This is a genomic window from Streptomyces incarnatus, assembly GCF_001027185.1.
Lineage (GTDB): Bacteria > Actinomycetota > Actinomycetes > Streptomycetales > Streptomycetaceae > Streptomyces > Streptomyces puniciscabiei.
The window spans coordinates 6,863,215-6,918,282 of the sequence record NZ_CP011497.1 but is presented as its reverse complement, the minus strand read 5'-3'; the positions used below and the strand labels follow the sequence as shown (position 1 = coordinate 6,918,282).

The 55,068-nt window shown below is 72.7% G+C and carries 54 protein-coding genes and 2 pseudogenes (1 of these 56 only partly in view); 21 read left to right on the top strand and 35 right to left on the bottom strand.

The annotated features are described in order from the left end of the window. The 4 genes and pseudogenes from ABB07_RS31360 to ABB07_RS31345 form a co-directional block, all read right to left on the bottom strand. A protein-coding gene (locus ABB07_RS31360; RefSeq protein ID WP_208901877.1) for an aldo/keto reductase crosses the window boundary here: on the bottom strand, positions 1 to 518 show its 5' portion. Its footprint begins 454 nt before the window's first position; 518 of the gene's 972 nt are visible here — the first part of the coding sequence; its start codon is at positions 516 to 518; the stop codon falls past the left edge of the window. Positions 519 to 573: 55 nt separating this feature from the next. Then, positions 574 to 1,401 (bottom strand): alpha/beta fold hydrolase, encoded by an 828-nt coding sequence (locus ABB07_RS31355; protein ID WP_208901876.1) that lies wholly within the window; start codon positions 1,399 to 1,401, stop codon positions 574 to 576. Between the two features lie 197 nt (positions 1,402 to 1,598). Continuing rightward, a complete protein-coding gene (gene argH, locus ABB07_RS31350) occupies positions 1,599 to 3,029 on the bottom strand; it encodes an argininosuccinate lyase (RefSeq protein ID WP_208901875.1) in 1,431 nt (476 codons plus the stop codon). Positions 3,030 to 3,171: 142 nt separating this feature from the next. Next, positions 3,172 to 3,399, bottom strand: a pseudogene (locus ABB07_RS31345) (argininosuccinate synthase domain-containing protein); the annotation flags it as partial. A 170-nt stretch (positions 3,400 to 3,569) separates the two neighbouring features. Between ABB07_RS31345 and ABB07_RS31340 the strand changes: the two are divergent. The 3 genes and pseudogenes from ABB07_RS31340 to ABB07_RS31330 form a co-directional block, all read left to right on the top strand. Beyond that, positions 3,570 to 4,010 (top strand): annotated as a pseudogene (locus ABB07_RS31340) (hypothetical protein); the annotation flags it as partial. Positions 4,011 to 4,142: 132 nt separating this feature from the next. Beyond that, complete coding sequence (locus ABB07_RS31335) at positions 4,143 to 4,730, top strand: pyridoxamine 5'-phosphate oxidase family protein (RefSeq protein WP_208901873.1); 588 nt, start codon at positions 4,143 to 4,145, stop codon at positions 4,728 to 4,730. A 3-nt stretch (positions 4,731 to 4,733) separates the two neighbouring features. Next, positions 4,734 to 5,438: a L,D-transpeptidase family protein gene (locus ABB07_RS31330; protein ID WP_208901872.1), complete on the top strand. Its 705-nt coding sequence runs from the start codon at positions 4,734 to 4,736 to the stop codon at positions 5,436 to 5,438. A gap of 31 nt (positions 5,439 to 5,469) precedes the next feature. Here the strand turns inward: ABB07_RS31330 and ABB07_RS31325 are convergent, their stop codons facing one another. Next, a complete protein-coding gene (locus ABB07_RS31325; protein ID WP_244189570.1) occupies positions 5,470 to 6,951 on the bottom strand; it encodes a sensor histidine kinase in 1,482 nt (493 codons plus the stop codon). After that, complete coding sequence (locus ABB07_RS31320) at positions 6,948 to 7,688, bottom strand: response regulator transcription factor (RefSeq protein ID WP_208901871.1); 741 nt, start codon at positions 7,686 to 7,688, stop codon at positions 6,948 to 6,950. Before ABB07_RS31320 ends, ABB07_RS31325 begins: the two co-directional genes overlap by 4 nt. Before the next feature lie 210 nt (positions 7,689 to 7,898). On the opposite strand from ABB07_RS31320, the gene ABB07_RS31315 reads away from it, so the two are divergent. From ABB07_RS31315 to ABB07_RS31290, 6 genes are all read left to right on the top strand, one after another. Further along, entirely contained in the window at positions 7,899 to 9,245 is a 1,347-nt protein-coding gene (locus tag ABB07_RS31315) for a ferredoxin reductase family protein (protein WP_208901870.1), read from the top strand. A 10-nt stretch (positions 9,246 to 9,255) separates the two neighbouring features. Then, positions 9,256 to 9,744 carry an FMN-binding protein gene (locus ABB07_RS31310; RefSeq protein WP_208901869.1) on the top strand — a complete coding sequence of 163 codons (489 nt, stop codon included), beginning with the start codon at positions 9,256 to 9,258 and terminating at the stop codon, positions 9,742 to 9,744. 73 nt (positions 9,745 to 9,817) lie between these two features. After that, entirely contained in the window at positions 9,818 to 11,200 is a 1,383-nt protein-coding gene (locus ABB07_RS31305; protein WP_208901868.1) for a ferredoxin reductase family protein, read from the top strand. A gap of 18 nt (positions 11,201 to 11,218) precedes the next feature. Beyond that, positions 11,219 to 12,016 carry an FMN-binding protein gene (locus tag ABB07_RS31300; RefSeq protein WP_208901867.1) on the top strand — a complete coding sequence of 266 codons (798 nt, stop codon included), beginning with the start codon at positions 11,219 to 11,221 and terminating at the stop codon, positions 12,014 to 12,016. Positions 12,017 to 12,071: 55 nt separating this feature from the next. Continuing rightward, positions 12,072 to 12,812, top strand: coding sequence for an FAD:protein FMN transferase (locus ABB07_RS31295; RefSeq protein WP_208903691.1), 741 nt, complete (start codon positions 12,072 to 12,074; stop codon positions 12,810 to 12,812). A gap of 184 nt (positions 12,813 to 12,996) precedes the next feature. Continuing rightward, on the top strand, positions 12,997 to 13,539 hold the full coding sequence (locus tag ABB07_RS31290) for a protein kinase domain-containing protein (protein WP_244189569.1): 543 nt from the start codon (positions 12,997 to 12,999) through the stop codon (positions 13,537 to 13,539). A 19-nt stretch (positions 13,540 to 13,558) separates the two neighbouring features. Here the strand turns inward: ABB07_RS31290 and ABB07_RS31285 are convergent, their stop codons facing one another. The 8 genes from ABB07_RS31285 to ABB07_RS41595 all read right to left on the bottom strand — a co-directional run bounded on the left by ABB07_RS31285 (position 13,559) and on the right by ABB07_RS41595 (position 20,557). Continuing rightward, on the bottom strand, positions 13,559 to 14,314 hold the full coding sequence (locus ABB07_RS31285) for a zf-HC2 domain-containing protein (RefSeq protein ID WP_208901865.1): 756 nt from the start codon (positions 14,312 to 14,314) through the stop codon (positions 13,559 to 13,561). Continuing rightward, entirely contained in the window at positions 14,304 to 14,891 is a 588-nt protein-coding gene (locus ABB07_RS31280; RefSeq protein WP_208901864.1) for an RNA polymerase sigma factor, read from the bottom strand. Before ABB07_RS31280 ends, ABB07_RS31285 begins: the two co-directional genes overlap by 11 nt. A gap of 110 nt (positions 14,892 to 15,001) precedes the next feature. Beyond that, positions 15,002 to 15,547 (bottom strand): arginine repressor, encoded by a 546-nt coding sequence (locus tag ABB07_RS31275; RefSeq protein WP_208901863.1) that lies wholly within the window; start codon positions 15,545 to 15,547, stop codon positions 15,002 to 15,004. Positions 15,548 to 15,554: 7 nt separating this feature from the next. Further along, a complete protein-coding gene (locus ABB07_RS31270) occupies positions 15,555 to 16,772 on the bottom strand; it encodes an acetylornithine transaminase (protein WP_208901862.1) in 1,218 nt (405 codons plus the stop codon). Further along, entirely contained in the window at positions 16,769 to 17,692 is a 924-nt protein-coding gene (argB, locus tag ABB07_RS31265; protein WP_208901861.1) for an acetylglutamate kinase, read from the bottom strand. The genes ABB07_RS31270 and argB overlap by 4 nt, the downstream gene beginning before the upstream one ends. Further along, positions 17,689 to 18,840 carry a bifunctional glutamate N-acetyltransferase/amino-acid acetyltransferase ArgJ gene (gene argJ / locus ABB07_RS31260; RefSeq protein ID WP_208901860.1) on the bottom strand — a complete coding sequence of 384 codons (1,152 nt, stop codon included), beginning with the start codon at positions 18,838 to 18,840 and terminating at the stop codon, positions 17,689 to 17,691. The genes argB and argJ overlap by 4 nt, the downstream gene beginning before the upstream one ends. Continuing rightward, complete coding sequence (gene argC, locus ABB07_RS31255; protein WP_208901859.1) at positions 18,837 to 19,865, bottom strand: N-acetyl-gamma-glutamyl-phosphate reductase; 1,029 nt, start codon at positions 19,863 to 19,865, stop codon at positions 18,837 to 18,839. Before argC ends, argJ begins: the two co-directional genes overlap by 4 nt. Before the next feature lie 86 nt (positions 19,866 to 19,951). Then, on the bottom strand, positions 19,952 to 20,557 hold the full coding sequence (locus ABB07_RS41595; RefSeq protein ID WP_279617409.1) for an ABATE domain-containing protein: 606 nt from the start codon (positions 20,555 to 20,557) through the stop codon (positions 19,952 to 19,954). A 95-nt stretch (positions 20,558 to 20,652) separates the two neighbouring features. Here ABB07_RS41595 and ABB07_RS31245 point away from each other — a divergent pair, with 95 nt between their 5' ends. Together ABB07_RS31245 and ABB07_RS31240 are read left to right on the top strand one after the other, a co-directional pair. Next, positions 20,653 to 21,885: a cysteine desulfurase gene (locus ABB07_RS31245; RefSeq protein ID WP_208901857.1), complete on the top strand. Its 1,233-nt coding sequence runs from the start codon at positions 20,653 to 20,655 to the stop codon at positions 21,883 to 21,885. Positions 21,886 to 21,958: 73 nt separating this feature from the next. Next, positions 21,959 to 22,402, top strand: coding sequence for a DUF6314 family protein (locus ABB07_RS31240; RefSeq protein ID WP_208901856.1), 444 nt, complete (start codon positions 21,959 to 21,961; stop codon positions 22,400 to 22,402). Here ABB07_RS31240 and ABB07_RS31235 read toward each other — a convergent pair. Next, positions 22,384 to 22,977, bottom strand: a complete 594-nt coding sequence (locus tag ABB07_RS31235) for a histidine phosphatase family protein (protein ID WP_208901855.1) — start codon at positions 22,975 to 22,977, stop codon at positions 22,384 to 22,386. The two genes, ABB07_RS31240 and ABB07_RS31235, sit on opposite strands and share 19 nt — an antisense overlap. A gap of 171 nt (positions 22,978 to 23,148) precedes the next feature. Between ABB07_RS31235 and ABB07_RS31230 the strand changes: the two genes are divergently transcribed. Next, positions 23,149 to 23,763 carry a DUF6461 domain-containing protein gene (locus ABB07_RS31230; RefSeq protein WP_208901854.1) on the top strand — a complete coding sequence of 205 codons (615 nt, stop codon included), beginning with the start codon at positions 23,149 to 23,151 and terminating at the stop codon, positions 23,761 to 23,763. On the opposite strand, the gene ABB07_RS31225 is transcribed toward ABB07_RS31230, so the two are convergent. After that, positions 23,760 to 25,193, bottom strand: coding sequence for an aminotransferase-like domain-containing protein (locus tag ABB07_RS31225; protein ID WP_208901853.1), 1,434 nt, complete (start codon positions 25,191 to 25,193; stop codon positions 23,760 to 23,762). The genes ABB07_RS31230 and ABB07_RS31225 overlap by 4 nt on opposite strands. Here ABB07_RS31225 and ABB07_RS31220 point away from each other — a divergent pair. Together ABB07_RS31220 and ABB07_RS31215 are read left to right on the top strand one after the other, a co-directional pair. Continuing rightward, positions 25,192 to 26,103 (top strand): DMT family transporter, encoded by a 912-nt coding sequence (locus ABB07_RS31220; RefSeq protein ID WP_208901852.1) that lies wholly within the window; start codon positions 25,192 to 25,194, stop codon positions 26,101 to 26,103. The two genes, ABB07_RS31225 and ABB07_RS31220, sit on opposite strands and share 2 nt — an antisense overlap. A gap of 19 nt (positions 26,104 to 26,122) precedes the next feature. Beyond that, positions 26,123 to 26,344, top strand: coding sequence for a DUF1918 domain-containing protein (locus ABB07_RS31215; protein WP_079048525.1), 222 nt, complete (start codon positions 26,123 to 26,125; stop codon positions 26,342 to 26,344). Here ABB07_RS31215 and ABB07_RS31210 read toward each other — a convergent pair. Beyond that, positions 26,314 to 27,540 carry a glycoside hydrolase family 10-like protein gene (locus ABB07_RS31210; protein WP_208901851.1) on the bottom strand — a complete coding sequence of 409 codons (1,227 nt, stop codon included), beginning with the start codon at positions 27,538 to 27,540 and terminating at the stop codon, positions 26,314 to 26,316. The two genes, ABB07_RS31215 and ABB07_RS31210, sit on opposite strands and share 31 nt — an antisense overlap. 172 nt (positions 27,541 to 27,712) lie before the next feature. Between ABB07_RS31210 and ABB07_RS31205 the strand changes: the two genes are divergently transcribed. Continuing rightward, positions 27,713 to 28,588, top strand: coding sequence for a 3-hydroxybutyryl-CoA dehydrogenase (locus tag ABB07_RS31205; RefSeq protein ID WP_208901850.1), 876 nt, complete (start codon positions 27,713 to 27,715; stop codon positions 28,586 to 28,588). A 192-nt stretch (positions 28,589 to 28,780) separates the two neighbouring features. Then, complete coding sequence (locus ABB07_RS31200; RefSeq protein WP_208901849.1) at positions 28,781 to 29,038, top strand: hypothetical protein; 258 nt, start codon at positions 28,781 to 28,783, stop codon at positions 29,036 to 29,038. A gap of 69 nt (positions 29,039 to 29,107) precedes the next feature. On the opposite strand, the gene ABB07_RS31195 is transcribed toward ABB07_RS31200, so the two are convergent. The 5 genes from ABB07_RS31195 to ABB07_RS31175 form a co-directional block, all read right to left on the bottom strand. After that, on the bottom strand, positions 29,108 to 29,656 hold the full coding sequence (locus ABB07_RS31195) for an NUDIX hydrolase (protein ID WP_208901848.1): 549 nt from the start codon (positions 29,654 to 29,656) through the stop codon (positions 29,108 to 29,110). 65 nt (positions 29,657 to 29,721) lie between these two features. Then, on the bottom strand, positions 29,722 to 31,062 hold the full coding sequence (locus tag ABB07_RS31190) for an NsdA family TPR-like regulatory protein (protein ID WP_208901847.1): 1,341 nt from the start codon (positions 31,060 to 31,062) through the stop codon (positions 29,722 to 29,724). A 124-nt stretch (positions 31,063 to 31,186) separates the two neighbouring features. Beyond that, positions 31,187 to 32,278, bottom strand: a complete 1,092-nt coding sequence (locus ABB07_RS31185) for a PP2C family protein-serine/threonine phosphatase (protein WP_208901846.1) — start codon at positions 32,276 to 32,278, stop codon at positions 31,187 to 31,189. Positions 32,279 to 32,464: 186 nt separating this feature from the next. Then, positions 32,465 to 32,935: an iron chaperone gene (locus ABB07_RS31180; RefSeq protein WP_208901845.1), complete on the bottom strand. Its 471-nt coding sequence runs from the start codon at positions 32,933 to 32,935 to the stop codon at positions 32,465 to 32,467. An 85-nt stretch (positions 32,936 to 33,020) separates the two neighbouring features. Beyond that, on the bottom strand, positions 33,021 to 33,476 hold the full coding sequence (locus ABB07_RS31175; protein ID WP_208901844.1) for a carboxymuconolactone decarboxylase family protein: 456 nt from the start codon (positions 33,474 to 33,476) through the stop codon (positions 33,021 to 33,023). A gap of 180 nt (positions 33,477 to 33,656) precedes the next feature. Here ABB07_RS31175 and ABB07_RS31170 point away from each other — a divergent pair, with 180 nt between their 5' ends. Then, the gene (locus tag ABB07_RS31170; RefSeq protein WP_208901843.1) at positions 33,657 to 36,050 is read left to right on the top strand and encodes an ATP-binding protein; all 2,394 of its coding nucleotides are present in this window, start codon (positions 33,657 to 33,659) and stop codon (positions 36,048 to 36,050) included. Positions 36,051 to 36,290: 240 nt separating this feature from the next. Here ABB07_RS31170 and pheT read toward each other — a convergent pair whose 3' ends face one another. The 7 genes from pheT to infC form a co-directional block, all read right to left on the bottom strand. Continuing rightward, complete coding sequence (pheT, locus tag ABB07_RS31165) at positions 36,291 to 38,813, bottom strand: phenylalanine--tRNA ligase subunit beta (protein ID WP_208901842.1); 2,523 nt, start codon at positions 38,811 to 38,813, stop codon at positions 36,291 to 36,293. Continuing rightward, positions 38,813 to 39,934 carry a phenylalanine--tRNA ligase subunit alpha gene (gene pheS, locus ABB07_RS31160; RefSeq protein ID WP_208901841.1) on the bottom strand — a complete coding sequence of 374 codons (1,122 nt, stop codon included), beginning with the start codon at positions 39,932 to 39,934 and terminating at the stop codon, positions 38,813 to 38,815. The genes pheT and pheS overlap by 1 nt, the downstream gene beginning before the upstream one ends. Before the next feature lie 134 nt (positions 39,935 to 40,068). Then, the gene (locus ABB07_RS31155; protein WP_208901840.1) at positions 40,069 to 41,205 is read right to left on the bottom strand and encodes a sensor histidine kinase; all 1,137 of its coding nucleotides are present in this window, start codon (positions 41,203 to 41,205) and stop codon (positions 40,069 to 40,071) included. A gap of 50 nt (positions 41,206 to 41,255) precedes the next feature. Then, a complete protein-coding gene (locus ABB07_RS31150) occupies positions 41,256 to 42,113 on the bottom strand; it encodes a TrmH family RNA methyltransferase (RefSeq protein WP_208901839.1) in 858 nt (285 codons plus the stop codon). A 198-nt stretch (positions 42,114 to 42,311) separates the two neighbouring features. Next, entirely contained in the window at positions 42,312 to 42,695 is a 384-nt protein-coding gene (gene rplT / locus ABB07_RS31145) for a 50S ribosomal protein L20 (RefSeq protein ID WP_004002577.1), read from the bottom strand. 97 nt (positions 42,696 to 42,792) lie between these two features. Then, a complete protein-coding gene (gene rpmI / locus ABB07_RS31140; RefSeq protein WP_003977225.1) occupies positions 42,793 to 42,987 on the bottom strand; it encodes a 50S ribosomal protein L35 in 195 nt (64 codons plus the stop codon). A 121-nt stretch (positions 42,988 to 43,108) separates the two neighbouring features. Continuing rightward, complete coding sequence (gene infC, locus ABB07_RS31135) at positions 43,109 to 43,771, bottom strand: translation initiation factor IF-3 (protein ID WP_208901838.1); 663 nt, start codon at positions 43,769 to 43,771, stop codon at positions 43,109 to 43,111. Positions 43,772 to 44,136: 365 nt separating this feature from the next. Here infC and ABB07_RS31130 point away from each other — a divergent pair, with 365 nt between their 5' ends. Further along, a complete protein-coding gene (locus tag ABB07_RS31130; protein ID WP_158919391.1) occupies positions 44,137 to 44,493 on the top strand; it encodes a DUF1844 domain-containing protein in 357 nt (118 codons plus the stop codon). A 13-nt stretch (positions 44,494 to 44,506) separates the two neighbouring features. On the opposite strand, the gene ABB07_RS31125 is transcribed toward ABB07_RS31130, so the two are convergent. Beyond that, the gene (locus ABB07_RS31125; protein ID WP_208901837.1) at positions 44,507 to 45,238 is read right to left on the bottom strand and encodes an SseB family protein; all 732 of its coding nucleotides are present in this window, start codon (positions 45,236 to 45,238) and stop codon (positions 44,507 to 44,509) included. 150 nt (positions 45,239 to 45,388) lie between these two features. On the opposite strand from ABB07_RS31125, the gene ABB07_RS31120 reads away from it, so the two are divergent. After that, entirely contained in the window at positions 45,389 to 46,399 is a 1,011-nt protein-coding gene (locus ABB07_RS31120) for a serine hydrolase (protein WP_208901836.1), read from the top strand. 90 nt (positions 46,400 to 46,489) lie between these two features. Here ABB07_RS31120 and mycP read toward each other — a convergent pair whose 3' ends face one another. Beyond that, positions 46,490 to 47,686 (bottom strand): type VII secretion-associated serine protease mycosin, encoded by a 1,197-nt coding sequence (mycP, locus tag ABB07_RS31115; RefSeq protein WP_208901835.1) that lies wholly within the window; start codon positions 47,684 to 47,686, stop codon positions 46,490 to 46,492. After that, on the bottom strand, positions 47,683 to 48,576 hold the full coding sequence (locus tag ABB07_RS31110; protein WP_244189568.1) for a hypothetical protein: 894 nt from the start codon (positions 48,574 to 48,576) through the stop codon (positions 47,683 to 47,685). The genes mycP and ABB07_RS31110 overlap by 4 nt, the downstream gene beginning before the upstream one ends. Here ABB07_RS31110 and ABB07_RS31105 point away from each other — a divergent pair. Beyond that, positions 48,575 to 48,880, top strand: a complete 306-nt coding sequence (locus ABB07_RS31105; protein WP_208901834.1) for a hypothetical protein — start codon at positions 48,575 to 48,577, stop codon at positions 48,878 to 48,880. The genes ABB07_RS31110 and ABB07_RS31105 overlap by 2 nt on opposite strands. 1,322 nt (positions 48,881 to 50,202) lie before the next feature. Then, complete coding sequence (locus ABB07_RS31100) at positions 50,203 to 51,405, top strand: amino acid deaminase/aldolase (RefSeq protein ID WP_208901833.1); 1,203 nt, start codon at positions 50,203 to 50,205, stop codon at positions 51,403 to 51,405. A gap of 28 nt (positions 51,406 to 51,433) precedes the next feature. Here the strand turns inward: ABB07_RS31100 and ABB07_RS31095 are convergent, their stop codons facing one another. The 3 genes from ABB07_RS31095 to ABB07_RS31085 are packed head-to-tail and all read right to left on the bottom strand — an operon-like array spanning position 51,434 to position 54,983. Then, positions 51,434 to 52,216 carry a 3-oxoacyl-ACP reductase gene (locus tag ABB07_RS31095; protein WP_208901832.1) on the bottom strand — a complete coding sequence of 261 codons (783 nt, stop codon included), beginning with the start codon at positions 52,214 to 52,216 and terminating at the stop codon, positions 51,434 to 51,436. Then, entirely contained in the window at positions 52,213 to 53,601 is a 1,389-nt protein-coding gene (locus ABB07_RS31090; protein ID WP_208901831.1) for an aldehyde dehydrogenase family protein, read from the bottom strand. Before ABB07_RS31090 ends, ABB07_RS31095 begins: the two co-directional genes overlap by 4 nt. Positions 53,602 to 53,624: 23 nt before the next feature. Next, positions 53,625 to 54,983 (bottom strand): glutamine synthetase family protein, encoded by a 1,359-nt coding sequence (locus tag ABB07_RS31085; protein ID WP_208901830.1) that lies wholly within the window; start codon positions 54,981 to 54,983, stop codon positions 53,625 to 53,627. Positions 54,984 to 55,068 lie beyond the last annotated feature (85 nt).

Sequence of the window (55,068 nt, the reverse complement as noted above, 5' to 3'; positions counted from 1 at the left end):
AAGCCGATGGTCAGGCCCTGGGCGGCGGCCTCGGCGAGCCGGGCGTGCAGGTCCTTGTCGGTGAGGGCCGGGCTGTCCGGGGTCAGCGAGTGGATCTGGTAGAGGTCGAGCCGGTCGCCGAGCACGGCGTCGCTCTCGGCGCGCTGCCGCTCGTACGCGGCGAGGCTGTGGTCCTTGACCTCGTGCGTCTCGGCGTCGGCCGACCAGCCGGCGGTGTAGGTGTAGCCCCACTTGCTGCCGACGACCACGTCGTCGATCCCGGGGCGGGCGTTCAGCCAGTCGGCGAGGAACTCCTCCGAACGGCCGTAGGAGCGGGCCACGTCGAAGTAGCGCACGCCCTGGGCGTAGGCGGCGTCGAGGAGTTCGAGGGTGCGGGTGCGCAGGGCGTCCACGGTGCGCTCGGCCGGGAGGTCGTCCTCCCGGCCGAGGTTGATGTAGCCCGGACGGCCGACGGCGGCGAGACCGAGGCCGAGGTGCGCGGTGGGCGTGGTCGCGGCGGCCAGGCGGCTGAACGGCATGGGTGCTCCCTGCACGATCGGCTGAGGGCCTCCAATGTACCCAGCCGCGGGCGGTTCAGCCCGTGCTGACGCAGCGCGGTACGAAGGCGGGGTCGGCCGGCCCCTTCCGCCCCAGGGCGTTGAGGACCCACTGCTCGACCAGCGGGGACTTGGGCGCCTGGTCGTGCTCGGTGGTGTCGAGCGGGCAGCGGTCCTGGAGCAGCACGTCGGTCACGTAGGAGGCGGGGCCATTGAGGAAGGCGCTGGTGTACGGCAGCACGACCTCGTCGTACTTGGTGGCGATCGCCGTGTAGTCCGGGCCGACCGGCGTCTCCGGGTCGGAGTTGAGCTTCTGCAGGAAGTCCGAGCCGGCGGTCTGGTCGACGCAGGAGGGGCAGACGGTGGCGCCGGCCGCGAGCGCGAGCGGGTTGGTGGTGCCGTGGTTGGAGGGGACGATGCCGACGAGGTCGTCCACCTTGGTCGCGCCGCCGAGGAACTTCACGTAGTAGCGGGGCATCATGCCGCCCTGGCTGTGGCCGACGATGTCGACCTTCCTGGCGCCGGTCGCACCGAGCACGGCGGCCACGAAGTCGCGCAGCTGGGCGGCCGAGTCCGGGATCGGAGCGGTCTCCAGGTCGCCGTAGTCGAAGGAGAAGACGCAGTATCCGGCGTTGACGAGGTCGGGCGACAGGGTCAGCCAGTTCTCGTACGAGGTCTTGAAGGTGCCGTTCACCAGGACCACGGGCTGCGGATGGGCCGAGTCCGGCTTGCAGGACCAGTTGTTGGCGCCGGGTGGCGGGGTGTCGGCGGCGCTCGCGGAGGTCGTGAGGCCGAGGGCGCAGAGCGCGGCCGCCGCGGTGACGGCGAGGAGGCGGGCTGTCCGTCGTGTACGTCTGGCGCGCATGACGTCCCTTTCATGCTCGACATTGATCGACCGGTGTTCGGCAATGCCGACCGGTAACCGGAATAGTTACCTCCGGGTATGCGGGCGTCAAGGTTTCGGCCACTGGCTGAATCCCATCTGTTACCGCGCGGGTCCCGGGCAGCACGAAGGGCCCGGACGAAAAGTCCGGGCCCTTCGTGTTCTTTTGTTCGGGATTCTCAGGCGCGCTTGGCCGTCGCCCACGCGTGCTGGGCGGCCACGTCCGCCTTGACCTCCGTCAGCTGCACGGCGACCGCGCTCGGGGCCGTGCCGCCCCGCCCGTTGCGGGAGGCGAGGGCGCCGGGGACGTTGAGGACCGTGCGGACCTCGGGGGTGAGGTGGGCGGAGATCTTCGCGAACTGCTCGTCCGTGAGGTCGTCCAGCTCCTTGCCCTCGGCCTCGGCGGCCTTGACGCACTCCCCCGCGACCTCGTGCGCCACGCGGAACGGCACACCCTGCTTGACCAGCCACTCGGCGATGTCGGTGGCGAGCGAGAAGCCGGCCGGGGCCAGCTCCTCCATGCGCTCGCGGTTGACCGTGAGGGTGGCGATCATGCCGGTGAAGGCGGGGAGCAGCACCTCCAGCTGGTCGCAGGAGTCGAAGACGGGCTCCTTGTCCTCCTGGAGGTCCCGGTTGTAGGCCAGCGGGAGGGCCTTGAGGGTGGCCATCAGGCCCGTCAGGTTGCCGATCAGGCGGCCGGACTTACCGCGCGCCAGCTCGGCGATGTCCGGGTTCTTCTTCTGCGGCATGATCGACGAGCCCGTGGAGAACGCGTCGTGCAGGGTCACGAAGGAGAACTCCTTCGTGTTCCAGATGATGATCTCCTCCGCGATCCGGGAGAGGTTCACGCCGATCATCGCGGTGACGAAGGCGAACTCGGCGACGAAGTCACGGGAGGCCGTGCCGTCGATGGAGTTGCCGACGCTGCCGTGCTCGAAGCCGAGGTCCCGCGCGACCGCCTCCGGGTCCAGGCCGAGGGAGGAACCGGCGAGGGCGCCGGAGCCGTACGGGGAGACGGCCGTGCGCTCGTCCCACTGGCGCAGCCGCTCGGCGTCCCGGGACAGGGACTGCACGTGGGCGAGGACGTGGTGGGCGAAGAGCACCGGCTGGGCGTGCTGCAGGTGGGTGCGGCCCGGCATCGCGACGTCCGGGTGGGCCTCGGCCAGGCCGATCAGGGCGTCCTGGAGGTCGGCGATCAGGCCGCCGATGATCCGCGCGTGGTCGCGCAGGTACATCCGGAACAGGGTCGCCACCTGGTCGTTCCGCGACCGGCCCGCGCGCAGCTTGCCGCCCAGGTCGGGGCCGAGGCGCTCCAGGAGACCGCGCTCCAGGGCGGTGTGGACGTCCTCGTCGGCGATGGTGCCGGTGAACGCGCCGGACGCGACGTCGCCCTCCAGCTGGTCCAGCCCGGCGATCATGCGCTGCAGCTCGTCCTCGGTGAGGAGGCCGGCTTTGTGCAGCACGCGCGCGTGGGCACGCGAACCCGCGATGTCGTAGGGCGCGAGCCGCCAGTCGAAGTGGACGGACGCGGACAGCTTCGCCAGGGCCTCGGCGGGACCGTCGGCGAAACGGCCGCCCCAGAGCCGTACGTCACCGCTGTTGCTGCTCACTTGCGCTGCTCCTAGAGAGAGGGTGGATGGACGAACCGTACTCAGGCCAGGCCACGCCGGGCGGCGATCTCCGACGACAGGCTGTAGATGTCGATGAACCCCTTGGCCGCGGACTGGTCGAAGATGTCGCCGGTCACGTGCTGGCTGGCCTCGTCGACTCCTCGGCGAACTCGTCCCTGGCGTCGGCCACTTCGGCCTCGACGGCGCCGCAGGCGAGGGCGCGCTTGCGGATGACGTCCAGGTCCTCGCCGCCCTGGCCGACGTCCACCGCGACGGCGATGACCTCGGCGCCCGTCTCCTCGGCGCTCCAGCCGATGGCGACGGAGGTGTCCAGACCGCCCGAAGAGGCGAGTACGACGCGCTCGGTCACGGGTTTCTCCTCACACTGCACGTGCTGTCATGCATGAGTATGCAGAGCTCTGCATGATTCGTCAATCAGCGGAGCCTTTGAACGTGGGAAACCGCTTTCTCGTACTGCTCGGTGAACGCAGGCGCCGCGTTGGCAACCGACGACACTTCCCGACCTAGTGAGGCATCCGTATGTCCAGGGCTCTTCCGAAGTACAACAAGCGTCGCGTGGCGGTCATCGGCGGGGCCGCGGCCGTGGCGCTGTCCGGCGCGGTGATCGCGGGCTCGGCCCTCGCCGGCACCCCTGCCAGGAGCGGCGGCGCGACCCAGGCCCGCACACTGGCGAGCCCCGGCACGATCACCTGCCCGGACGTCGCCGCCAAGCTCCCCGCCGTCCCCGCCTCCGCCAAGGCTGAGGTCGACCGCAACCTCGCCCTGCTCCAGACCCAGATCCAGGAAGCCAACAAGCGTTTGCAAACGACCGTCGGCCAAGGCGGACCCAACTTCGTCAACAACGCCATCCTCGGACCCCTCAAGGACAAGCGGACCTCCACCATCGACCGCATCGCCATCGCCATCGGCCGCACCACCACCAAGCCCACCGGACTCGACTCCCTGGCCGCCTGCACGCTCACGAAGTGAGGTGGCGGACAGCCGTGGCCGCCCCGGCCGGCGCCGGCCGGGGCGGCCACGGAGGGTCCGAGGGGTGGACACCTTCGTGAATTCCTTAGACAGTCGAAGGAGTTGCGTCGATAATCGTGGGACATGGGAAAGACCTATGAGCGCATCGACGGCAGGCTCCGGACGTTCATCGAGGAGCAGCCCCTCTTCTTCACCGCGACCGCCCCGCTGTCCGGCGACGGCACGGTCAACCTCTCCCCCAAGGGCCTCAAGGGCTCCTTCGCCGTGCTCGACGAACTGACCGTGGCGTACCTGGACTTCGCCGGGTCCAACGCCGAGACCATCGCGCACCTCAGGGAGAACGGCCGGATCACCCTGATGTGGTGCGCCTTCCAAGGCCCGCCGAACATCGTGCGCGTGCACGGCCGGGGCGAGCCCGTCTTCCGTGACGACCCGCGGTTCCAGGAGCTCCTCACCCACTTCCCCGGCATCGACCCGAGCCTGCACGGGCTGCGCGCGATCATCGTCGTCCACGCCGAACTGGTCCGGGACACCTGCGGGTACGCCGTCCCCCACATGGCGTACGAGAACGACCGCGACCTGCACGAGAGGCGTTTCGCGCGGGAGGACGACGTCACGCTGAACGCGTACTTCGAGAAGAAGGAGCATGTCGCGACGAGCCTGGACGGACTACCCGGGCTGCCGTTGCCGCTGCCGCCGTCTACCGTCTGAGCCATGCGCCCCGGTGTCGTACTCGCCCTCGTGTCCGCCTCCTCGCTCGGCCTGCTCGGTCTCGCACCGGACCCCGGGCCGGCGCCGCTGCCCGCGCGGATGGCGGACACCGGCGGCGGCAGCCAGCTGATCACCGCGCAGGCGGATCGCGCCGACTCCACCTCGGGCACCCTCACCTGGTGGGATCTGAAGGACGGGCAGTGGGTGCAGGCCGGTACGGCACCGGCGCGCTTCGGGGCGAACGGACTCGTCGAGGGCGGCTCGCGTCAGCAGGGCACCGACACCACCCCGACGGGGCTGTACGACCTCCCGTTCGCCTTCGGGATCAAGGCGGCCCCGAGCGGGACGAGCGTCGAGTACCGGGCGGTGCGGGAGGGTTCGTGGTGGTGCCAGGACAATGACTCGGCCTCGTACAACCGGTGGGTCGAGCCGTTGCCGGCGGACTGCCGCGCCTCCGAGTCCGAGCACCTCGTCTCCTACTCGACGCAGTACGCGTACGCGCTCGTGATCGGGTTCAACTACGAGCAGCCGGTCCGGGGGCGGGGCGCGGGGATCTTCCTGCACGTCAACGGTGCCGGGGCCACGGCTGGTTGCGTTTCGGTGCCGGAGGACGCGATGCAGCGGATTCTCCAGTGGGCCGAACCCGGGAAGCGGCCGCACATCGCCATGGGGACCGCGGACGGCGTCACGGCTGTGACCCGGTACTAACCCGACTGTGCGCGGTTCCCCGCGCCCCTCTCTAGGTCGGCAGGCGCACCGTGAACGTCGTGGATCCCGGTCTGCTCTCCAGCCCCACCGTCCCCCCGTGCGCCTCCGCCACCGCCGCCACGATCGACAGGCCGAGGCCCGCGCCGGAGCCGGAGGTGCCGGTGGGGCGGCGGTGTTCGGCTCGGGTGAAGCGTTCGAAGACGCCGGGCCGGACCTCCTCCGGGACGCCGGGTCCGTCGTCGTGGACGGAGAGGACGGCCGCGTCGGTGCCGGCCTCGAGCGTCACCGTCACCTTGGTGCCCACGGGCGTGTGCAAACGGGCGTTGGCCAACAGGTTGGCCAACACCTGTTGGAGGCGGTGGGCGTCGCCCGGGACCGTCACCGGGTCCTCGGGCAGGTCCAGGGTCCAGCCGTGGTCCGGGCCGGTGGCGCGGGCGTCGGTGACCGCGTCCAGGACCAGGTGGGTCAGATCGACGGGCCGGCGTTCCAGGGGGCGGCCCGCGTCGAGGCGGGCGAGCAGCAGGAGGTCGTCGACCATCTCGCCCATGCGGGCGGACTCGGCCGTGATGCGCCGCAGGGCGCGGGTGACCTCCGGCGGCACCGGGCCGGGGTGCAGCAGGGCCAGCTCGGCGTGGCCGCGGACCGAGGCGACCGGGGTGCGCAGCTCGTGGCTGGCGTCGGCGGCGAAGCGGCGCAGCCGCTCCTCGCTCGCGTGCCGCTTGGTCAGCGCGCCCTCGACATGGCCGAGCATGCGGTTGAAGGCCGCGGCGACCCGGCCGACCTCGGTGCCCGGGTCGGCGTCCGGGGCGCGCGGCGGCAGCGCCACCTCGCCGCTGGCCAGCGGGAGCTCGCTGACCCGGGTGGCGGTGGCGGCGACCCGGCTGAGGGGCCGCAGCGACCAGCGGACCCAGAGGGCACCGGCCACGCCGGTCACCACCAGGGCCAGGCCGAAGACGATCGCGGCGACCGCCTCCAGCCGGTGGACGGTGGCCTCGACCGGCTCCAGGGGCAGCCCGACGATCAGCACGTCCCCGTCCCGCCCGGCGGAGGCGATCACCCGGTAGTCGCACAGGGCGGAGAGCTCGACGGTGTGCGGGCGGCCGTCGGCCGGTACCCGGGCCAGCCGCGCGGCGTCCTGCGCGGTCAGGCCGACGTTCAGGTCCGCCGCCGGGTCGCCGGAGCGGATGAGGCCCTTGTTGGTGACCGTGCCGTTCAGCAGGCGGGCGCCGAAGGTGCCGGTGGCCATGCGGCGGGTGTCGCCCTGCTCGTCCCCGTCGTGGTCGTCGGGCAGCCTGCCCTTGTGCTCCAGGCTCTCCGGGAACCGGGTGCCGACCTGGGCGAGCTGCTCGTCCAGGCGCTGGGTGAGGAAGCCGTTCAGCTCGACGACCGCCGCCAGGCCCACGGCCGCGCAGCTCACTGCCAGCAGCACCACCAGGCCGAAGGTGAGCCGGGCGCGCAGGGTGCGGGGCCGGGGCAGCCGGGACAGACGGTCACGGAGGTGCAGGCGGCTCACTTGGCCACCGGTTTCAGGACGTAGCCCGCGCCGCGCACGGTATGGATCATGGGCTCGCGGCCCGCGTCGACCTTCTTGCGCAGGTAGGAGATGTACAGCTCCACGACATGGGCGCGGCCGCCGAAGTCGTAGGACCAGACCCGGTCGAGGATCTGCGCCTTGCTGAGCACCCGGCGCGGGTTGCGCATGAGGAAGCGGAGGAGCTCGAACTCGGTGGGCGAGAGTTCGATCAGCTCGCCGCCCCGGGTGACCTCGCGGGCCTCCTCGTCCATCACCAGGTCGCCGACGACCAGCCGGGGCCCCTCCTCCTGCTGCCGGGCCATGCCCGCCCGGCGCAGCAGGCCGCGCAGCCGGGCCACGACCTCCTCCAGGCTGAAGGGCTTGGTGACGTAGTCGTCGCCGCCCGCCGTGATGCCTGCGATCCGGTCCTCGACCGCGTCCCGGGCCGTGAGGAACAGCACACAGACGTCCGGCTTCACCTCGTGCAGCCGGCGCAGCACGGCGAAGCCGTCGGTGTCCGGGAGCATCACGTCCAGGACGACGGCGTCGGGCAGCAGCTCGCGCGCGGTGCTGAGGGCGGAGGCGCCGTCCCCGGCGGCGCGCACCTCCCAGCCCTCGTAGCGCAGGGCGCCGGTGAGGACCTCGGCGAGGTCGGGGTCGTCGTCGACGACGAGGACGCGCAGGGAGGTGCCGTCGGGTCGGGTGAGGGCCGGGCGGCCGGAACGGGTGGTGTTCATCGCGCCTTCCAGCATCACCCAGGCGCCGGGGTGCGAGATACCGCCTCCGCTCTGAGTTTTCTCTGAGTGCCCTCACCCGCACCCTGAGCACAGTCTGAGAACAGGATCTGAGTCTCCTCTGAAAATCCCTGGTCAAGGCCCTTCTCAGAGGCCGCTCAGAGCTTTCCGCCGCACAGTGGCCCGGTACGACGGACGAAGGGACGGCGACTGATGACGACCGTGGATGCGCGGCGGGCGGCCCCGCCCGTGACCGCGCGGCGCTCCCCCGCGGGGCCCGTGCTGGCCGCGCTGTGGGCCGGGGCGGCGGCCGTGGTCGCGCTCTGGTGGGCGGGCACCGGGTCCGTGGTCGGTACGGCCGGCTGGCTGACCGGCGCCGGGCGGATCGCCGGGCTGCTGTGCGGGTACGCCTGCGCGGTGCTGGTCGGCCTGATGGCGCGGGTGCCGCTGCTGGAGCGGCGGATCGGCTCGGACCGGGTGGCGCGCTGGCACGCGATGGCCGGCCGGTACACGGTCTGCCTGCTGGTGGCGCACATCGCGCTGATCCTCACCGGATACGCCGCCCAGGACCGGGCCTCGCTCTGGCACGAGGCGGTGACCGTCGTCCTGGACTATCCGGACATGCTGAAGGCCACCGCCGGCACGGTGATCCTCTTCGCGGTCGGCATCACCTCGGCCCGCGCCGTGCGCCGCCGCACCAGCCACGAGTTCTGGTACTACGTCCACCTGCTGACGTACGCGGCCGTCTTCCTGGCCTTCTTCCACCAGCTGACGCTGGGGAACGAGTTCAACGGCAAGCCGGTCGCCACCGCCGTCTGGTACGCGCTCTACCTGGGCGTCGCGGCCCTGGTGCTGTGGTTCCGGGTGCTCGCCCCGGTCCGCCTCAACCGGCGGCACCAGCTGCGTGTGGACTCGGTGCACAGGGAGGCACCGGGGGTGTACTCGGTCGTCGTACGCGGGCGGCACCTGGAGGAACTCGGCGCGCGTCCGGGTCAGTTCTTCCGCTGGCGGTTCCTCGGCGAGGGCCTGCGCTGGACCTCGACGCCGTACTCCCTGTCGGCGCCGCCGCGCCCGGATCTGATGCGCATCACGGTCAAGGCGCTCGGTGACCACAGCGCGGCCGTCGCCCTGCTGCGGCCCGGCACCCGGGTGTGGGCGGAGGGCCCGTACGGCTCGCTGACCGCCGACCGGGCCACCAGCCACCGCTCCCTGCTGATCGCGGCCGGCGTCGGCATCACCCCGCTGCGCGCGCTGTTCGAGACGCTGCCCGGCGAGGCCACCCTGCTGTACCGGGCGCGCCGCACCGAGGACCTGGCGCTCGGCGCGGAGCTGGAAGCGATCGCCCGCTGGCGCGGCGCACAGGTGCTGTACGCGCTCAACGGGCCCCAGGGCGAGCGCCCGGCCCTCACGGCGGAGTCGCTGCGCGCCACCTTCCCGGGCCTCGCCGGCCACGACGTCTACATATGCGGGCCGCACGGCTTCGCGCAGGACGTGTACGAGGCGCTGCGGGCGGCCGGGGTGCCGGACCGCCGTATCCACCACGAGTCGTTCGAGCTGTGAGGTTGTCCAGGTGCACGCGTTGAAGAAGAGCCGTCCCCTGCGCCGTGTCGTGCTGGCGAGCGCCGCGACCGTCTCCGGGATGGTGCTGCTGCTGTCGCTGAAGCCGCACACGAGCCCCGTGCCGGCCACGGCCGACGCCAAGTCGCCCTCCGTGTCGAGCAGTTCGGCGCCGTCCAGCGGGTCGGGCTCGTCGAGCGGGTCCTCCTCCGGTACGAAGACCGTCTCCAAGGCCGTCACCGGGGACACCGTGCAGACCCGCTGGGGCCCGGTCCAGGTGCGGGTGACAATTCTGAGCGGCAGGCTGACGGACGTGACAGCGGTGCAGTACCCGTCGGACAACCCGCGCGACCAGGAGATCAACAGCTACGCGATGCCCCAGCTGCGGCGCGAGGCGCTGGCGGCGCAGAGCGCGGACATCGACATGGTGTCGGGCGCCACGTACACCAGCACCGGCTACAAGCAGTCGCTGCAGTCCGCGCTGGACTCGGCGGGACTGTGAGGCGGGGCCGCTGAACACTCGGCGCATGCGGCACGTATCTGTGGGCCAAGGGTCAAGTCCCCACGGAGGAACCGTGTCCACCACGCTCGCAGGCGGACGTGCCGCCCGCCGACAGACGATGCGCCGCATCCGCCCGCGCCGCTCTCCGGCCGTACCGCTGCTGCTCGCCGTCTGGGCGGGCGCGGCGGCCGTGCTGTGGCTCTGGTGGCACAACACGCCGTCCATCGCCGACGACAACGGCAGAATCCTCAACGCGGGCCGGATCACCGGCCTGCTGGCCGGCTATCTGATGGCGCTGGTCGTGCTGCAGATGGCCCGGGTTCCGGCGCTGGAGCGGCGGGTCGGCTCGGACCGGGTGGCGCGCTGGCACGCGATGAGCGGCCGGTACACGCTCTGCCTGATCGTGGCGCACGTGTTCCTCACCATGTGGGGGTACGCGCTCCAGGCGGGCAAGTCCCTCGGCGACATCGTGCAGCAGACCATCGACTCCATCAACCAGCTGCCCGACATGGGCAAGGCGGCGATCGGCACGGGCCTGTTCGTGCTGATCGGGCTGACGTCGATCGGCGTGGTCCGCCGCCGGTTGCCGTACGACACCTGGTACCACGTGCACCTGATGACGTACGCGGCGGTGTTCCTGACGTTCTGGCACCAGATCACCACCGGCAACGACTTCGCGGTCGAGCCCATGGCGAAGACCTTCTGGTACGGCCTGTACGGCACGGTCACCGCCCTGGTGGTCTGGTACCGGATCCTCACCCCGATCCGGCTGAACCTCCGGCACCGGATGCGGGTCGAGGCGGTCATCGAGGAGACGCCGGGCATCGTGTCGGTGCTGATCGGCGGGCGCAGGCTGCACCGGATGGGCGCGGAGGCGGGCCAGTTCTTCCGCTGGCGGTTCCTCGCACCGGGCATGCGCTTCAGCTCGCACCCGTACTCGCTGTCTGCGGCGCCCCGCCCGGACATGCTGCGGATCACGGTGAAGGCGATCGGCGACCACAGCGAGCGGCTGCGCGAGCTGACGCCCGGCACCCGGGTGTGGGCCGAGGGCCCGTACGGCGCGCTCACCGCGCAGCGCCGCAGCCGGGGCAAGGTGCTCCTGGTCGCGGGCGGGGTCGGCATCACCCCGATGCGGGCGCTGTTCGAGACGCTGCCCGGCGCGGCCGGGGACATCACCCTGCTGTACCGGGCCAACAGCACCCAGGACCTGGCGCTGTGGGACGAGCTGGCGAAGATCGCCGACGAGCGGGGCGCCCGGCTGATGTACGCGGTGAACAGCCCGGACGGGGAGCGGCCGGACATCTCCGCGGAGAACCTGGAGCGGAAGATCCCGGACATCGACCGGCACGACGTCTTCATGTGCGGCCCGCCCGGGTTCGCGCAGTCGGTGTACGAGGCACTGCGCGGCGCGGGGGTCCCCGCCCGCCGCATCCATCACGAGTCGTTCGAGATGTGAGCGGGAGCTAGGAAAGCGATGAGGAAGAGCCACCCCATTCGGCGGGTCGTGCTGGCCACCGCCGCGACCGTGTCCGGTGTCGTGCTGCTGCTGTCGCTGAAGCCGGCGTCCGATCCGGCCGCGGCGTCGGCGGCGGGCGCGGCCCCGCAGCAGCCGGTCGCCGGGCAGCAATCCCCCCAGGGCGGTCAGCAGGGCGGTGCCCAGGCTCCCGCGGGCTCCGGCACGGTGACCGGTGACGCGACGCAGACCCAGTACGGGACGGTGCAGGTACGGCTGACCGTCGCGAGCGGCAAGATCACCAAGGCGGAGGCCGTCCAGGCGCCCAAGGGCGGACTGAGCGACCAGAAGACCGCGATGGCCGTCCCCAAGCTCAACCAGGAGGCCGTGGCGGCGCAGAGCGCGCAGATCGACGCGGTGTCCGGGGCGACGTACACGAGCGACGGCTACAAGAAGTCGCTGCAGTCGGCGCTGGACAGGATGAAGACGTCGGCCGGGTCCTCGACGGGCGCCTCGGCGGGGTCCGCTCCGTCCGGCGCGGCGCAGGCCCGCACCGTCACCGGGAAGGTCGCGCAGACGCAGTACGGTCCGGTGCAGGTGCGGATCACCGTCAGCGGTGGCAAGATCACCAAGGCGGAGGCCGTCCAGGCGCCCAAGGGCGGGCTCAGCGACCAGAAGACGGCGATGGCCGTGCCCAGGCTCAACCAGGAGGCCGTCACGGCCGGCACCGCGCACATCGACGCCGTCTCCGGCGCCACCTACACCAGCACCGGCTACCAGCAGTCGCTCCAGTCGGCGCTGGACCAGGCCGGTGGCTGACACGGTGGCCGAGCCGGCCGAGGCTCCCGCCGCGGTGCGTCACGCGGAGGAGGTCATGGGGACCGTCTTCTCCTTCGACGTCCGCGGCGGGGAGCCGGCCGCGGTGCGCGAGGCGCTGGCCGAGGCCGTCGCCGGACTGCACCGCGCGGACGCGGTGTTCAGCACCTACCGGGAGGACAGCGAGGTGTCCCGGCTGGCCCGGGGCGAGCTGACCGTGGCGGGGTGCGCGCCGGAGGTGGCCGAGGTGCTGGACCTCGCGGCCGAGGCGGAACGGGTGAGCGAGGGCTGGTTCAGCACCCGCTACCGGGGCTCGCTCGATCCCACCGGCATCGTCAAGGGCTGGGCCGCCGAGCGGGCGGCGCGGCTGCTGGCGGGGGTGGCCGGGGTGCGCGGGGTGAGCGTCAACGGCGGCGGTGACGTCCAGCTCCTGGGCACGCCGGAGGCGCAGCGGCCGTGGCGGGTGGGCGTGGCCGATCCGCTCCGGCCCGGCGGTCTCGCGGCGGTGATCTCCTCGGCGGGCGTGGCCGAGCTGTCCGTGGCGACCTCGGGCACGGCCGAGCGCGGCGCGCACATCGTGGATCCGCGCACGGGCAAATCGGCGGTGACGGACCTGGTGTCGGTGACGGTGGTGGGACCACGGCTGACCTGGGCCGACTGCTGGGCCACGGCGGCGTTCGCGATGGGCTCCCGGGCCGGGCTGGCGTGGCTGGAGTCGCTGCCGGAGGTGGAGGGGCTGCTGATCACCGCGGGCGACGAGGTGCGGTGCACCGGGGGGCTGGCGGCGCGGCTGGGCTGAGCGCGGCATTTTTCGCCGGGCGCGATCCCTTTCCGGCGCCGGGACGTATCCCGTGTGCAGCCACTTCCGGCAGGAACGCACATGGCCATCTTCAGCAGTCTGATGCCCGCCAAACGCCGGGATGACCGCCGGAACTTCACGTCCCGTCACGACACCTCCGGCCACGGCCACCGTCACGGCCACCGTGACCGTCACGACGACTTCACCGGCCACCGCCACGGCGACCGTCACGGCCACGGACACGTCCAACGTGGTGGTGGACCGCGGTCATGCCAAGGTGCTGGACCTGAGCGTCGCCCGGCCGCCGGGACCGGCGCCCGCCGGCGTGGGCACGTACGGCTACCTCGCTCCGGAACAGGCCCGCGGCGGTCCGCTCACGGCCGCGGCCGACGTGTGGGGCATCGGCGTCACGCTGTACGAGGTCGCGAGCGGTGACACCCCCTTCGGCCGCGGGGCGAGCGGTGACGCCTCCGTCGACCACACGGCGAGTGGTGACGCCCCCGTCGACCGCAGTTCGCGCGAGGACGAGCCGGACGACGGCGGTGAGGGCGCGGACGGCCGGTATCCGCAGCTCGCGGGGGCGGCCCCGCCGATCGCGTCCCGGAGGCGGCTGCCGCCCGCGCTCGCCGCCGCCGTCGACGCCTGTCGGCGGGCCGACCCGGCGCGGCGGCCCACGGTCGGCGAGCTGGCCGCGGCTCTGCAGAGGACCTTGCCGCGGTGCCCCTGACGCGGGCCTGGCCCGTCGGCTACGCCGGCTCCACGACGTGTCCCGTCTCCAGGTGCGCCGTGGCCAGAACCGTACCGCCGGGTGTCGTCAGCCGGGCGCCGGAGAGGGTCGAGAGGTCACCGGAAGCGGCCACGCCCCACTCACCGTGCCCGGCGGTCAGGGGGAAGTCGCCGACCCGGACGGTGGTGCCGTCGGAGTGCTCCAGGAGACAGGTGACCTTGCCGGTGTAGGAGCCGCGCGGGCCGGCGGAGTCGACGGACACGAAGACCCAGCCGGGGACCTCGGGGTGGACGTAGACCTCGCCGACCTTGCCGCCGGTCGTGGCCGAGGTCATGTCGCCCACCAGCACGGGCTCGGACTTGGTGGCGGGCGCGGTCGAGGCGACGACCTCCTCGACGGCGGTGCCGATCGCCCAGCCGGCGAAGCCGACGGCGACGGTGAGCGCGGTCGCGACGGCCGCGAGCCGCAGCCGGGCGCGCCGGGCCCGCCCGCGCAGGTTCCGGGACGCACGCCCGGCCGCGGGCGTCTCGGCCGCCGGGGCCCGCTCGGCCAGCCTGCGCGCCACCCGGTTCTCGAACCCGGCCGGCGGGTCGCGGTCCGGCAGCAGGCCGATCAGCCGGTCACCGACCAGGGTGAGCCGGCGGACGTACTCCCGGCAGTCCGCGCACCGGTCCAGGTGGGCGACCGCCTCGGCGCGCTCCCGGCCGGGCAGCACGCCCAGCGCCAGCTCGGCGGCGATCTCGCGCAGCTTGTCGCAGTTCGGGTCACTGGACATGGTCGCCTCGCTTCAAAGGCGCGAGTGAGGTGCGCAGTTTCGCCATGGCGGCCCTGATCCGGGTCTTGGCGGTGCCCAGCGGGATGCGCTCGGCGTCGGCGATCTGCTGGGCCGTCATGCCGTAGATGCCGGCCATCACCAGGGCCCTGGCCTGTTCCCGGGGCAGCCGCGCCACGGCGGCCCGCAGCTGGGAGGAGGCCTCGTCGGCCAGCGCCCACCGCTCGGGCGTCTCGGTGACGGCGCCGATGACCGCGTCCAGGTCCTCCGGTGCCATCGGTTCGGTCCGCCGGGCCCGGACGGCGTCGACGGCGAGGTTGTGGGCGATGGTGGTCAGCCAGGTGGCGACCGAACCGCGGCGCGAGTCGTAGATCTGGGCGTGCCGCCACACGCGCTCGAACGTCGACTGAGCGACGTCCTCGGCGAGTTGCTCATCCCCGGTGACGGCCATGGCGACCCCGAAGACCCGGTGCTGGAACCTGCGTACGAAGATCACGGCGAGTTCCGGATCACCGGTGGCCAGCCCGGCCAGCAGGGCGTCGTCCGGGAGGCGGCCCACGGGGAACCGGAAACCCGACACACCCCCGTATACGGCCGACGGCCGCCAGGGGATTGCCCGCCCACCTGCCCGCCCGCCGCGGAAGATCACACTGTCATTCTCCGCCGCCGGGCGGGGCGCCGCATGCGGACTCAGTGCCCGTTCTGCGCCAGTCGCAGCAGGTGGTCCGCCAGGGCCTGGCCGCCGCTCGGGTCCCGGCTGATCAGCAGCAGCGTGTCGTCACCGGCGATCGTGCCCAGGATGTCGTGCAGCTCCGCCTGGTCGATGGCCGAGGCGAGGAACTGGGCGGCCCCCGGCGGAGTGCGCAGGACCACCAGGTTGGCGGAGGCCTCCGCGGAGATCAGCAGCTCCTGGGAGAGCCGCCGCATGCGCTCCTCCTTGGCCGACTCGCCGAGCGGTGCGCGCGGGGTACGGAAACCGCCCTCGCTCGGCACCGCGTAGATCAGCTCGCCGTCGGTGTTGCGGATCTTCACCGCGTTCAGCTCGTCGAGGTCCCGGGAGAGCGTCGCCTGGGTGACGCTGAGCCCGTCGTCGGCGAGCAGCTTCGCCAGCTGGCTCTGCGACCGCACCGGCTGCCGGTTGAGGATGTCCACGATCCGGCGGTGCCGCGCGGTACGGGTCTGCGGCACGGCCGGTCCGGCACCCGCCGCCTGCTCGTGCTCCTGCGCCTGGCTCATCGTCGTCCTATTCTGCGGATCGTCCGTCCCCGTCCACCGGGCTGTCCCCTGGGCAAGCTGCGTCGAGGATGCCGGGCAGCGCCTGGAGGAAGGCACCCGCCTCGGCGTCGGAGAGGTTCAGCGGCGGCATGAGCCGTACGACGTCGGGAGCGGGCGCGTTCACCAGGAACCCGGCCTCCTGGGCCGCCTGCTGCACCTGTGGCGCGTGCGGCCCGGTGAGCACGATACCCAGGAGCAGGCCGGCACCCCGCACATAATCGATCAACGGGTGGCCGAGGCCCTCGATCCCGTCGCGCAGTTTCTCGCCCTGCCGCTTGACGTTCTCCAGCAGGCCCTCGTTCGCGATGGTGTCGAGTACGGCGAGTCCGGCGGCGCACGCCACCGGGTTGCCGCCGAAGGTGGTGCCGTGCTGGCCGGGCCGGAGCAGTTCGGCGGCCCGGCCGAAGGCCACGGTGGCGCCGAGCGGCAGCCCGCCGCCGAGCTGCTTGGCCAGGGTGACGACATCGGGCAGGACGCCCTCGTGGGCCTGGTACTCGAACCAGGTGCCGGTGCGGCCGATGCCGGTCTGCACCTCGTCCAGGACCAGCAGGGCGCCGGTGGCGGCGGTGATCGCGCGGGCGGCCTTCAGATAGCCGGCCGGGGGCACGACGACCCCGTTCTCGCCCTGGACCGGCTCGATGATCACCAGGGCCGTCTCCTCGGTGACCGCCGCCGCGAGCGCCTGGGCGTCGCCGTAGGGCACGTGCGTGACCTCGCCGGGCAGCGGCAGGAAGGGGTCCTGCTTGGCGGGCTGGCCGGTGAGCGCGAGGGCGCCCATCGTACGGCCGTGGAAGCCGCCGGTGGTGGCGACCATGTGGGTCCGCCCGGTGAGCCGGCCGATCTTGAAGGCGGCCTCGTTGGCCTCGGCGCCGGAGTTGCAGAAGAAGACCCGGCCCTCGCGGCCGAAGAGCTGGAGCAGCCGTTCGGCGAGGGCGACGGTGGGCTCGGCCATGAAGAAGTTGGAGATGTGGCCGAGCTGCCCGATCTGCCTGCTGACGGCCTCGGTGATCGCCGGGTGGGCGTGGCCGAGGGCGTTGGTGGCGATGCCGCCGACGAAGTCGTGGTACTCCCGGCCCTCGGCGTCCCACACCTTGACGCCCGCGCCGCGCACGAGCGGCAGGCGGGGGGTGCCGTAGTTGTTCATGAGCGCGCCCTGCCACCGCTCGGTCAGTTCCTGGTTGCTCATGACTCCCCCTGTTCGCCCTGTCCGCCCGGAATCTCGTCGGGCACGACCATCGTGCCGATGCCTTCGTCGGTGAAGATCTCCAGCAGGATCGAGTGCTGGACCCGGCCGTCGATGACGCGGGCGGTGTGCACCCCGTTGCGCACGGCGTGCAGACAGCCCTCCATCTTCGGCACCATGCCGGAGCTCAACTCCGGCAGGAGCTTCTCCAGTTGGGAAGCGGTGAGGCGGCTGATCACCTCGTCGGAGTTCGGCCAGTCCTCGTAGAGGCCCTCGACGTCGGTGAGGACCATGAGGGTCTCGGCGCCCAGAGCGGCGGCGAGTGCCGCAGCCGCCGTATCGGCGTTGACGTTGTAGACATGTCCGTCGTCCTGGCTGCGGGCGATGGAGGAGACGACCGGGATCCGGCCGTCGGCGAGCAGCGCCTCGATCGCCCCGGTGTCGATGCCGGTGATCTCGCCGACGCGTCCGATGTCGACCAGTTCCCCGTCGATCTCGGGCTGGTGCCTGGTGGCGGTGATGGTGTGCGCGTCCTCGCCGGTGAGGCCGACGGCCAGCGGTCCGTGCTGGTTGAGCAGCCCGACCAGCTCGCGCTGGACCTGACCGGCGAGCACCATCCGTACGACGTCCATGGCGTCCTCGGTGGTGACGCGCAGACCCGCCTTGAACTCGCTGACGATGCCGTGCTTGTCGAGGGCGGCGCTGATCTGCGGGCCGCCGCCGTGCACGACGACCGGCTTGAGGCCGGCGTGGTGCAGGAACACGACGTCCTGCGCGAACGCGGCCTTCAGCTCGTCGTCGACCATGGCGTTGCCGCCGAACTTGATGACGACCGTCTTGCCGTTGTGCTTGACCAGCCAGGGCAGCGCCTCGATGAGGATCTGCGCCTTGGGGAGCGCGGTGTGTTTACGCGTGGTGCTCATGACGAGTAGGCGCTGTTCTCGTGGACGTAGTCGGCGGTCAGATCGTTGGTCCAGATCGTCGCGGTCTCGGTGCCCGCGGCGAGGTCGGCGACGATGTGCACCTCGCGGTAGCGCATGTCGACCTTCTCGCGGTCCTCCCCGACCGAGCCGTTCTTGCACACCCACACGCCGTTGATGGCGACGTTCAGCTGATCCGGGTCGAAGGCTGCCTGCGTGGTGCCGATCGCGGAGAGCACCCGGCCCCAGTTGGGGTCCTCGCCGTGGATCGCGCACTTGAGGAGGTTGTTGCGGGCGATGGAGCGGCCCACCTCGACGGCGTCCTCCTCGCTCGCCGCGTTGACCACCTCGACCTTGATGTCCTTGCTGGCGCCCTCGGCGTCGCCGATCAGCTGCCGGCCGAGGTCGGCGCAGACCTGCCGTACGGCGTCGGCGAACTCCGCGTACTCCGGGGTGATGCCGGAGGCGCCGGAGGCGAGCAGCAGGACGGTGTCGTTGGTGGACATGCAGCCGTCGGAGTCGACCCGGTCGAAGGTGACCTTGGTAGCGGCGCGCAGGGCGCGGTCGAGGGTCTCGCTGTCGAGGTCGGCGTCGGTGGTGAGGACGACGAGCATGGTGGCGAGGCCGGGGGCGAGCATGCCCGCGCCCTTGGCCATGCCGCCGACGGTCCAGCCGTCCTTCGACACGACGGAGGTCTTGTGGACGGTGTCGGTGGTCTTGATGGCGATGGCGGCCTTCTCACCGCCGTGTTCGGACAGCTGGGCGGCGGCCGTCTCGACGCCCGGGAGCAGCTTGTCCATGGGCAGCAGCACGCCGATCAGGCCGGTGGAGCAGACGGCGACCTCGATGGCGCCGCGGCCGAGCACCTCGGCGGCCTTCTCGGCGGTCGCGTGGGTGTCCTGGAAGCCCTTGGGGCCGGTGCAGGCGTTGGCGCCGCCGGAGTTGAGGACCACGGCCGAGACCTGGCCGCTCTTGATGACCTGCTCGGACCACAGCACCGGCGCGGCCTTCACACGGTTGGAGGTGAAGACGCCCGCGGCGGCACGGCGCGGCCCGTTGTTGACCACGAGGGCCAGGTCGGGGTTGCCGTTCTCCTTGATCCCGGCGGCGATCCCCGCCGCCGTGAATCCCTTGGCTGCCGTGACGCTCACGGTGCGACTCCGATCGTGGAAAGCCCGGTCGTCTCGGGGAGACCCAGGGCGATGTTCATGCTCTGGACGGCACCGCCCGCGGTGCCCTTGGTCAGGTTGTCGATGGCGCTGATCGCGATGATGCGGCCCACGGACTCGTCGTACGTGACCTGCACCTGAACGGCGTTGGAACCGTGGACGGACGCCGTCGTGGGCCACTGGCCCTCGGGGAGGAGATGGACGAAGGGCTCGTCGGTGTAGGCCTTCTCGTAGGCGGCGCGGACGGAGTCCGCCGTCACGCCCGCGACGGCGGAGGCGCTGCACGTGGCGAGGATCCCGCGGGGCATCGGCGCCAGGGTCGGCGTGAAGGAGACCCGCACGGACTCCCCGGCGACCCCGCTGAGGTTCTGGATCATCTCGGGGGTGTGCCGGTGGCCGCCGCCGACGCCGTACGGCGACATGGAGCCCATGACCTCGCTGCCGAGCAGATGCGGCTTGGGTGCCTTGCCGGCGCCGGAGGTGCCGGACGCGGCGACGATCACCGCCTCCGGCTCGGCGATCCGGTCGGCGTAGGCCGGGAACAGGGCGAGGGTGACGGCGGTGGGGTAGCAACCGGGCACCGCGATGCGCTTGGACCCCTCCAGCGCGGCGCGGGCGCCCGGAAGTTCGGGGAGGCCGTACGGCCAGGTGCCGGCGTGTTCGGAGCCGTAGAACCTCTCCCAGTCGGCCGGGTCCTTCAGCCGGAAGTCGGCGCCCATGTCGACCACGAGGACGTCCGGGCCGAGCTGCTCGGCGACGGCGGCGGACTGCCCGTGCGGCAGCGCGAGGAAGACCACGTCGTGCCCGGCGAGCGCCTCGGCCGTGGTCTCGGTGAGCACGCGGTCGGCCAGCGGCAGCAGATGCGGCTGCAGCGCGCCGAGCCGCTGACCGGCGTTGGAGTTCCCGGTCAGGGCACCGATCTCGATCCCGGGGTGCGCGAGGAGCAGGCGCAGGACCTCGCCGCCCGCGTATCCGCTCGCCCCGGCCACCGCCGCACGTACCGCCATGTCCATCCTCCTCGTGATGGCATGACTATACGTAGCCCTGCAGTTTTATGCAACGAGTATGCGACGTGAGCCCACCCCTGATGCGGTCAGGACGGTGATCCGGCCCTGCGGGCTGCGTAGGCGCGGGCGGCCCTGACCCGGTTGCCGCACTTGGTGGTGCACCAGCGGCGGGCGCCGTGGGAGCGCAGGAACCAGCGGGCGCAGCCCTGGGCGGCGCACTCGGTGAGCTGGCCGGCGTCGGCCCCGGTGAGCAGGTCGGCGGCGTCCTCCGCGAGCTGCGAGAGCGCGGCGGCGGCCGGGTTTCCGGCGTCGGGGAGGTCGGCGCGGTGGGGGCCGTCGGCGGTCCAGGCGAGCCGGGGGGTGGCGGGCGCCGCGGCGAGTGCGGCGTTGAGAGTGTCCAGGGCGGCGGCGGGCGGGTGCGCCGCGGTGACGCGGGCCTCGAAGAGGGCGCGCAGGGCCTCCCGCAGGGTGCGCAGACGGCCGGACTGCCTGCCGTTGATCACCACCCGGTCGGGCAGCAGCTCGTGCCGGACCAGCCAGAGATGCGCGGCCTCGGTGTCGTCGAGCAGGTCGACCTGGCCGTGGCTGACGGCGAAGCGCGTGTTGACCAGCGCGAGCGAGACATACCGGTCCTCACCGGGGACCGGAAGCTGATGCAGGTAGACGGGGGCCTCGTGATCCACGGTTCTCATGGTAATCCTTGCGATTTCCCATGAGGAGCGATTAGCGTGCCTCACGGAGAACCATCACGAAAACCGTGAGACAAGACCCCGAGAGGTGAACCGCCGTGGGCTTCGACGTGGACGTGCTGCGCAGGGACTTCCCGATCCTGGAGCGGACCCTGGACGGCGGCGCCCCGCTCGTCTACCTGGACTCCGGCGCCACCACCCAGAAACCGCTCCAGGTCCTCGACGCCGAGCGGGACTTCTACCTGCACCGCAACGCGGCCGTGCACCGCGGCGCACACCAGCTGGCGGGCGAGGCGACGGAGGCCTACGAGCAGGCCAGGCAGACGGTCGCCCGGTTCATCGGCGCCGCCGCCGACGAGGTGGTCTTCACCCGGAACACCACCGAGGGCATCAACCTCGTCGCCTACGCCCTCGGCAACGCCGGCCGGCTCGGCCCCGGCGACCGGATCGTGGTGACGGAGATGGAACACCACGCCAACCTGGTCCCCTGGCAGCAGCTCGCCGAGCGGACCGGGGCCCGGCTCGACTGGTTCGGGCTCACCGACGAGGGCCGGCTCGACCTGTCCCGGACCGATGAGCTGCTGGACGAGCGCACCAAGGTGCTCGCCCTCACCCACCAGTCCAATGTGCTCGGCACGGTCAACCCGGTGCGCGAACTCGCCGACCGCGCGCACGCGTCCGGCACCCTGGTGGTCGTGGACGGCGCCCAGTCCGTGCCGCACCGCCCGGTCGACGTGACCGAGCTGGGCGCGGACTTCCTCGCCTTCTCCGGGCACAAGATGCTCGGCCCGAACGGCGTCGGCGTGCTGTGGGGCCGGGCGGACCTGCTCGCCGGACTGCCGCCGTTCCTCACCGGCGGCTCGATGATCGAGATCGTGGAGATGGACCGCACCACCTTCCTGCCGCCGCCGCAGCGCTTCGAGGCGGGCGTGCCGATGACCTCGCAGGCGGTGGGGCTCGCGGCGGCCGTGGCGTACCTGGAGCGGCTCGGCATGGCGGAGGTGGCGGCGTACGAGGAGGCGCTCACCGCGCGCGCCCTGGCACTGCTCGCGGAGGTCCCGGGCGTGCGGATCGTCGGCCCCGCCGGCCTCGCCGACCGGGGCTCGGCCGTCTCCTTCACGGTCGACGGCATCCACCCGCACGACGTGGGCCAGGTGCTGGACGAGCGGGGCGTGGCCGTCCGCGTCGGCCACCACTGCGCCCGGCCGATCGTGAAGCGGTACGGCATCCCGGCGACGACCCGGGCGAGCTTCTACGTCTACAACACGCCGGCCGAGGTGGACGCGCTGGTGGAGGGGGTGCGGGCGGCGCAGCGGTACTTCGGGGTCTGACCGTGGCCCGCCCGTCGAACGGCACCATGCCGAACGGCACAATGAGGAGGAGGTTTCCGGGAAGGGGCGAGCGATGGGCGGGGTCTGGCCGGTGGCCGATGTGCTGGCCCATCTCACCGGGCGCTGGCGCGTCGAGCGTGACGTGCGGGATCTGGCGAGCGGGGACGAAGGGCACTTCTCGGGGACGACCGTCTTCACCGCGCTGCGGGGCGGCGGGCTCCTGCACGAGGAGTCCGGCGACTTCACCTGGCAGGGCGTGACCCGGCCCGCCACCCGCGCGCTGCGCTTCCTGCCGGGGCCCAGGCCGGGTACGGCGGACGTGCGGTTCGCGGACGGGCGGCCGTTCCACGAGCTGGACCTGAGCGCGGGGCGGTACGTCGCCGAGCACCCGTGCGCGGCCGACCTCTACCGCGGCGAGTTCACCGTCCAGGACGCCGACCGCTGGCGCTCGGTGTGGCGGGTCGGCGGCCCCGCGAAGGACCTGGTGCTGATCACGGACTATGTGCGCGAGGGCTGAGCCGAGACGGCGTCGAGGCGGAGGTTCCAGCGGCCCGCGCGGCCGGTGACGGTGGACGTGGACAGGGGCCGCACGTCGATGTTCCAGTACGTCGAGGGCGGCGCCTTCAGGGCGTAGACCAGGGCCGCGCGGATCACGGCGGGTTCGGCGACGGCGACGATCCGGCCGCCGTCCTCCACCGGCCGGGTGTCCAGCCAGCCGCCGACCCGGGAGATGAAGGTCAGCAGGGACTCGCCGCCGTGCGGGGTGGCGCGCGGGTCGGCGAGCCAGGCGTCCACCGCTTCCGGCTCGCGGGCCATCGCCTCGCCCAGGGTCAGTCCGCGCCAGCGGCCCATGTCGCAGTCCCGCAGCGCCAGTTGGACCAGCGGGGCATACCCCAGGGCGTCGCCGGTGGCCCGGCTGCGCGGCGTCGGCGAGCAGTACCGCAGTTCGGCGGCCGCCAGCGGCAGCAGATCCCCGGCGGCGCGCTGCACCTCGTCCCAGCCGGCCAGGTCCAGCGGCCGGTCGTCGTCGAAGCGCTCCGCGAGCAGGGGGGCACTGCGCGCGGCGGCGACGAACGTCACCCTCAGTGGCATGCGGTGATGGTGTGACGGTCGTGTGCGAAGGTCAAGGGCTGTCCCCTGTGAGCTACTCAGGGTGAGCGGCCGCTTACCCCGCGAGACGCGCTCCCCGTGCCCCGCGACCAGCGGCCGGGCGCCCGGCCTCTCGCGCCCGGCGTTGTCAGTGGTCCCTGGCATGCTGCACCCATGACCGAGATCACGACGGCCGCCGACTACGGCTGGCTCAGGGAGCGGCACCAGGACCTCCTGGAGGCCTACTGCGTCACGCTGGTGCAGGACATGACACCCGACCGGTTGCTGCGGGAGCTGCGGGCGGAACCCGACGGGCGGGTGACCGGGGTGGCGGCGCTGGCCGAGCCGTCGTACGACGCCTGGGACGAGTACGAGGACGACCGGCTGCTCGTCGGTGTCGCGGCCGTCGGCGACTGGACGCTGATGGTCGAGTACAACGGGTACGTGGGCAACCGCTCCGAACTGATGGATCCCGTCAGCCGGGGCCGTACGGTGGTCTCGCACTTCCGGAACGTCAACGCGGTGGACAGCTTCTACTGGTCGGAGGACGGCGAGATACGTCTCGGCTTCGAGCCGCTGTTCCCCGCTCAGCGCCATGGCACCGACCCCGACGGACTCCTCACCGAGATGCGGGAGTCCGGCTTCGACCTGAGAGCGGACGACGAGCGGGACTTCACCGGGCACACCGAGGCCGCCTTCGCGCTCGCCCACCGGATCTCCGGAGTCCGGCTGACCCCGGAGCTGTTCGGGTCGCTGGAGTTCACCTGCGCCCTGGTCACCGTGCCCTAGAACACCTCGTCACAGGCCGCCCGCAGCCGCCGTACGCCCTCGGTGATCTCCCCCGTGCCGGCGACGGCGGCGAAGCTCAACCGCAGGTGCGGGGCCGGGGGTTCGGCGCTGAAGTAGGGGCGGCCGGGGGTGAGGGCGACGCCCGCGCGGAGGCCGGCCGCGGTCAGTGCCGACTCGTCGGCGCCTTCGGGCAGCCGGAGCCAGAGGTGGTAGCCGCCGGACGGGACGTGCGGCAGGGCGAGTTCGGGCAGGTGCAGGGCGAGCGCGGCCGTCATCGCGTCGCGACGGTCCTTCAACTCGGCCGACAGCGCCCGCAGATGGCGGGGCCAGGCCGGGGAGCCGACCAGTTCCAGGGCCGCCTCCTGGAGGGGCCGGGGGACGAAGAAGCTGTCCACCACCTGGATGGCGCGCAGGCGTTCCAGCACCGGGCCGCGCGCGGCCAGGGCGCTCACCCGGAAGCTGGGCGAGGTCGCCTTGGTCAGCGAGCCGACGTGCACGACCACGCCGTCCGGGTCGTCGGCGGCGAGCGGGCGGGGCAGCGGGCCCGAGTCGGCGTGCACCAGCCGCCGTACGAAGTCGTCCTCGACGACGAAGGCGCCGGCCTCGCGGGCGATGCGCAGTACCTCGGCGCGCCGGTCGGGGGCCAGCACGGCACCGGTGGGGTTCTGGAACAGGGGCTGGCAGACGAACACCCGGGCGCCGCTGGCCCGGAAGGCGTCGGCGAGCAGGTCGGGCCGTACCCCGTCGGGGTCGACGGGCACCGGGACGGGACGCAGTCCGGCCGCGCGGGCGAGGGCCAGCATGCCGGGGTAGGTGGGCGACTCGACCAGGACGGGGGCGCCGGGCTGGGCGAGGGCGCGCAGGGCGGTGGCCAGGGCGGACTGGCCGCCGGCCGCGATCAGCACCTCGGCCGCGGTGACGGCCCCGCCGATCCCGCGGGCGAACCACTCCCGCAGCTCCGGCAGTCCCTCCAGCGGCGGCCTGCCCCAGGCGCCCGGCCGCCGCCCGGCCCGGGCCAGGGCCGCCGCCATGGCGCGCTCCGGCTGGAGGGAGGGGTGCGGATAGCCGCCGTTGAACTCCAGCACGCCGGGCGGCGGCGCGGCCAGGGAGACCGTGACCCCGGAGGCGTCCACCGTGCGCGGTACGAGTTCGGCGGCGCCGTCCGCGCTCAGCGCGACCTCCTGCCAGGAGGTGTCGCCGGCCGGGGCCTCGGTCGCGCGCGGCCGGGCCCGGAAGGCGCCCGCCCCGGGCCGGGTGACCACCAGGCCCTCGGCGGCCAGCTGGGCGAGGGCGCGCGAGACGGTCACCGGGCTGACGTGGAACCGCTCGACCAGCTCCCGGCTCGACGGCAGCTTTCCACCCGGAGAGTAGCGGTCGAGGTCGCGCCGGAGGTGTTCTGCCAGTTCAGTGACACTGCTACGCTGGTGCATGAGAACACAGAGTAGCGCTACTGCTCCGAGCCCGATAGCGGTCGGCTTCGACCGGGAGCGTCGCGGTCTCGGCACCGGTCTCGCCGCCCTCGGCGTCGCCTCCTTCTCGCTGACCTTCCCGGCCACGGCGTGGGGCCTGCAGGGCTTCGGCCCCTGGTCGCTGGTGGCCGTGCGCAGCGTGCTCGCCGCGCTCGTCGCGGGTGGCTGCCTGCTCGTACTGCGGGTTCCGCTGCCCGAGCGCCGGCATCTGCCGGGGCTCGCCGTCGTCGCCGCCGGTGTCGTGCTGGGCTTCCCCCTGCTGACGACGCTCGCCCTGCAGACCTCCACCACCGCGCACGCCGCCGTCGTGGTGGGACTGCTGCCGCTGACCACCGCCGTGTTCTCGGCCCTGCGCACCGGCAGCCGCCCCTCGCGCCGGTTCTGGCTGGCGGCGCTGGCGGGTGCGGCCGCCGTGGTCGCCTTCACCGTCGGGCAGAGCGGCGGCGCGCTCACGGCCGCCGACGGATATCTCTTCGCGGCCCTGCTGGTGTGCGCGGCCGGCTACACCGAGGGCGGCCGGCTGGCCCGGGTCATGCCGGGCTGGCAGGTGATCGGCTGGGCGCTGGTGCTGTGCCTGCCGCTGAGCGTGCCGGCCGCCGCGCTGGCGCTGACGTACGAACCCGTTCGGCTCACCGGGCACGGCATCGCCGGTCTGCTGTGGGTGGCGCTGGGCTCGCAGTTCCTCGGCCTGGTCGTCTGGTACCGGGGGATGGCGGTCATCGGCATCCCCCGGGCCAGCCAGTTGCAGTTGGCCCAGCCGCTGCTCACACTGGTGTGGTCGGCGCTGCTGCTGGGCGAGCACTTCACGGCGGCCGCTCCGGTGACCGCCGTCGCCGTGCTCGTGTGCATCGCCGTCACACAGCGGTCGTGATCATGAGGAGGGCCTGCAGATGCGTGCATCCAAGGGCGACCGTCTTGTCCAGCACGGCAGGGTGGTCGGCCAACACGACCAGGAATCGGAAGTAGTCGAAGTACTGGGTGCCGAGGGCAGCCCGCCCTACCGCGTGAAGTTCAAGGACGGACACGAGGCGATCATGTCCCCCGGACCCGACTGCCAGGTCAAGCACCGGGAGGAGAGGGATCAGCGGGGCGGCTTCGCCGATCGCCCGTAGTGGTCGGTGATCACCCGTGACATCGCCCCGATCGGATCGGCCGCGACGTCCGCGGCGGCGAAGAACACGTGCCCGCGCACCTGCGGGTACCCGGCGGCGAGGGTGAGGTGCCGGGACAGCTCGACCGGGTCCTGCCAGGCCGAGGGCTGCCCGGCGGCCCCGGCCTTGTACAGGGCCTCGCCGATGTACAGGTGTGTCTTCGTGCCCTTCGCGACCGCCGCCCACCAGTCGACCAGCTTCGCGTAGTCGGCGGCGGCGAAGCCGATGTTCCAGTACAGCTGCGGGACGATGTAGTCGATCCAGTGGCTGCGCACCCAGGTACGGGTGTCCGCGCACAGGTCGTCGTACGTCTGCACGCCCGCCCGCGTGTCCGAGCCGCGGGGATCGGTCGAGGCGTTGCGCCACACCCCGAAGGGGCTGATCCCGAAACGGGTGCCGGGCCGGGCCTTCCTGATGCCGGCGGCCATCTCCTTCACCAGCCTGTTGATGTTGTCCCGCCGCCAGGCGGCCCGGTCGGCGAAGTCGCCGCCGTAGCGGTCGTAGGCGTCATCGTCGTCGAAGGTCTGCCCGGCGACCGGATACGGGTAGAAGTAGTCGTCGAGGTGCACGGCGTCGACCGGGTAGCGGGCGACCGCGTCGAGCATCGCCTTCTGGACGAAGGCGCGGACCTCGGGCAGGCCGGGGTTGTAGTAGAGCTTCCCGCCGTAGGGCACCACCCAGTCGGGGTGTCTGCGCGCCGGGTGCGAGGCGGCGAGCCTGCTGAGGTCGGTGTGGTTGGCGATCCGGTACGGATTGAACCAGGCGTGCAGTTCCAGGCCCCGGCGGTGGGCCTCCCGCACCGCGGTGCCCAGCGGGTCCCAGCCGGGGCTGCGGCCCTGGGTGCCGGTGAGGTACTCGGACCAGGGCTCGTACGGTGACGGCCACAGGGCGTCGGCGGTGGGCCGTACCTGGAAGATCACCGTGTTGAGCCGGTCCCGGGCCGCCCGGTCGAGGTGGGCGATGAGCTCCGCCCGCTGCGCGGCGGCCGTGAGCCCGGGCCGGGACGGCCAGTCCCGGTTGGACACGGTCGCGAGCCACACGCCGCGCATCTCGGCGGCCGCGCGGGGCCGTTGACCGGCTGCCGCCGCCGCGCTCGGTCCCATGGCCAGGGACGACAGCGCCGCCAGGGTGAAGGCCCGCCGCGAGAGCTCCCCCATCCGCACACCCCCATACGCTCCGGATCCGCTACGTCACGGATCGTTTCGCGCCCCAGGATGCACCCACCCGGCCGATCGATCATCGATACTTGACGGTAACGTGCTCGAACGGAGCAGGCGCCGAGACCCGGACTTCCTGCGAGCGAGCCGGAGAACCAGCGAAGGGAACGATGTGACGGGCATCCCAGCGGGAGACATTGCGCGCGTCGGAGTCGTGGGCTGCGGCCAGATGGGCGCGGGCATCGCCGAGGTGTGCGCCCGCGCAGGACTGGACGTGAAGGTCGCCGAGACCACCGGCGAGGCCCTGGAGATCGGCCGTACCCGGCTGTTCGGCTCCCTGGCCAAGGCCGCCGAGCGCGGCAAGATCACCGAGGAGGAGCGGGACGCCACCCAGGCGCGGCTCACCTTCACCACCGACCTCGGCGAGTTCGCCGACCGCGACCTGGTGATCGAGGCCGTGGTGGAGAGCGAGCCGGTGAAGACGGAGATCTTCCAGGTACTGGACCAGGTGGTGACCCGCCCGGACGCGATCCTCGCCTCCAACACCTCCTCGATCCCGCTGGTGAAGCTGGCGGTCGCCACCTCCCGCCCGGACCACGTGGTGGGCATCCACTTCTTCAACCCGGCCCCGGTGCAGCAGCTGGTCGAGCTGATCCCCGCGCTCACCACCTCCGAGGGCACCCTCAGCCGCGCCCAGGTCTTCGCCGAGAAGGTGCTCGGCAAGCACGCCATCCGCGCCCAGGACCGCTCCGGCTTCGTGGTCAACGCGCTGCTCGTGCCCTACCTGCTCTCCGCGATCCGGATGTTCGAGTCCGGCATCGCCAGCCGCGAGGACATCGACAACGGCATGGAGATGGGCTGCGCCCACCCGATGGGCCCGCTGAAGCTGTCCGACCTGATCGGCCTGGACACCATCGTCTCCATCGCCAACAGCATGTACGCCGAGTACAAGGAGCCCCTGTACGCCGCTCCCCCGCTGCTGCAGCGCATGGTCGAGGCGGGCCGGCTGGGGCGGAAGACCGGCTCGGGCTTCTACACCTACGGCTGATCACACAGAGCGACGCCTGCGGGCCCGGCACCGAACCCGGTGCCGGGCCCGTCTGTTTCACACACCGTGTGCGCGCCGGGCACGCATATGCCCCTCGCACACGCTCCCCACGCGCCCACCAGGCGAGTTGACTCAGCATGCGCATGCAAGGAATGCGGAACCACCCATTCGACCACCGAAAGGAGCGGACCCGTGACCGCCGACCCGGAGCATCCTGTGGTCCACGGAGAACTCGCAGAGTTACGACGCCGCCTCGATGTGGCCTACACCCGAGTCGAGGGAGGGCTGGCGTTGCTCACGCATCGCACCGAGGAGACCGCCAAGGAGCTGGACGAGCTGAACTCCCGCATGACCTCGCTGGAACACGCACGCTGGCCCCTGCCCTCGCTCGCCGTCCTGACAGCGCTGGGCGCGCTGGTGGTGACGGTCTGGCAGGCGCTGGGGCGGTGAGCCGCGACGGCGCTGCGGACGGCCGACGGCTCATCGCGGCATCAGCGCCGACGGCTCGTCGCGGCACCCTCAGCGAAGCGCCTGGCCCTCGGCGAGCCTGAGGTGGTGCAGCAGGAGTAACGCGGCCGCCATGTTGGCGGCCGGGACCTCCCCACGGGCGATCAGGTCGGGAACGAGCTTGAGCGGGACCCATTCCCGGCGGTCCGACTCGAAGTCGTCCACGGGATGGCCGATGTACTCGCCCTGGTCGGACCAGTAGATGTGGTGCCGGGCGTCGGTCAGGCCGTTGGACGGCTCCACGGTCATCAGGTGGTGCAGGGGCCCCGGCCGCCAGCCGGTCTCCTCCTCCAGTTCCCTGGCGGCCGCGCCGGCTATGCCCTCGCCGTCCTCGACGACCCCCGCGGCCAGTTCCCAGCCCCAGCTGTCGGTGATGAAGCGGTGCCGCCACAGCAGCAGCACCTCGTTGGCCTCGTTGACCACGGTGGCCACGGCCACCGGCCGCAGCCGGATCAGGAAGTGGTCCAGGTGCCGGCCGTCCGGCAGCTCGACATCTGCGAGATTGACGCTGAACCAGCGGTTTGCGTACACAGTTTGTTCGCTCTGTTTCGTCCACTGCACGGTTCTGCCACCTTCCGACGACTAAGTGGCAATATCGCAGCAGGGACTGTGCACCCACAGGGGGCCTACAGCGGTACGCGCAGTGCCCCGTCGATGAGTTCGGCGGCCTCGGCGGTGCCGGCCGAGCCACAGCGCACCAGGTGTTCGCGTACCGCGCGGAGTCTGTCGCGCAGCCGCTGGGACTCCATTCCGCGTGCCTGCTCGGCCATCTGCACGGCGGTGACCACCGCCTTGTCGGCGTTGCCCTGGCGCAGCTCGATGGTGCTCAGCATGGCCAGCCGGTGCACCCGGCCCCGGTCGTGGGCCGGGTTGTCCACCGCCTCCGCCGCATGCTCCCGGGCGGCGGCCAGCTCGCCGAGGCTGAGCAGTGCCTCGGCCACCTGCACATTGACCAGGCCCGGCTGGACGTACCCGGTCTCGTCGGGCTCGTATCCGCGCCGGATCCGCTCCGCCTCCGCCTCCGCGCGCCGGATGCAGGACAGGGCGCCCGCGGAGTCGCCGAGGTGGGCGTACGCCTTGGCCTGCATCGCGTACAGGTCGGAGGCGAGCGCCGGGGTGATGTGCTTGCCGGCGGCCCGCAGCGCGGCCTCGGCGAAGGCGACCGCCTGCCGGTACTCGCGCATGAACAGCGACTGGTTGACCAGCAGCGCTATGACGTACGCGCCGAGGCCCCGGTCCCCGCTGGCCTTCGCCAGCCGCAGCGCCTGGTGGAAGTAGCGCTGGGCGAGACCGTGGGCGTCGGAGTCGTACGCGCAGATCCCCGCGACCGCCACCAACCCGCCGGTGGCGCGGTGCAGTTGGCGTCCGGTGGCGTCGGTGTAGCTGCCGCGCAGCAGCGGCGCGGCCTCCGCGTTGAGGAAGCCGACGATCCTGGTGCGGGTCGCGATGCCGCCGGCCTTGCGGTACATCTGCTCGTAGTGCGTCCGCGCGGCGCGCAGCATCTCGATGTCGGCCGCGGTGACCCGGTGCCGGCCGCCGCGGGAGACGTCGACGTCCTCGGGCGGGTTCTCCCACTCCCAGACCGGCATGACGGCCGGGGTGCCGGTGACGGCGGGGGCGCCCAGCACATGCGGCCGCTGCTGTTCGTCGGAGCGCCACAGGGCGGTCGCCCGCTCCACGAAGCCGTTCAGTGAGCCGGCGTGCGGGGTGCTGGGCTCGCCGGGCACGCCCAGGCCGATGTCGTCGAGGGTGACGGGACGGTGCAGGCGGGCGGCGAGCACCTCACAGATCAGGTCCGGCACCTGGCCGCGCGGCCGCTGGCCCTTCAGCCACCGTGCCACGGCGGTGTGTTCGTACCGGAGCGCGAGGCCCCGTTTCCGGCCCGCCTGGTTGACGTGGGCGGCGAGGCCCGCGTGCGAGATCCCCGCCTCGTCCAGGATCGCGTCGAGCAGAGTGTTGGGCTGCATGGGATGCCCCCCGGGTGGCCTGGTGCGGTTCAGCGTAGTGCGCTCGCTTTCACACGGGGTGTGAACGGAGTGCCCGCATCCGTAGCGTGCATGCGGTGTCGCTCAGCGTGCTGAACCGATTGACTTAGGTGCCGGCCAAGCCGCCGGCTCCCCCTCGAAAAGCGGTGGCTTGGCCGGGTCGACTCCTGGGGTGCCGCACGCCTGGGCAGGAAGGCTCGCCCCGGGTTCGATCGTTCCGCAGGACCAGTAGTGCTGTGTCGTCCGCGGGTTTGCCGCTCGTGTGGTGCAGGAGCGCCCTGAACACGGTGCGCAGGACCGTCTGGGGAGAGACGGGGTGATCCTGCACGACTTCGCTCAGGGTGCCCGGCAGCGAGAAGAACCGGCCCCGGCCGTCCCTCGCGTCCTCCACCCCGTCCGTGAAGAGGACCAGGGACTCACCCGGGAGCAGCTGACCGCAGACCTGAACCTCCAGTTCGGCCGGGAGCGGGAAAGGGCCCAGCGGCGGAAGCGGGTCGGCGCGCGTCAGCGGTTCGACGCTGGTGCCGCTGAGCAGATACGGCCATGGATGACCGCAGTTGAGGGCGCGCAGCCGGCCGTCGCGGTCGATCTCCAGGAGCAGGACGGTGACGAACTCCTCGGCGACCGGCTGGTCCGGCTCCTGGCTACCGTGCGCGGGGTGTTCGGCGCGGGCGCGTTCCCGCAGGTGGCGGGCGAGGGCGCGGTCCAACCGGGCGAGGACGCCGCCGAGTTCGGGCTCGTCGTGCGCGGCCTCGCGGAAGCTGCCGAGGACGGCGGCGACCGTGCCGAGCGCGGCGAGACCGTGCCCGCGTACGTCGCCCATCACCACCCGCACCCCGTGCTCGGTGGCGATCGCCTCGTACAGGTCGCCGCCGACGCTCGCGCCCCGGTCCGCGGACAGCTGGGCGGCCGCGACGTGCAGCCCGTCGAGGCGCGGCGGCAGGGGACGCAGTACGACGCTCTGCGCGGCCCGCGCCACCCGGCGGGCCTGCCGCAGCTCCCGCAGCAGCGCGCGCCGGACATGGGCTATCAGCCCGGTGCCGACGGCGAAGAAGACGGCGCTGGTGACGATGCGCGCGCCGAGGCCGTTCTGCTGGGCGAGCGGGCAGCCGAACTTGTAGGCGACCGCCACGGCTCCCCAGACCGTGGGCAGTACGGCCGCCCGCGCGGTGGGTGCCCGTGCCTTGATGCGGATCATGCCACTGGTCCCCCATGTGGGCCCTGAAAGAGCGGACGGACCGACCCCGAAAGGCCGGTCCGATTCTGTCGAGGGCATGGCCCGGGAGGACCAGATCGCCGCCGGTTCCCACCCGAACGAGTGAGCCCGCGCCGGTCAACCCGCATTTATGCAGCTCGCCGACGGGGTGAACCCCTCCCCGGGGCCTCAGCCGACGGCCTTCCTCACGAGCTCGCCGAGCCTCGCCTCGTCGGCGGCGGTCAGGTCCTTCAGGGCGTAGGAGGCGGGCCACATGGTGCCTTCGTCGAGGTTCGCCCGGTCGCTGAAGCCGAAGGTCGCGTAGCGCGACGTGAACTTCTCCGCGCTCTGGAAGAAGCAGACGACCTTGCCGTCCCGGGCGTACGCGGGCATCCCGTACCAGAGCTTCGGCGCGAGCTCGGGCGCGGCGGCCTTGACCACGGCGTGGATCCGTTCGGCCATGACCCGGTCCGGGTCCCGCATCTCGGCGATCTTGGCGAGCACGGCGGCCTCGTCCTCCGCCGCCCTGGCGGCGCGCGACGCGCCGCGCGCGGACGCCTTGACCTCCTTGGCCCGTTCCTTCATCGCCGCTCGTTCCTCGTCCGTGAATCCCCCGGCGGCGGCGGTGGTGCGGCGGGCGGTCTTCTGTGCGTCGTTCATGGCGGGTTTCCTTCAGTTTCCTTGGGTTTTCTTCGGTTTCTTCGGTTTCTTCGGCTGCGTGAGAGTGGGACGGGGGACGGTGGGGTCAGCCCCACGCGCCGGCGATCTGGCGGGTGGTGGCGTTGAGCCGGTTGAACAGGTTGGTGACGCCGATCATGAGCACGAGCGCGGCCAGCTGCTTCTCGTCGTAGTAGGTGGCGGCGGTGTCCCAGACCTCGTCGCTCACCGCGTCGGGACGGTCGGCCAGCCGCGTCGCGGCCTCGGCCAGCGTGAGGGCCGCCCGCTCCTCGTCGGTGAAGTACGGGGCCTCCCGCCAGGCGGCGACCGTGGCCAGCCGCTCGTCGCTCACTCCCGCCTTGCGGGCCGCCTTGGCGCCGGCGTCGACGCAGGCGCTGCACCCGTTGATCTGGCTGACCCGCAGATGGACCAGCTCCAGCGTCTGCGGGTCCACTCCGCCGGAGTGCACGGCCTTGAACAGCTGCTGGATGGGCTGCATCGCGTCGGACAGGACGACGGCGGGGTTCTGCATACGGGACTGCATCTCGGTCGCTCCTTCGGTGGCCGGTGCCCCGCTGTCGTCGGGGCGTGACTCCATACCAGCGCCAACCGCGCGCCCGGACCACGGCGATGGGACACCGTGGGACACCTCAAACAGCCTTGACCAGCGGCGACTTGGGCCGGAAGACTTCCGTCGGCACGGGACACGACGACGGGGGGAACGGTGCGGGCGCACGAACGGACGGCGAAGAACGACCCTCAGGAGGAGCTGGCGGCCCGGCTGCGTCTGCTCCAGGAGGTGTCCGGGCTGGGTGTGCGGGCCCTCGCGCGGGACACCGGCATCAGCTCCTCGTCGCTCTCGCGCTACCTCAACGGGCAGACCGTGCCGCCCTGGCCCGCGGTGGTGGCCCTCTGCCGGCTCGTCAAGCGCGACCCCCGCCCGCTGCGCCCGGTGTGGGAGCGGGCCTCGAACCCCCTGCCCGCGCCTCCGAAGAGCACCCGGCAGGGCCGCCCGCCGGCGCGCAACGACCTGCCGCGCGACGTGCCCGACTTCACCGGGCGCGAGGAGCAGCTGGCCGCCGTGCTGGCCGCCGTCGAGAGCCATGGGGCGGTCTCCGTGGACGGCATGGCGGGCGTCGGCAAGACCTGTCTGGCGGTGCACGCCGCACACCGGCTCACCGCCGGCTTCCCCGACGCACAGCTCTATGTCGACCTGCACGGCTTCACCGAGGGCCGGCCGCCGCTCGACCCCGACGCCGCGCTCCGCATGCTGCTCGGCGCGCTCGACGTGCCGTCCGAGAAGGTCCCGCAGGACGGGCTGGAGCAACTGGCCGCCTGCTGGCGGTCGGAACTGGCCGGCCGGCGGGTCGTCGTGGTCCTCGACAACGCCGCCGACGCCGAACAGGTGCGCCCGCTGCTGCCCGGCGCCGGTCCCTCCGTCGCGCTGGTCACCAGCCGCAACCGGCTCCTCGGACTGGACGAGGTGCCCCCGGTCTCGCTCGACGTGCTCAGCCCCGAGGAGAGCGCCCGGCTGCTGGCCCGGGCCAGCGGCGACCCCGACGGGCCCGACGGCCGGCTGGCCCGCGATCCCGGGTCCGCCGCCGAGGTGCTGCGGCTGTGCGGCCATCTGCCGCTGGCCCTGCGGCTGGCCGGGGCGCGGCTGCGGCACCGGCCCGGCTGGACCGTGGGTGTCCTCGCCGAGCGGATGGCGCAGGGCGCGGGCGAGTTCGACGCCGCGTTCAGCGCGGCGTTCGCGATGTCGGTACGGCAGCTGAACCGGGCCCAGGCGCGGCTGTTCCGGCTGCTGGGGCTGCTGCCCGGGGAGTCCTTCGACGAGTACGTGGCGGCGGCGCTGGCGGACGTGCCGCTGCACAGCGCCCGGGCGATGCTGGAGGACCTGCTCGACGCGCACCTCGTCCAGCAGCCGACGGTGGGCCGCTACCGGCTGCACGACCTGGTGCACCAGCACGCGCGACGGGCCGCGGCCGAACAGGACGCGGCGGCGGACCGGGAGCGGGCCCTGGGCCGGGTGCTCGACTACTACGTGCACGCGGCGGCCGCCGCCGACGCCGCCATGCCGTTCCTGTCACCCGGCCGGGCTCCCTCCGCCGGGCACCGGCCGACCGAGCTGCCGCAGTTCAGGGACAAGAACACGGCCTTCGCCTGGTTCGTCACGGAGTACGGCAACCTGATGGCGGCCTTCGAGACGGCGGCCGCCGTCGGGGCCGACGTGCACGTGTGCGAGCTGCCGCGCTTTCTGCGGGCCTACTTCGCGCGGCGCTGCGGCACGACGCATCTCAACGTCCTCTTCGAGCGGTCGCTGGCCGCCGCCGAGCGCCTGGACGATCCGGTGCAACTGGCCGAGGCCCACAGCGATCTGGGCTACGCACGCTACAACGCGGGCCGCATGGCGGAGGCCGCCGCGGCGTACGAGGCGGCGAGGACGGGACTGTCCCGGACCGGCGACGCCCGGGCGGAGGCCGAACTCGCCGTCCGCCGCGGCTATCTGAGCTGGGACGCGGGCCAGGTGGAGGAGCCGCTGGAGCTCTTCCGGCTGGCCGGCAAGCTGTACGAACAGGCCGGCTGCCCGACGGGAGCGGCCCACGCGGCCGCGTCGGAGGCCTGGACCCTGCTCCAGCTGGGACACCGCGAGGAGGCGGCCCGACTGGCCCGGCAGGTGCTGGACCTCGCCCACACCGACGCCGCGTGGCCGCCCGGCCTGACCGCCCGGATCACGCTCGGCCTGGCCGTCGCGCGGGAGGACCCGGAGGAGTCGGCGGAGCAACTGCGCCAGGCCCTGACGCTGGCCCGCGAGGACGGGCACCTCAACAACCAGGCGTGGTGCCTCAACTGCATGGGCGTGGCACTGCGGCAGATGGGCCGCTACGAGGAGGCCCTGGCCAGCCACCGGGAGGCGTTCGCCCTGCTGGACGAGCTGTTCGAGGAACACTGGAAGATCCACTTCCTCAACGGCTACGCCGAGACGCACCGCCTCGCGGGCCACCCGGAAGAGGCGCTACGGCTGCACCGCGAGGCCCTGGAACTGGCCCGGAGGCTCGGCAACCAGCACGAGGAGGCACTGGCGCGCGACGGTATCCAGGAGCTCACGGCCGGCTGACTGCCCGGGGGGCGCTTGCCCGCGCGTGCGGGGTGCCTCCCCCACTCTCGGCTTCGCTCGAGCGGGGGGACCCCCACCGCCCACCCGTGCCGCCCCAGCGGCACGACTGCCCGCAGCGGCGGCGGCACTGCGGCGCCCCAAAGGGGCGCGGGGCTGTGTCTGATATGCGGCTCCGCCGCGTGGGCGCGACCGGCCACGACGAAACCCGCAGCCGGCCGACAACAGAAACCCCAACGGCGACTAGCCCCGAAGCACCGCCCCGGTCCGCTCGCCCGCGAGGGCAACCGCCGCATCCCGAGCCGCCGACGCCTCGTCCACCGTCAGCGTCCGGTCAGCCGCGCGGAAGCGCAACGCGTACGCCAGCGACTTCTTCCCCTCGCCCAGCTGCTCCGCGTTCTCGTACACGTCGAACAGCCGGATGGACTCGAGGAGTTCACCCGCACCGGCACGCAGCGCCGCCTCGACCTCCCCGGAGGGGACGGGCCTGTCGACCACGAGCGCGACATCCTGCGTGGCGACCGGGAACGTGGAGATGCCCGGCGCCTGCGGGGCGCCGTCACCCACCGCCTCCAGGGCGTCCAGGTTCAGCTCCATCGCGCAGGTCCGCTCGGGCAGTCCGAGCGCCTTCAGCACCCGCGGGTGCAGCTCGCCCGCGTGGCCGACGACCTGCTCGGTGCCGTCGGCGACGACCGCCAGCTCGGCACAGCGGCCGGGGTGCCAGGGGCCGTACTGGCCCTTGCGGACGATCAGTTCGGCACCGGCCTCACGGGCGACGGCGCGCGCCGCCTCCACCGCGTCGGCCCAGTCCGCCGGCCGGCCCTTGCCCCACCAGCCGGCCTGCTCGCGGGCACCGGTGAGGACGACGGCCACGTGCCGCGGCTGCTCGGGCAGCGCGGCGTTCAGCGCGGCGATCTCCTCGTCGGTGGGACGCCGGTCGACGGGCAGGTGCGTGGCGACCCGCTGCTCCGCACCGGGGTGGAACACCAGCCCGGTCTCGAACAGCGCCAGGTCGTGCGAGCCCCGGCCGTCGTTGCGCCGCAGGGCACCGAGGAGGCCCGGCAGCAGCGTCGTCCGCAGCGCGGGCTCCTCGTCGCTGAGCGGGTTGACCAGCTTGACGACGCGGCGGGCCGGGTCGTCGGCCGCCAGGCCGAGCTGGTCGAAGACCTGCTCGCCGACGAAGGGGTAGTTCGGCGCCTCGACATAGCCCGCGCCGGCCAGCGCGCGGCCGACCCGGCGGTGCAGCCGCTGGCGGTGGGTCAGGCCACGGCCCGAGGGGAGCTTGGGCAGCGTGGAGGGCAGGTTCTCGTAGCCCTCGAGGCGGATGACCTCCTCGGCGAGGTCGTTCGGGTCGACCAGGTCGGGCCGCCAGGACGGGACGGTGACGATCAGCTCGTCCTGCCCGTAGACGTCACAGCCGACCTGCTGCAGGCGGCGGACGACGGTCTCACGGCCGTAGACGACGCCCGCGACCTTGTCGGGGTGGTCGGCCGGGATGGTGATGGTGTGCGGCGCGGACGGCGCGACGATCTCGGTGACGCCCGCCTCGGCCGTGCCGCCCGCGAGCAGCACCAGCAGATCCACCGTGCGCTGCGCCGCCGCGGCGGCGGCCTGCGGGTCGACGCCGCGCTCGAAGCGGCGGGACGCCTCGGACAGCAGCTTCTGGCGGCGGGACGCCCGGGCGATCGCGACGGCGTCGAAGTGGGCGGCCTCGATGACCACGTCGGTGGTCCCGTTGACGCCGTCCTCGGTGACCTCGTGGTCGGCGATCTCCGTGTTGGCGCCGCCCATCACACCGGCGAGGCCGATGGGCCCGCGGTCGTCGGTGATGACCAGGTCCTCGGCGTGCAGCTTGCGCTCGACGCCGTCGAGGGTGACGAGCTTCTCGCCCTCCTGGGCCCGGCGCACGCCGATGGTGCCCTGGACCAGGGACCGGTCGTAGGCGTGCAGGGGCTGGCCCAGCTCCATCATCACGTAGTTGGTGACGTCGACGGCGAGCGAGATCGGGCGCATGCCGACCTTCTGCAGCCGGCGCTGCAGCCAGATCGGGGAGCGGGCCTCGGGGCGCAGGCCGGTGACCGTGCGGGCGACGAAGCGGTCGCAGCCGAAGGGGTCGGCGACCTGGACCGGGTAGCCGTAGGCGTTCGGGGCCGGTACGTCGATCAGGGCCGGGTCGCGCAGCGGCAGGCCGTAGGCGATGGCGGCCTCGCGGGCGACACCGCGGATGGACAGGCAGTCGCCGCGGTTGGCGGTGACGGCGATGTCCAGGACCTCGTCGACCAGCTCCAGCAGCTCGATGGCGTCCTTGCCGACCTCGGTCTCCGGCGGCAGCACGATGATGCCGTGGGTGCCGTCGTCGCCCATGCCCAGCTCGTCGGCCGAGCAGATCATGCCGTGGGACGTCTTGCCGTAGGTCTTGCGGGCGGAGATGGAGAAGCCGCCCGGGAGGGTGGCGCCGGGGAGGACGACCACGACCTTGTCGCCGACGGAGAAGTTGCGGGCGCCGCAGACGATCTCCTGGGGCTCGCCGGTGCCGTTGGCCTGGCCGACGTCGACGGTGCAGAAGCGGATCGGCTTCTTGAACTCCGTCAGCTCCTCGATGGTCAGCACCTGGCCGACGACCAGCGGGCCCTTGAGGTCGGCGCCGAGCTGTTCGACGGTCTCGACCTCGAGCCCGGCCGAGACGAGCTTCTCCTGGACGTCGCGGCCGGTTTCCGTCGCCGGCAGGTCGACGTACTCCCGCAGCCAAGAAAGCGGGACCCGCATCAGATCTCCATCCCGAACGGCCGGGTGAACCGGACGTCACCCTCGACCATGTCTCGCATGTCTTCGACGTTGTGGCGGAACATCAGCATCCGCTCGATGCCGAACCCGAAGGCGAAGCCGCTGTACTTCTCCGGGTCGACGCCGCAGGCGGTGAGCACCCGCGGGTTGACCATGCCGCAGCCGCCGAGCTCGATCCAGCCCTCGGACGAGCAGGTCCGGCAGGGCCGGTCGGGGTTGCCGACGGACTCGCCCTTGCAGACGTAGCAGAGCATGTCCATCTCGGCGCTCGGCTCGGTGAAGGGGAAGAAGTTCGGCCGCAGCCGGGTCTTCATGCCCTCGCCGAACAGGGACTGGACCATGTGGTCCAGGGTGCCCTTGAGGTCCGCCATGGTCAGGCCCTCGTCCACGGCGAGCAGCTCGACCTGGTGGAAGACGGGTGTGTGGGTGGCGTCCAGCTCGTCGGTGCGGTACACGCGGCCGGGGCAGATCACGTAGACCGGCAGCTCGCGGTCGAGCAGCGAGCGGATCTGCACGGGCGAGGTGTGCGTGCGCAGCACGACACCGGACTCGGTGCCGCCGTCCGGACCTTGCACGAAGAAGGTGTCGGCCTCGCCGCGGGCCGGGTGGTCGGGGCCGATGTTCAGGGCGTCGAAGTTGAACCACTCCGCCTCGACCTGCGGGCCCTCGGCCACCTCGTAGCCCATGGCCACGAAGATGTCCTCGATGCGCTCCGAGAGCGTGGTCAGCGGGTGGCGGGCGCCGGCCGGGACGCGGTCGTACGGCAGCGTGACGTCGACGTCCTCCTCGACCAGTACGCGGGCGTCCCGCTCGGCCTCCAGCTCGGCCTGCCGGCCGGCGAGGGCCTTGTTGACGGCGCCGCGGGCCATGCCGACGCGCTTGCCGGCGTCGGCCTTGGCGTGCGGGGGCAGGGCGCCGATCTCGCGGTTGGCGAGGGCCAGCGGGGAGGCGGGGCCGGTGTGGGCGACCTTGGCCTCGTGGAGCGCGTCGAGGGAGTCCGCGGCGGCGAAGGCGGCGAGCGCCTCGTCCCGCATGCGCTCGATCTCTTCCGGTTTCAACGCCTCGACCTCGACAGGGTCGTACGACTTATTGGGTGCCGACATCTCTTCCCGTGCTTCCGATTGGCTGGCGGATGGTCCCCGTCACCGACTCGACTCGCGAGGGCCGCGTGAAGGACACAAAGGTGCCAAAGGCCGAGTCTAACGGGGTGGAGGCAGACGAATGCGCCCGTGGGTCGTCAGGCGAGATACGCCGGCGCCGCCACGGGCAGCGTAAATCGGAACTCGGCGCCGCCGCCGGGGGCGCGGCCGACCGTGATGGTGCCGCCGTGGGCCTCGACGATGCCCTTGACGATGTACAGCCCGAGGCCGGTGCCGCCGCGCTTGCTGCCCCGCCAGAAGCGGGTGAAGACGCGGTTCATGGACTCCTCCGGGATGCCGGGTCCTTCGTCGCTCACCGTGACCGACGTGCCGTACTCCTCGCCCTCCCGCGGGGACGCGGTGGGCGTGACGTCAATGGTGACGGTTCCCTCGCCGTGCCGCACGGCATTTTCGATGAGGTTGCTGAGCACCTGGTCGATCTTGTCGGGGTCGGCCCACAGGCCGGGCAGCGGCTGCTCGATGCGCAGCAGGAAGCGCTCGGCCCGCTGGCCGGCGGCGACATAGGCCTGGATGTGCCGGGAGACGGCGGCCCCGATGTCGACGGGCTGCCGGCGCACCTCCAGCCGCCCGGAGTCGATCCGCGAGATGTCCAGCAGCTCGGCGATGAGCCGGGTGACCCGGTCGGCGTCGGCGTCGACGGTCTCCAGCATCAGCCGCTTCTGGTCGTCGGTGAAGCGTTCCCACTTGGCCAGCAGCGTGGCCGTGAAGCCCTTCACGGAGGTGAGGGGGGAGCGCAGTTCATGGGCGACCGTCGCTATCAGCTCGGCGTGGCTGCGCTCGGTGCGGCGGCGGGCCTCGGTGTCCCGCAGGGAGACGACCACCCGCCGGACGGGCCCCAGGGGCCGCTCGCGCACATACCGGGCGGAGACCAGCACCTCCCGCTGGCCGGGCAGCAGCAGATTCCGCTCCGGCTGCCGCACCCGGATCGCGAGGCCCCCGTAAGGGTCGGTGAGCTGCCACCAGCGGCGGCCCTCCAGGTCCTCCAGCGGCAGCGCCTTCTCCAGGGGCTGCCCGAGGGCGTCGGCGGGGTGTTGGGCGGTGATCCGTGCGGCGGCGGCGTTGAAGCAGACGACGCGGCCGCGCTCGTCGGCGACGACGAGGCCGTCGGGCAGCTGGTCGGGGTCGAGACCGCAGCCGTCGTCACCCTGCCGGGGCGCGGGTGCACGCCGCGCGTCCCGGCCTTCCGGCGCGGCGCTCGTGCCGGCCACACTCATCCCCGTACCCCACCTCTCAGACCGCGCAGGGCCCCGAGCTGGTCACCCTACTAGCTCTGGGTGACGGAGCGGCACCCTCCGGAGGCGCGCTGTGCACGAGCCGACGCGTAGAGACATACGGCGGCGGCGGTGGCGAGGTTCAGGCTCTCGGCCTTTCCGTGGATCGGCACGCGCACCACGGCGTCCGCGAGTGCCCGGGTCTCCTCCGGCAGCCCCCAGGCCTCGTTGCCGAACACCCACGCGGTCGGCCCGCCCATGGTGCCCTTGTCGAGCTCCTCGTCGAGGTCGCGGTCCCCCGCCCCGTCGGCGGCGAGAATGCGCACCCCCGCGTCCTTCAGCCCCTCGACGGCCCGCTCGACGGGCACGCCGACGGCGACCGGCAGATGGAAGTGGGAGCCCACGGAGGCGCGTACGGCCTTGGGGTTGTAGAGGTCCACGGACGCGTCGGTGAGGATCACCGCCTCGGCGCCGGCCGCGTCGGCGCAGCGCAGCACGGTCCCGGCGTTCCCGGGGTCCCGCACATGTGCGAGTACGGCCACCAGCTTCGGCCGGGCGGCGAGGACCTCCTCGAAGGGCGTGTCCAGGAACCGGCACACCCCGACCAGCCCCTGCGGGGTGACGGTGGTGGAGATGTCGGCGATGACGTCCTCGGACGCCAGATGCACCCGTGCACCGGCGTCCCGCGCGGCCCCGACGATGTCGGCGTACCGCTCCGCGGCCTCGACGGTGGCGAACAGCTCCATGAGGGTGGGCGTGCCGTCCGCACCCCGGTGCCCGGCGGCCTCCCTTGCGGCCTGCGGCCCCTCCGCGAGAAACAGCCGGTCCTTCCCCCGAAAGTTCCGCTTGGCAAGCCGCCGGGCGGCGGAGACGCGTGCGGACCGGGGGGAGATCAGCTCGGGGCTGGGCATCCTGTTCTTCACCTTCGAGAAAGTCTTCACTTTGTGGCGCCGGTGGGCTGCAGCGCCCCTTCAGGGGGCGCGGGGAACTGCGCGATCAGCCCCCACCGGCCCGCAGCCGCACGAATCGCACCACAACCCCCAACAACAGGACCCGCAAGCCATAAAGCCTGCGGGTCCAGTGAACGTCGGCCTAAAGCCAGCGCAGCGTCACGCGGCCTTGGGCGCGTTGACGTCCGACGGCAGCGCCTTCTGCGCGACCTCGACGAGCGCGGCGAACGCGCCCGCGTCGTTGACGGCCAGCTCGGCCAGGATCTTGCGGTCGACCTCGACGTTCGCGGCCTTCAGACCCTGGATGAAGCGGTTGTAGGTGATGCCGTTGGCGCGGGCAGCGGCGTTGATGCGCTGGATCCACAGCTGACGGAAGTCGCCCTTGCGCTTCTTGCGGTCGTTGTAGTTGTAGACCAGCGAGTGGGTGACCTGCTCCTTGGCCTTGCGGTACAGGCGCGAACGCTGACCGCGGTAGCCGGAAGCCTGCTCGAGGATCGCCCGGCGCTTCTTGTGGGCGTTGACTGCCCGCTTGACGCGTGCCACTTGTTAACTCCTTGTAGCGGGGTCGTGGTGGTCCTCACACGACCCGGAAACGATTCGGTCCCGGTCCAGACGTACGGCGCTCAGACGGCGCCGCAGGTCACTTGCCGAGAAGCTTCTTGATCTTCGCGGCGTCGCCCGGGGCCATCTCGGCGTTGCCGGTGAGGCGACGCGTGACGCGGGACGACTTGTGCTCGAGCAGGTGGCGCTTGCCGGCGCGCTCGCGGAGCACCTTGCCGGAGCCGGTGATCTTGAAGCGCTTGCTGGCACCGCTGTGCGACTTGTTCTTCGGCATAGCGCCGTTATCTCCTCGTCGGTGGCGCTCCGGTGCCCGGTCGTGAAACCGGGCACGGTGGAGCGTCGCTCTTCTATCGGTTACATCCTCGGGGACGTACGGCGACGCACATCCCCCGGGATCACGCCTCGGCGGGCTCCTCGGCGGGCGCCTCAGCCTCGGCAGGGTTCTGCGACCGACCGGGGTTCGCCTTCGCCTCGGCCTTGCGGGCCTCCTGCGCCTGGCGGGCCTCGGCCATGGCCTCGGTCTTCTTCTTGTGCGGACCGAGGACCATGATCATGTTCCGGCCGTCCTGCTTCGGGTTCGACTCGACGAAACCGAGGTCCTGGACGTCCTCCGCGAGCCGCTGCAGCAGCCGGTAGCCCAGCTCGGGCCGGGACTGCTCGCGACCACGGAACATGATCGTGATCTTGACCTTGTCGCCCTGCTTGAGGAACCGGACGACGTGACCCTTCTTGGTGTCATAGTCGTGCGGGTCGATCTTCGGCCGGAGCTTCATCTCCTTGATGACCGTGTGCGCCTGGTTCTTGCGCGCCTCACGGGCCTTCATGGCCGACTCGTACTTGAACTTCCCGTAGTCCATGAGCTTGCACACGGGCGGACGGGCGTTCGCCGCGACCTCGACCAGGTCCAGGTCGTACTCCTGCGCAAGCTCCAGTGCCTTCGCGAGCGGCACGATGCCGACCTGCTCGCCACTGGGACCGACAAGTCGCACCTCGGGAACGCGAATCCGGTCGTTGATGCGGGGCTCGGCGCTGATGGATCCTCCTCGGTAGCACCACACGGCGGTCTGGCGGACAGCCGCGTATGTCTCTTTTCGTAAGACCTAACCGCGCCGAAGCACAAAAAATGCCCCGGACGATCACAGGCGGGGCTCCAACGCACTACCGGAGCACCGCCGCGATGCCGCGGGGCGCGCTTTCGGGCGACTCCATCGTCCGTACGGAACGATGGTGGCCGCCTGACCGGGTGACCCGCCGTCCCGGGGGACGGTCAGGTGGGAGATCGGAGCCTCCACTTGTGGGCCGCGCACGTGAGTGTTCGGCCGGTCGTGGAACACATTAGCAGGATCGCTTGTCAAGGGCGAACCGGGGCCCGCTTCACAAGGCCGTCGAAAGACGTAACGGCGAACCGCTTATCGTGTGGGGCATGAGTGAGACCCCTCCTGAGAACCCCGACTTCGACGCGATGACCCGGGACATCGCCGAGGTCCCCGCCGTCGAGGTGATCGTGACGGTCGCCGTCAACCTGATGAGCGCCGCCGCCGTGAAGCTCGGGCTGAGCGAGGAGGGCGAGAAGTACAAGGACCTGGACGAGGCCCGCAAGCTGATCACCGGGCTCGCCGGCCTGCTGGACGCGAGCGCGACCGAGATCAGCTCCTTCCACGCCGCCCCGCTGCGCGACGGCCTGAAGTCCCTGCAGCTGGCGTTCCGCGAGGCCTCGATCGTCCCGGACGAGCCGGGCCAGGGACCGGGCGAGAAGTACACCGGCCCGGTCTACGGCTAGCAGAAGCGGGGATCTACCCCTTCACGTACAAGGGCTCGCCCGGAGGCGTGGTCCCGGCCGGCAGCAGTGCCAGGTCGAGGCCGCGCACCAGGCGGGCCCTCAGCGTTTCGTCGGCGGCGAGCCGCTCGGCCACCGCGCGGGCGGCCTCGGCGGGCACCGCGGCCGGGTCGAGGACCAGGGCGAGGGTGCCGTCGGCCTGCCCGGGGCCGAGGTGGGCGCGCAGTACGGCGGGCTCCGCCGCCACGGCCGTACGGACGGCCTCGGTCACGGCCGGGTCGGCGAGCGGGTCGGTGCTGGTGCGGCCCTCGGCGAGGGCGAGCAGGGCCGGGCCGGTCAGCTCGAACGGCACCGGCCCGGCGAGGTCCAGCACGACCGTGTCGGCCTTCTCGTGGGCGGCGGCCTGGAGCGCCTGGTGCAGGGGTACGGCGACCGGGCGGGCCGCGGGGTCCCAGCGGGCCAGTGAGTCGGTGGAGGTGAAGGCGGGCAGGGCGGTGCGGTGGCCGGCCTTCAGCGTGGGTACGGCCATGTCGCTGGTCTTCTCGCGGCGCAGGCCCTTCTCGTCCTCCTCGACCTCGCCGAGCACGGCGACGACCGGGACCAGCAGGCGGGCGCCCCTGAGCGCCTCCAGGACCGGCCCGAGGGCGTCGCGGTCCTCGGCCCAGGCGGCGAGCGCCGCGCTCAGCCGGGGGTCGGCGGAGCCGTCGTCGTCGGAGAAGCCGGGGTCGGGAATGTTCTTGTTCGCCACGGTCACCGACCTTATCGGGGGCGGGCTGCCGCGCTCGTGCGGGGCCGGAAACACCGTCGTCACCGGCTTCACGGGAATCTCAGCTTTCCCTGACGCACATCTCAGCTCCGGCCAACGGGGCGCACAGTCCGGGCCCCGAGCATCGCGGGCATGGAGTCCTCCAGAGCCTGCCGTGGCCACCATGGCCGCGATGGCCGCGATGGCCGCGATGGCCGCGATGGCCGCGATGGCCGCCGTGCCCGCCGGTCCCGGCGCCGTCCGCTGCTGTCCGTCGCCCTCGCCGTGGTCGCCGTGGGCGGGGTCACGGCGGGGGGCACGGCGTTTGTGAGGGCCCGGGCGCACTCGGGGACGGCGGCCGTATCGTCGGCGGCGACGACCTCGGCCTCCCCCTCGGCCGGGGCGGGCGAGGAGGCCTCGGTGGAACCCGGGACGGAGCCGGCGGTGGACCGGACGGCGCTGCTGGGCAAGGCGATGTCGGCGGTGGGCGTGCCGTCGGGCGCTCAGGTGTCGGCGGCGGTGCTGGCGGTGGACTCCGGGGAGAGCGTCGCGTACGGGAACGCGGCCTTCGACACCGCGAGCATCGTGAAGGTCGACATCCTGGCCACGCTGCTGCTCCAGGCGCAGGACGCGGACCGGCGGCTGACGGCCACCGAGAAGGCGTACGCCACGAAGATGATCGAGAACAGCGACAACGCGTCCGCGACGGCGCTGTGGCACACGATCGGGCGGGCGGACGGCCTGGACGCGGCGAACAAGCGCTTCGGGCTGACCGCGACCTTCGGCGGCGAGGGTGAGCTGTGGGGGCTGACGCAGACCACGGCCACGGACCAACTCGCCCTGCTCCAGCAGGTGTTCTTGGAGGGCTCCGAGCTGAGCGCGGCCTCCCGGGGCTATGTGCGGGGACTGATGGAGTCGGTCGAGGCGGACCAGCGGTGGGGGGTGTCGGCCGCCGCGGAGGGCGACTCCTGGGCGCTGAAGAACGGTTGGCTGCCGCGCAGTACGACGGGCCTGTGGGACGTGAACAGCATCGGGCGGGTGACGGTGGGCGGCACCGGCTACCTGGTGGCCGTGCTGTCCAGGGGCACGCGGACACAGGCGGAGGGCATCGCGCTGGTGGAGGCGGCGGCGCGGGCGGCGGTGTCGGCGTTCACCGGCGAGTGACTCCGGCTCCCGGCGCCGCCCGCCTCACCGGCATTCCGGCCATCGCCCGGCAGCGGTCGCCCGGTGCCGTGGTCCCGTCGTCCCGTCGCGTCAGGCCCGCCGCCTGCGGCCCCGCCACAGCACCACGCCCGCCACCAACAGGACCCCGCCGGTGCCGCCGGCCAGGGGGCCCGCCCAGTCGGCGGTCGAGGACGCGGCCTTGGAGGTGTCCGGGCCGGCGCCGAAGTACTTCTTCCCGTACGACGCCACGCGCAGGCTCTCCGGCCTGAGCCGGTCGGCCGCCCGCAGGGCGGCCGCCGGGTCGATCATGCCGAAACCCCGGGAGTCGTCCCGGCCGCCGACCGGCGCGTCCCGGGCGGTGTCCTCCAGGAGCTTCTTGATCTGGACCGGGCCCAGGTCGGGGTGGGCGGCCTTGACCAGCGCCGCCGCGCCGGAGACGAAGGCGGACGCGGCCGAGGTGCCCCAGCCTTCGTAGTACTTGTGGTCGGGGTCGGCGATGACCACGTCGACGCCGGGCGCGCTGACCGCGGCGTACCAGCGGCGGGTCGAGAAGGAGGCGCGGGTGCCGTAGCGGTCGACGGCGGTCGCGGCGATGACGCCCGGGTAGGCGGCCGGGTAGGAGACGTGGTCGCCCTTGTCCCCGCCGTTGCCCGCGGAGGCGACGACCACCACGCCCTTCTTCAGGGCGTACTGCACGGCCTCGTCCTCGCTGGGCTCGGGGTGCGCGGAGTTCGAGTCGTCGCCGAGGGAGAGGTTGATGACGTCGGCGCCGTGGTCGGCGGCCCAGCGGATGCCGTCGGCGAGGGCGTTGCCGCGGGTCGTACGGGCCTTGGTGCGGGCGGGGTCGCCGTCCTCCAGGATCACCCGCACGGGCAGGATCTTCGCCTCCGGTGCGACGCCCATGACACCGGCGCTGTCGCCCGGGCCATGGCCGTGTCCGGCGATGATGCCGGCCATGGCGGTGCCGTGCCGGGCCCAGTCGCGGTCGCCCTGCGTGGCGCCGAAGCCGATCATGTCCTGGGCGGGCAGGACGTTGCCGGCGAGGTCCGGATGGTCGGCCTCGACGCCGGTGTCCAGGACGGCGACGGTGACGCCCTTGCCCTTGGTGGTCCGCCAGGCCTCGTCCAGGTGCAGCGCGGACAGGCCCCATTGCTGGGCACGGATGCCGTCGGCGTGGGCGGCGGTGGCCGGCGCCAGGGCGAGGGCGCCGGCGAGCAGCAGGCTCAGCGCCGCGCCCGCGGGTGCCACGCGGTGGCGGGCGCGTATCGATCGCCTCGTTCGCCTCATGAAGGTTTCTCCGTGGCCGTGCCGATGCTCTGGCGCAGGCGCCGTTCGATGCGGTCGGCCAGCCCCTGGGCCTCGTTGCCGAGCCCGGCCTGGGCCGGTGCGGTGGTGGCACCGGCGCTGACGGCGTCGGCGGCGGGCTGGGGCGCGTCGACGCTGCGGCCGTCGGCCCAGCCGGAGACGGCGTAGGCGACGACGGGGGCGTCCGTGAGGACGGAGACGGTCCAGGAGGCGCGCTGCCCGTCGCCGAAGCCGGCCGAGGCGGTGCCCTCGGCCGCGTACGGCCGGGGCATCAGGTCGGCGCGCCGGTCCAGTCGCTCGGTGCGGAAGCGGTGGGCGAGCGCGGACATGGCGGCCGGGTCGGCCTTGGTGAACAGCAGGCCGACGGTGGTGACGTAGCTCTGGGTGGCGTCGGTGTAGGTGGCGCGCAGCAGCCGCTGGCAGCCGACCGGGGCGAGCACCTTGGACAGCAGCGGGTCGAAGGCGTGCGCGCAGCCGGTGTCCGGGGCCACCGCGATCCTGGTCCAGGTGCGGTCGGCGCCGCCGGGTCCTGCGCCGGTGCCCTGGACGGTGGGCGGGAACAGCTGGTCGACGGGCGCGTTGTGCCAGAGTGCCCCGGCGGTGGCGAAGTGGTCGCCGGTGGGGTCGTCCGCGCCGTCGTCGGTGAGCCAACTCCCGGTCACGGCACCGCCGATGAGACCGAGACCGAGCACCAGGCAGGCGGCAGCGGCGGCGGTACGGGGGCCCACCCGGTACCAGGGCCGCCCACCGAACGCCGCGGGCTCCCGGGCCCCCGTCACGGACCCGGCGGCCACCGCGGCGCTCCAGGACAGCGCGGGATCCGGCACGAAGGCGCCGGCCACCGGCGGCCCGACGGGATGCGCCGGCGCCATGGGACTCCAGGCGCCCGTCCGGGCACGCCCGGCGGACACCGCGGAGGCGCCCCCCGGCCCGGCGGAGGGCCGTCCGGACGCGGCACCGGGACGCGGCGCCTCCGTCGCGTCGGCCACCGGGCGCAGCCGCGCCGTGGTCTCGGACGCACTGACCGGACGCCCGGACCCCGCCGACTCCGACGCCGTGACCGGCCGGTGCGGGGCGGCCGGCTCCGAGGCGGTGCCCGGGCGGGACGGGGTCACCATCTCCGGCGGTGTGCCCGGCCGACGCGGGGCCACCGGGTCCGACGCGGTGATCGGCTGACGCGGAGCCGTCGACTCCGGCGACGTGACCGGCCGACGCGGGACCACCGGGTCCGACGCGATGATCGCCTGACGCGGAGCCGTCGACTCCGGCGACGTGACCGGCCGACGCGGGACCACCGGATCCGACGCGGTGATCGGGCGGAGCCTGGTCGTCGTCTCCGAGGGGGTCTCCGCCGGGGCTCCCGGCCGGCGGGGTTCCCGGCCGGGGCGGTGGGCCGCGCGCCCCGTGTCCGGCGGCGCGTCGGGGAACCGGGCCGAGGCGGGCGGCGGAGGCGGGCTCACCGGCTCACCGGCGGCGGGTACGACAGGACGCGGCGCGCCGGGCCGACCCCCCTGCCCGGCACGACCACCGGTGCCTTCACGCGAGGCCCGACCGTCACGCCCAGCGGCCTCGCCGGAAGCCGAACCGTTGCCACCGGACCGCGCGGCCGTCGGCGAGCCGCCGCCGAGGGACCCCACACCCGAGGCCGAACCGCCGCCGAAGGACCCCACACCCGCAGCCGAACCGCCGCCGACCGATCCACCAACCGAAGCCGAACCACCGCCGAAGGACCCCGCACCCGAAGCCGAACCGCCACCGAAGGACCCCGCAGTCGAAGCCGAGCCGTCGCGCGCGGACCGCCTGTCCGGAGCCGGGTCACCGCCCGCCGCTCCTCCGGCCGATGGTGAGGAGTCGCGACCGGTCCCCACGACAGAGGCCGAGTCCTCCGCCGGGAAGCCGCCGGCGGGCGCCCGTAGCTCACTCGCGGCCGCTCCGGCGGAAGGCGCGCCGCCGCGTGCGAAGCCCGCAGCCGACACGCGGCCATCGGCCGCCGACGGGCGACCCGAAGGGCCGCCGCTGCCGGCGAGGCCCCCGCGAGACGGGCGGCCGTCGGTCGCGGGTGGCTGCGGAGAGGTTCCCGGCTCGCCTGTCGTGGCCCCGTTGGGCATGCGACCGGCGGGCGGGGTGAAGACCGACGGCTCGTCGTCGGGGTCGGTGGGCGGGGCGGACGGGCGGGGCGGGTGCGGGGGGCGCGGCGGGATGGGAGCGTGGCGCGCTTCCGTGGTCATGCACCCCCCGTTTCCTCGTGCCCGGGCCGTCCTCACGTACGCGGGCCGCTGCGCTGCTCGGCCGCGCCCGGCGCGAAGGCTCCCGGGCACGCATACCCGTACGGCCGGACCGGCATCCCGGTTCAGGTGAAGCGGCCGGGCGCGTTCCGCCGTACGTGCGCGTCACTCTACGGGTTGTCCGGGGCGGAGACAGAACCAGTCCGGAGCGGCGGGGCATCTGCCCGGTACGTCCCCCTACCCTGCGGTAATCCTGTCTGGCAGGCTTCCGTCATGACTGCGCGCGCCGCCGACCGGGCCCGTTACGACCGGGCCACCGCCCATCTCGACGCCCCTTGCGCGATCGTGGACCTGGACGCCTTCGACGCCAACGCGGCCGATCTCGTCCGCCGGGCCGCGGGCAAGCCGGTCCGGGTCGCCAGCAAGTCCGTGCGCTGCCGGGCCCTGCTGGAGCGCGTCCTGGCCAGGGACGGCTTCCAGGGGATCATGTCGTTCACCCTGGCCGAGTCGCTGTGGCTGGCCCGCTCCGGGTTCGACGACATCCTGCTGGCCTATCCGTCCGCCGACCGGGCGGGCTTCGCCGAACTGGCCGCCGATCCCAAGCTGGCCGGTGCGGTGACCGTGATGGTGGACGATCCGGCGCACCTCGACCTCATCGAGGCCGCCCGCGACGGCGGCCGCGAAGTGGTGCGGGTCTGCCTGGAGTTGGACACCTCGCTGAAGCTGCTCGGCGGCCGGGTCCGGGTCGGCGCCCGCCGCTCTCCGCTGCACTCCCCCGCCCAACTCGCCGAGCTGGCCCGGTCGGTGGCCCGGCGGCCGGGCTTCCGGCTGGTCGGGATCATGGCCTACGAGGGGCACATCGCGGGCGTCGGGGACGCGGTGGCCGGGCGGCCGCTGCGGTCCCGGGCCATCCGGCTGATGCAGGCGGCCGCGCGCCGGGAGCTGGCCGAGCGGCGGGCCGCGGTGGTGCGCGCGGTGCGGGCCGTCGTACCGGACCTGGAGTTCGTCAACGGCGGCGGCACGGGCAGTGTGCAGCACACCGCCGCCGAGGACGCGGTGACCGAGATAGCGGCCGGTTCGGGCCTGTACGTGCCCCGGCTCTTCGACAACTACACGTCGTTCAGCGGCCGTCCGGCGGCCCTGTTCGCCCAGCCCGTCGTACGCCGGCCGGGGGTCGGGGTCGTCACCGTGCTCGGCGGCGGCTACCCGGCCTCCGGCGCCGCGGGTGCCGACCGGCTGCCGGTGCCGTACCTGCCGGAGGGGCTTTCGTACGACCCGCAGGAAGGTCCCGGCGAGGTGCAGACCCCGCTGCTCGGCTCGCCCGCCGACGACCTGCTCATCGGCGACAAGGTGTGGTTCCGGCACGCCAAGGCGGGCGAGCTGTGCGAGCGGTTCGACGCCCTGCACCTGATCGAGGGGGACACGGTCACCGCGACCGTGCCCACCTACCGGGGTGAGGGACAGACCTTCCTCTGACAGTCCCTGCAGGTTCCTCTGACGGTCCCTACAGGGGCGTGACGTACGCGCCCGCGATTCCGCCGTCCACCAGGAAGTCGGTGGCGTTGACGAAGGAGGAGTCGTCGCTGGCCAGGAAGGCGACGGCGGCGGCGATCTCCTCGGCCTCGGCGAACCGGCCGACCGGGATGTGCACCAGGCGGCGGGCGGCCCGTTCCGGGTCCTTCGCGAACAGCTCCTGCAGCAGGGGGGTGTTGACCGGGCCCGGGCACAGCGCGTTCACCCGGATCCCCTCACGCGCGAACTGCACGCCCAGCTCCCGGGACATGGCGAGCACGCCGCCCTTGGAGGCGGTGTACGAGATCTGCGACGTCGCCGCGCCCATCCGGGCCACGAAGGACGCGGTGTTGATGATGGAGCCCTTGCCCTGGCGCCGCATGTAGGGGATGGCCGCCTTGCAGCACAGGTAGACCGAGGTGAGGTTGACCTCCTGGACGTGCTTCCAGGCCTCCAGGCCGGTCTCCAGGATGGAGTCGTCGTCGGGCGGGGAGATGCCGGCGTTGTTGAAGGCGACGTCGACGCTGCCGTAGGTGTCGTACGCCGTCCTGAACAGCGCCTCGACCTGCTCCGGGTCGGTGACGTCGACCTTCACGAAGAGCCCGCCCACCTCGTCGGCGACGGCCTTGCCGCGGACCTCGTCCACGTCCGCGCAGACCACGTGGGCGCCCTCGGAGGCGAGCCGGCGGGCGGTGGCGAGGCCGATGCCGCTGCCGGCTCCGGTCACGACGGCGGTACGGCCGACGAGGCGGCGGCAAACACTGTTGTCGGTCACTGTGCGGGGCCCTCCGTGCTCGGGGAGACGTTGCTGATGAAGACGTTCTTGGTTTCGGTGAAGGCGGTCAGGGCGTCGGGGCCCAGCTCGCGGCCGAGGCCGGACTGCTTGAAACCGCCGAACGGGGTCCAGTAGCGGACGCTGGAGTGGGAGTTGACGGACAGGTTGCCCGCGCGGACGGCCTGGGAGACGCGCAGGGCGCGGCCGAGGTCCCGGGTCCACAGGGAGCCGGAGAGGCCGTAGGGGGTGTCGTTGGCGAGACGGACCGCGTCCTGTTCGTCGGTGAAGGGGAGCAGGACGGCGACGGGGCCGAAGATCTCCTCGCGGGCCGCCCGGCCGTCCGGCCGCTCCCCCGTCAGGACCGTCGGCGGGAACCAGAAGCCGGGGCCGTCGGGGGCGCTGCCGCGCAGGGCGGGCGCGTCCTCGGGGACGTACGACCGTACGCGATCCAGCTGTTGACGGGAGATCAGCGGACCCATCTGCGTCTTCTCGTCCGCCGGATCGCCCACGACGACGGCGGCCAGCGCGTCGGCGAGGAACTCGCGGGCCTCCTCCAGCACCGTCTCCTGGACCAGGATCCGGGTGCGGGCGCAGCAGTCCTGGCCGGAGTTGTCCAGGAAGGAGAAGGGGTCGAGGGCGGTGGTGAGGTCGGCGTCGGCGAAGACGATGTTGGGGCTCTTGCCGCCGAGTTCGAGGGTGACCGGCTTGACCAGGCGGGCGCAGCGCTCCATGACCTCGCGGCCGGTGCGGGTGGAGCCGGTGAACACGATCTTGGCGACGTCCGGGTGGTCGACCAGGGCGCGTCCGGCGGTGTGGCCGTGACCCGGCAGCACCTGGAAGACGTGCTCGGGCAGGCCCGCCTGAAGGGCGAGTTCGGCGAGGCGGAGCGCGGTGAGCGGGGTGGTCTCGGCGGGCTTGAGGACGACCGCGTTGCCGGCCGCGAGCGCCGGGAAGGAGCCCCAGGCGGCGATCGGCATCGGGAAGTTCCACGGGGCGATCACGCCGACGACGCCGAGGGGTTCCTGGAAGGTGACGTTCCAGCCGCCGGGCACCGGGATCTGCTTGCCGAGGAGGCGTTCGGCGCCCCCGGCCGCGTACAGCAGCAGGTCGCGGGCGTTGCCGGCCTCCCAGCGGGCGTTGCCCACGGTGTGGCCGGCCTCGCGGACCTCCAGCTGGGCGAGTTCCTCGAGGTGCGCGTCGACGGTGTCGGCGAAGCGGCGCAGCAGCCGGGCCCGGTCGGCGGGGGCGAGCGCGGCCCATCCCGGCTGGGCGCGCGTGGCCCGTACGACGGCTGCGGCCACGTCCTCCTCGCTCGCGGCGGGGACGGTGGCGACGACCTCCTCGGTGGCGGGGTTGAGGACGACGAGCTCGTGCGGGTCGGACACGTGGTGACCTTTCACAGGCTGGTTCACAGGCGTTCGAAGGAGCGGCGCAGCTCCCAGTCGGTGACGGCGGCGTCGAAGGCCTCCAGCTCGACGCGCGCCATGTTGCGGTAGTGGGCCACGACCTCGTCGCCGAAGGCCGCCTTGGCGATGGGGCTGTTCTCCCAGAGTTCGGCGGCCTCGCGCAGGGTGGTCGGCACGTGCTCGAAGCCCGCGGTGTAGGCGTTGCCGGGGCAGGGTTCGGGCAGTTCGAGTTTCCGCTCGATGCCGTACAGGCCCGCCGCGACCAGACCGGCGACGGCGAGGTACGGGTTGACGTCACCGCCGGGGAGGCGGTTCTCGAAGCGCAGCGAGCGGCCGTGGCCGACCACGCGCAGCGCGCAGGTGCGGTTGTCGTGGCCCCAGGCGACGGCGGTGGGCGCGAAGGAGCCCGGCTGGAACCGCTTGTAGGAGTTGATGTTCGGGGCGTAGAGCAGCGAGAAGTCCCGGAGCGCGGCGAGCTGTCCGGCGAGGAAGTGCTTCATGACGTCGGACATTCCGTCGCCGTCGGCCATCGCGTTGTCGCCGTCGGCGTCGGCGAGCGAGAGGTGGATGTGACAGGAGTTGCCCTCGCGCTCGTTGTACTTGGCCATGAAGGTGATCGAGACGCCCTCCTGGGCGGCGATCTCCTTGGCGCCGGTCTTGTACAGCGCGTGCTGGTCGCAGGTGACGAGGGCCTCGTCGTAGCGGAAGGCGATCTCGTGCTGGCCGGGGTTGCACTCGCCCTTGGCGGACTCGACGGTGAGGCCGGCGCCGGCCATGTCGTTGCGCAGGCGGCGCAGCAGGGGTTCGATGCGGCCGGTGCCGAGGATGGAGTAGTCGATGTTGTACTGGTTGGCCGGGGTCAGGCCCCGGTAGCCCGCGTCCCAGGCCGCCTCGTAGCTGTCCTTGAAGACGATGAACTCCAGCTCGGTGCCGACCTGGGCGGTGTAGCCGAGCTCGGCGAGCCGCTGCAGCTGGCGGCGCAGGATCTGGCGGGGTGCGGCGGGGACCGGGGAGCCGTCGTTCCAGGCGAGGTCGGCGACGAGCAGGGCGGTGCCGGGGTGCCAGGGGATGCGGCGCAGGGTGGCGAGGTCGGGGTGCATGGCGAAGTCGCCGTAGCCGCGGTCCCAGGAGGACATCGCGTAGCCGTCGACGGTGTTCATCTCGGTGTCGACGGCGAGGAGGTAGTTGCAGCCCTCGGTGCCGTGCCGCAGGACCTCGTCGAGGAAGAAGCGGGCGGCGAACCGCTTGCCCTGCAGCCGCCCTTGCATGTCGGGGAAGGCCAGGACGACAGTGTCGATCTCACCGCTCGCGACGAGGGCGTGCAGTTCCTCGACGCTGAGCGGGGGTGTGCGGTCTGCCACGGGAGAGCCTCCTTCGGCGCCTGAAGCGCTTTTTCGGCCGGGCCGGGAGCCATAAGGTATTGCTCAGAACCATTGCTTGGGAAGG

Bases quoted from the DNA above. Each gene is read 5' to 3' on its own strand.
- ABB07_RS31175 (WP_208901844.1), bottom strand. From the start codon at position 33,476: ATGCAGTCCCGTATGCAGAACCCCGCCGTCGTCCTGTCCGACGCGATG.
- ABB07_RS31190 (WP_208901847.1), bottom strand. From the start codon at position 31,062: ATGCAGCCCAACACTCTGCTCGACGCGATCCTGGACGAGGCGGGGATC.
- ABB07_RS41595 (WP_279617409.1), bottom strand. From the start codon at position 20,557: ATGAGAACCGTGGATCACGAGGCCCCCGTCTACCTGCATCAGCTTCCG.
- ABB07_RS31335 (WP_208901873.1), top strand. From the start codon at position 4,143: ATGGGAAAGACCTATGAGCGCATCGACGGCAGGCTCCGGACGTTCATC.
- pheT (WP_208901842.1), bottom strand. From the start codon at position 38,813: ATGCGGGTCCCGCTTTCTTGGCTGCGGGAGTACGTCGACCTGCCGGCG.
- ABB07_RS31300 (WP_208901867.1), top strand. From the start codon at position 11,219: ATGAGGAAGAGCCACCCCATTCGGCGGGTCGTGCTGGCCACCGCCGCG.
- ABB07_RS31180 (WP_208901845.1), bottom strand. From the start codon at position 32,935: ATGAACGACGCACAGAAGACCGCCCGCCGCACCACCGCCGCCGCCGGG.
- ABB07_RS31185 (WP_208901846.1), bottom strand. From the start codon at position 32,278: ATGATCCGCATCAAGGCACGGGCACCCACCGCGCGGGCGGCCGTACTG.
- ABB07_RS31330 (WP_208901872.1), top strand. From the start codon at position 4,734: ATGCGCCCCGGTGTCGTACTCGCCCTCGTGTCCGCCTCCTCGCTCGGC.
- ABB07_RS31235 (WP_208901855.1), bottom strand. From the start codon at position 22,977: ATGCCACTGAGGGTGACGTTCGTCGCCGCCGCGCGCAGTGCCCCCCTG.
- ABB07_RS31110 (WP_244189568.1), bottom strand. From the start codon at position 48,576: ATGGCGCCGGCGCATCCCGTCGGGCCGCCGGTGGCCGGCGCCTTCGTG.
- ABB07_RS31105 (WP_208901834.1), top strand. From the start codon at position 48,575: ATGGGACTCCAGGCGCCCGTCCGGGCACGCCCGGCGGACACCGCGGAG.
- ABB07_RS31120 (WP_208901836.1), top strand. From the start codon at position 45,389: ATGGAGTCCTCCAGAGCCTGCCGTGGCCACCATGGCCGCGATGGCCGC.
- ABB07_RS31285 (WP_208901865.1), bottom strand. From the start codon at position 14,314: ATGTCCAGTGACCCGAACTGCGACAAGCTGCGCGAGATCGCCGCCGAG.
- ABB07_RS31230 (WP_208901854.1), top strand. From the start codon at position 23,149: ATGACCGAGATCACGACGGCCGCCGACTACGGCTGGCTCAGGGAGCGG.
- ABB07_RS31210 (WP_208901851.1), bottom strand. From the start codon at position 27,540: ATGGGGGAGCTCTCGCGGCGGGCCTTCACCCTGGCGGCGCTGTCGTCC.
- ABB07_RS31100 (WP_208901833.1), top strand. From the start codon at position 50,203: ATGACTGCGCGCGCCGCCGACCGGGCCCGTTACGACCGGGCCACCGCC.
- ABB07_RS31150 (WP_208901839.1), bottom strand. From the start codon at position 42,113: ATGCCCAGCCCCGAGCTGATCTCCCCCCGGTCCGCACGCGTCTCCGCC.
- ABB07_RS31295 (WP_208903691.1), top strand. From the start codon at position 12,072: ATGGGGACCGTCTTCTCCTTCGACGTCCGCGGCGGGGAGCCGGCCGCG.
- mycP (WP_208901835.1), bottom strand. From the start codon at position 47,686: ATGAGGCGAACGAGGCGATCGATACGCGCCCGCCACCGCGTGGCACCC.
- ABB07_RS31220 (WP_208901852.1), top strand. From the start codon at position 25,192: ATGAGAACACAGAGTAGCGCTACTGCTCCGAGCCCGATAGCGGTCGGC.
- ABB07_RS31275 (WP_208901863.1), bottom strand. From the start codon at position 15,547: ATGAGCCAGGCGCAGGAGCACGAGCAGGCGGCGGGTGCCGGACCGGCC.
- argB (WP_208901861.1), bottom strand. From the start codon at position 17,692: ATGAGCACCACGCGTAAACACACCGCGCTCCCCAAGGCGCAGATCCTC.
- ABB07_RS31130 (WP_158919391.1), top strand. From the start codon at position 44,137: ATGAGTGAGACCCCTCCTGAGAACCCCGACTTCGACGCGATGACCCGG.
- pheS (WP_208901841.1), bottom strand. From the start codon at position 39,934: ATGTCGGCACCCAATAAGTCGTACGACCCTGTCGAGGTCGAGGCGTTG.
- rpmI (WP_003977225.1), bottom strand. From the start codon at position 42,987: ATGCCGAAGAACAAGTCGCACAGCGGTGCCAGCAAGCGCTTCAAGATC.
- ABB07_RS31225 (WP_208901853.1), bottom strand. From the start codon at position 25,193: ATGCACCAGCGTAGCAGTGTCACTGAACTGGCAGAACACCTCCGGCGC.
- ABB07_RS31320 (WP_208901871.1), bottom strand. From the start codon at position 7,688: ATGAACACCACCCGTTCCGGCCGCCCGGCCCTCACCCGACCCGACGGC.
- ABB07_RS31155 (WP_208901840.1), bottom strand. From the start codon at position 41,205: ATGAGTGTGGCCGGCACGAGCGCCGCGCCGGAAGGCCGGGACGCGCGG.
- ABB07_RS31215 (WP_079048525.1), top strand. From the start codon at position 26,123: ATGCGTGCATCCAAGGGCGACCGTCTTGTCCAGCACGGCAGGGTGGTC.
- argC (WP_208901859.1), bottom strand. From the start codon at position 19,865: ATGGCGGTACGTGCGGCGGTGGCCGGGGCGAGCGGATACGCGGGCGGC.
- ABB07_RS31315 (WP_208901870.1), top strand. From the start codon at position 7,899: ATGACGACCGTGGATGCGCGGCGGGCGGCCCCGCCCGTGACCGCGCGG.
- ABB07_RS31270 (WP_208901862.1), bottom strand. From the start codon at position 16,772: ATGAGCAACCAGGAACTGACCGAGCGGTGGCAGGGCGCGCTCATGAAC.
- ABB07_RS31355 (WP_208901876.1), bottom strand. From the start codon at position 1,401: ATGCGCGCCAGACGTACACGACGGACAGCCCGCCTCCTCGCCGTCACC.
- ABB07_RS31240 (WP_208901856.1), top strand. From the start codon at position 21,959: ATGGGCGGGGTCTGGCCGGTGGCCGATGTGCTGGCCCATCTCACCGGG.